Below are 57,671 nucleotides of genomic sequence, written 5' to 3'. Positions count from 1 at the left end.
CACACACGAGATTGAACAGGTCATCAAACCTGCGGCCACGATCGACCGACGATGACCCCAACCCGATAAATCGTGTTGGCCACACAACACCCAAGCAGGACCTAGGACGATTCCTCCCCTTCCCGACGCCACCCAAGGCCAAGGTGCCCCCGCTTCACCGTTCCTGCTGCGACAGGCCCGGCGGCGAAGATCTCTCACCTTCACTGCCATGCCAATCATCAGCACTTCGTGACGCACGTGGATCCAGGTCGAGCCCGACCACATCACGCCGTTTGGTCTCCCACGTCGGGGTCGGTAACGAACTTGAAGGTCTTCACGCGATGCGACTGGATGCCCCCACTTATGCCAGATCCGCGCGACCAAGGAAAACGAAATCCCCCACAGCCATCAACTGCTCCGGTGACGGGCCGCTCCGACGCTGAACGGCCGATTCGCATAACATCGCCGACCAACGTCTCTACGAGCACCATGACCTCATCGATCACCGAAGCACGTCCCGTCCCCGGCGTACCCGAACCGCGATATCAGTATCTAGCCACTCCATCGGACACCAACCACACAATCCACGCCCGTGTCACCTGCCCCACCAGCACCCACAACACCCTCGTCAACCACCCCAGCCGACCCCGGTCGCCATCGCGCAACTCCAAGACAGCAACCACATACACCGCCCACTTACCTCAACCAACCACACCTAAACGCCTCAAAACCACCCACCACTAGAGCGCCTGAATTGCCTACCGCGTGCGAGAAATGGTTTGAGGTGAAGAAAGTAACGAAAGATCGACGCGACTGACTATGCCCGAACCTGTCGGGCGTGGCTTGCATGTTTGCACACCCACGAATCACCGGCGGACCGCGATTTCCTCTGGCCGGCGAGAAAAGCACGGTCCGTATGTGCTCTACATGGACACTTCGTCCCGTGAATTTGAGCTCGGGCATGCGAACCTGTACTCGTTAACCCTGCAAGGGTGCTACCTGTTAGCGTGCGGTAGCACCGCGCTAGCTAGACATGCAGCGGCTCCTTTTCCACTGGGCCCAGTCGCCACTGGCCGCCGCCAAGCAGTTCCAGCTGTTGTGCGTGGAGCAGCTCGACTGCGCGCCGATGGCTAACGCTGACGATGATGCAGTCTGGCAGTTCGCTTCGCAGCATTTGGTAGAGTGCGAATTCCAGCCCTTCGTCAAGCGCGGACGTACTTTCGTCGAGGAATATTGCCTTTGGTTTGGTGAGCAGGATACGGGCAAAGGCAATGCGTTGTTGCTCGCCTGGGGATAGTATCTTGGCCCAGTCCCGTTCTTCGTCTAGCCGGTCACACAGCGGGTTGAGGGCTACCTTCGTTAGGGTGTCCCGCACAGTGTCTTCAGGGATGTCGGCGGGCGCATTTGGGTAACACACCACGCCGCGTAGGTTGCCCAGTGGTACATAGGGCAACTGCGATAAGAACATCGTTTCGTTCTTGCCGTCGGGGCGGCTTAGGGTCCCGGAAGCGTATGGCCACAATTCGGCCAGGCTGCGCAGCATTGTGGTCTTGCCTACCCCGGAGCGCCCAGTGATGACCAGTGAACTACCGCAATTAAGTTGCAGGTCGAGCGGGTCAATCAGCTGCTCGCCTGCCGACGTTCGCACCTCGACAGCGACCACATGAACTGTACCATCGTTCGTCGACTTAGCTGTTACGTGGGGCAACTCCCGGCTGCGAGCATTTGCAACGACGAGTCCATGCAACCGGATGATTGCGGCCCGGAAAGCCGCAAATGCGGCATAATTGTTGCGAAAGAACGATAACGAGTCGTGAATATTGCCGAATGCGGTCGCGGTTTGGCCGACGTCCCCCAAGTTAATTTTCCCGGCGAACAGCCGCGGTGCCTGAAGAATCCACGGTAGCGGAACAATGGTCTGGCTTACCGAGGCGTTCCAACCTAGGAATCTTATAGTGCGGCTGACGTACCTGCGGTAATTGTCAATAATCGGTGTGAAGCGCTGCTCCAATTGCTTCCGTTCAGCCTCCTCACCCCGATAAAATGCAACCGCCTCGGCAGCGTCGCGCAACCGCACTAACGCATAGCGGAAGGCGGCGTTGAGTTTTTCGTTGGCAAAGTTCAGCCCGATTAATGGGCGGCCGATCCAGAACGTTATGATCGTTGCTAACAGCACGTAGACAATGACGATCCAGAACATGGCGCGCGGTATTTCGAACTCAAACACGGCGAGCCGACCGGAAAGGTTCCACAAGATCGCGGTGAACGAAATCACCGATATCACCGATTCGACAGCCCCAAACAACAGTGTGCTGCCCGTTCCGTTGGAGGGACCGTTGGGGGTGCCGCCGGCGCCGGCGGTGAAGATATCGATGTCTTGCTGGATACGTTGGTCGGGGTTGTCGATCGTATTGTCGATGAATTGTTCCCGGTAATAGGCGCGCTGGTCCAGCCAGTCAGTTGTGAGGTGGTTGGTAAGCCACATTCGCCAGGCGATGATGAACCGCTGGGTCAGATAAATGTCGGCCATCACGCGGGCAATGAATATGACTGCCAAAATGGAGAAGATTCCGAGCGACATCCAAAAGCCGTGCATACCTGACTGTTTAACCAGGTCGTTCTGTGCGCCGGCGCCTTCGAAGGCTGCTTGCAGCGCGTTATACAAGTCTTTGCTTTGGTAGCTGAACAAAACGTTCAACCGCACGCTGATGACGACCGAGAACAGCAGCACAGCTAGCATCAGCCACACCCCGACCGACTGCGGTCCGATGAAATAGCCGCGGGTAATCCGCCAGTATTGGCGACCCCAGCGGGTGATAAAACTGAGCATTACCAAGACAACGACGCAAGCGGCACTGATCGCCCATGCCTTGGCGATCCACCACAACGAGTCTGGCAGCGCGTAGCCCCAGTTGACAGATGGATAGAATGGTCTTAACTCCACGTTTGATGTCTCCTCGCGATTGAGGCGCTGAAAGCACCTCAATACAGAAATCTCTCGGCGAAGGTACCCGAAAGTCGCGGATAGGCTGCTGATATGAGCACCGACCCTGTCCTGACCCACAGCATTCACGCCGGCCGGCTCGTCGTACGTCGACTCAAAGCCAGCGGTGTCGACACCGTCTTTACGTTGTCAGGTGGGCATCTATTTTCCATTTACGACGGTTGCCGTAGCGAGAGTATCAGGCTCATAGACACGCGCCACGAGCAGACAGCGGCCTTCGCCGCCGAGGGTTGGTCGAAAGTGACCAGGCAGCCAGGTGTGGCTGTACTAACCGCGGGGCCGGGCGTCACCAACGGTATGAGCGCGATGGCGGCGGCGCAGCAGAACCAGTCGCCGCTGGTAGTGCTCGGCGGCCGAGCACCCGCACTGCGATGGGGTATGGGCTCGTTACAGGAGATTGATCACGTGCCGTTCGTGGCTCCGCTAGCCCGTTTCGCCGCCACCGCACAGTCGGCGGATGCCGCCGGCCGGCTTGTCGACGAAGCATTGCAGGCCGCGGTGGTTGCCCCGTCCGGAGTGGGTTTCGTTGATTTCCCGATGGACTATGTGTTTTCCATGGCTGACGACGTTGGCGGTGGTCCTGGCGCTTTGGCCAACTTGCCTGTGGCTCCCGCTGCCAACCCCGAAGCCCTGGACCGGGCTGCCGGCCTGTTAGCCGCGGCGCACCGGCCGGTGATCATGGCCGGGACCAACGTCTGGTGGGGGCACGCCGAGGCCGCGCTACTACGTCTAGCCGAGGAATGCCAGATCCCTGTGCTGATGAACGGAATGGCACGCGGCGTAGTGCCCGCCGACCACCCGTTGGCTTTCTCGCGGGCGCGGGGAAAAGCATTGGGTGAGGCAGATGTGGCACTGGTTGTTGGGGTGCCGATGGATTTCCGGCTGGGCTTCGGCAAGGTGTTCGGGTCACAAACACAGCTCGTGGTGGCGGACCGTGCTGAACCCGATCGCGACTATCCGCGACCCGTCGCGGCCGGGCTCTACGGAGATTTGCCAGCTATTCTCTCGGCGTTGGCTGGAGTCGGTGGGACCGACAGTCAGGACTGGATCCGCGCGCTGCGGACGGCCGAGACCGCCACGCGTGACCTTGAGAAAGCTGAACTGGACGACGACCGGCTCCCGCTGCACCCGATGCGGGTGTACGCTGAGCTCGCGTCGCTGCTGGACCGCGACGCGATTGTCGTGATCGACGCCGGTGATTTCGGGTCTTATGCCGGCCGGGTGATCGACAGCTATCTACCGGGTTGCTGGTTGGACAGCGGGCCGTTCGGTTGCCTGGGTTCGGGCCCTGGCTACGCTCTGGCCGCTAAACTCGCCCGGCCCAACCGTCAAGTTGTCCTGCTGCAGGGCGACGGCGCGTTTGGCTTCAGCGGCATGGAATGGGACACTCTGGTTCGGCACAATGTTCCCGTCGTGTCGGTGATCGGCAACAACGGGATCTGGGGCTTAGAGAAACACCCGATGGAAGCGTTGTACGGCTACTCGGTGGTAGCGGAACTCCGCCCGGGTACTCGCTACGACGAGGTGGTTCGTGCCCTCGGCGGTCACGGCGAGCTGGTGTCGGTGCCCGGTGAGCTTCGGCCTGCACTCGAACGTGCTTTCGTCACCGGTCTGCCGTCGGTCGTGAATGTGCTGACCGATCCGAGTGTCGCCTACCCTCGCCGGTCCAACCTGGCTTGATCACGCCGGCCCGGGCCGCGAATGTCCGCAGATTGCCGGGGTTAGCGGCGTGTCGGTGTACAGGCGCGCTTGCTTGAGGTGATCGGTGGCTAGCGTACCGTTAACCTGTGTCTAAGACGCCTCGCACTCAGCCTGGCCGTCTGAGTAGTCGATTTTGGCGGCTACTCGGCGCCAGCACGGACAAGAACCTAAACTACTCTTCCGCTGAGGTCACTGCTGCGGCGGCTTACCACAAGGAAGCTGCCGATCTGGGCGATGAGCAGTTGCGCAAGGCGTGCGGGTTGCTCAATCTCAACGATCTCGCCGATTCTCGCGACGTCCCCCAATTCCTTGCCATCGTCCGGGAAGCGTCTGAGCGGTCCACGGGTTTGAGGCCTTTTGATGTGCAGTTACTCGGGGCGCTACGCATGCTTGCTGGTGACGTGATCGAGATGGCCACCGGTGAGGGCAAAACTCTCGCCGGCGCGATTGCGGCGGCCGGATACGCCCTTGCCGGCCGGCATGTGCACGTCGTGACGATCAACGATTATTTGGCCCGCCGTGATGCGGAATGGATGGGCCCGCTGCTCGAGGCCATAGGCCTGACGGTGGGCTGGATCACCGCGGAGTCAACACGCGAGGACCGTAAGGCTGCTTACGGCTGCGACGTCACCTACGCCTCGGTCAACGAGATCGGTTTTGATGTGCTGCGCGATCAGTTGGTGACCGACGTCGACGACCTGGTATCGCCCCATCCTGATGTGGCCCTTATCGACGAGGCCGACTCCGTGCTGGTCGATGAGGCATTGGTGCCGCTCGTGTTAGCCGGTGCCACGCATCGGGAGACGCCGCGGCTCGAGATCATCAAGCTGGTCGGCGAGCTGTCCGCCGAATCCGATTATGACACCGATTCCGACAGCCGCAACGTCCACCTGACTGATGTCGGGGCGCGCAAGGTCGAAAAGGCGCTCGGTGGCATCGATCTGTACTCCGAGGAACACGTTGGCACCACGTTGACCGAGGTAAACGTCGCATTGCACGCCCATGTGCTGTTGCAGCGTGACGTGCACTACATTGTCCGAGACGACGCGGTACATCTAGTCAACGCCTCCCGCGGCCGCATCGCACAGCTGCAACGCTGGCCGGACGGCCTGCAGGCCGCGGTCGAGGCGAAGGAGGGCATCGAGACCACCGAGACCGGCGAAGTGCTCGATACCATCACAGTGCAGGCACTGATCAATCGTTACGCCACTGTGTGCGGTATGACCGGCACAGCGCTGGCCGCTGGTGAGCAGTTACGCCAGTTCTACAAGCTCGGTGTGTCACCGATACCGCCGAATACTCCCAACATTCGTGACGACGCGTCGGACCGAGTCTACATCACCGCGGCCGCCAAGAATGACGCGATCGTGGCGCACCTCGCTGAGGTGCACGAAACGGGTCAACCGGTGCTGGTCGGGACCCGTAACGTTGCCGAATCCGAGGAGCTGCACGAGCGGTTGCTGCGACACGGCGTGCCCGCGGTCGTGCTCAACGCTAAAAACGATGCCGAAGAAGCGCGGTTCATCGCGGAAGCCGGCAAATTCGGTGCGGTCACCGTGTCCACCCAGATGGCTGGGCGCGGCACCGATATCCGTCTTGGTGGATCTGACGAATCCGACCACGACAGGGTCGTCGAGCTAGGTGGGCTGCACGTGGTCGGCACCGGGCGGCACCATACCGAGCGATTGGATAACCAGTTGCGTGGCCGGGCTGGGCGCCAGGGCGATCCTGGATCGTCGGTGTTCTTCTCCAGCTGGGAAGATGATGTCATTGCGGCCAACCTCGACCGCAACAAGTTGCCGATGCAGACCGACGAGGATGGCCGCATCATCAGCCTCAAAACCACCGGTTTGCTTGACCATGCCCAGCGTGTTGCGGAGGGTCGGCTGCTGGACGTGCATGCGAATACCTGGCGCTACAACCAGTTGATAGCCCAGCAGCGCGCCATCATCGTGGATCGGCGAAACGCGTTGCTGAGTAGTGCAACCGCGCGCGAGGAGCTCGCAGAGCTGGCGCCCAAGCGTTACGAGGAGCTGGCTCAGGCACTGCCCAAAGAGGAGGCCGAAGAACGGCTCGAGACGATCTGCCGATTGATCATGTTGTATCACCTCGACCGTGGCTGGGCCGATCATCTGGCGTATCTGGCTGACATTCGTGAAAGTATCCATTTGCGCGCGCTCGGCCGGCAAAGTCCTCTGGACGAGTTTCACCGGTTGGCGGTGAACGCGTTTGCTTTGCTGGCCGCCGACGCGATCGAGGCGGCCCAGCAGACGTTCGAAACCGCGAATATCCTTGATGGGGCGCCAGGACTGGATTTGTCCAAACTAGCGCGGCCGACGTCGACGTGGACCTACATGGTCAATGATGCCCCGCTGTCCGATGACACGCTTTCTCCCTTGAGCCTACCCGGGGTTTTCCGCTGAGGTCCGATTGCTTTCGGCCCGTTATCCGGACCGTCATATCGCCAGGCTAAGGTCACTGCTCATGGAGTCGGTGTGTCCGCCCAATCGGGTGCTGACAGTGCCCAATTTGCTCAGCGCTGTCCGCCTGGCGCTGATCCCGGCGTTTGTCTACGTTCTGCTGGTCATGCACGCCGATGGCTGGGCGGTGGTGATTCTGGTGTTCAGCGGTGTCTCGGACTGGGCCGACGGCAAGATTGCCCGGCTGCTGGATCAGTATTCGCGGTTGGGTGTGCTGCTTGACCCCGCTGTCGATCGGCTGTACATGGTGACGATCCCCGTCGTGTTGGCGTTGAGCGGGATCGTGCCGTGGTGGTTTGTCGTCGCTCTACTGGCACGTGACGTGCTACTGACCGCAACGCTGCCGTTGCTGTGGAGTCGCGGACTGCTGTCATTACCGGTGACCTATATCGGTAAGGCGGCGACGTTCAGCTTGATGGTCGGCTTTCCATTCGTTCTTCTAGGAACTTGGGACACGTTGTGGAGCCGTGTTCTGGGGGCCTGCGGTTGGGCGTTTCTGATCTGGGGTACCTATGCGTACCTGTGGGCATTCGTGCTGTATGTGGTGCAGATGACGATGGTGGTGCGGTGGATGCCTAAGATCAAGCACCAAGCCCATCGTCAGTTTGCGGGAAAGGCCAGATGAATATGGCCGAACGTGAGCGACAGCTCAGCGGCTATGACCCGAAAGCGGGCTAGAATCTTCACGCGGAAGCCCGCCCAAGAAGGTCCCGGTGTGCCCTCGCTGCCGTGTGCTTCGTTGTCCCGTACGTTTCGATCCCGGTTACGTCCGCGGCAGCTGCTGAGCGTGGCTGCTCAACCATGCCGCGCGCCTGCGCTTTCAGTTGGATCTAGCAAGGGTTGGTAGCTGGCTCTGGTCACCACGGTATTTGCTGTCGTGGCTGCACAAGCTTGTTTGGTCACACCTGGTGTGCGCGCCGCCCAGCAGTTACTGGTGGCAAGTGTGTTCTACCCAGGCCTGTTGCGGCCAAGCTAGATCAACAGCGCAGTGTGCTTTCGGCTCAAGTCGACGATGTGCAGCAGCTCGGGCTCGCACACAACGCCGAGGGTCGACGACTGCCGACCGCCTCGATGTGCTTAGCATAGCGGCCGCCAGCACACTAAATCATCGGGCCTGGTTTGACGGTGAGTGTAACCAACCCCAGTTTAGGCTCTAATATCTTTCCGATGTGTCCAAGCAACGCATATTCCAAGCAACGCATATAAAGGGCAGTCGGTAAATCATTCTAGACCGCGACCTGCAACTTATCGTTAACCCGTTGTGAGCGAGCGGTGCTGAGACAATCTCAGTTGATGGCGCACGGATTGGGCCTAATGTGACTATTCGGCAGGCCGGTGGAGCGATCCTGGTTGACAACAATCCCTACACATCCTCGCCGGTGGGGTCACCGCAATCCATGCTGGACGTGTTCGACGACAGCCCCTGTTGTCCAGCGCCTCAGGCTGCTGGAAGCCTCCTACGGCGTCGGTGTCAGCGTAGAAAACATCGCCTACGGTCTCACGTTGCCCGCTGGAGCGATCCGAGGTATCAAATTGGCCAAACAATTGGGTCCTAGTGAGACAAAGTCTGAGACAAAGTCCGCGTGATAATGATTCCCCTTGGGGCAACTCGTAGGGAATCCGACCATTATGCTACGGTCTCGTAGTGCTTGCGATTGGCATCGTCCTGGGCCTAGCTTTTCACTCTAGCGAACCTGAGCTCATCTAACCAGTATTTGCCGATCGCTGTGGTCGCTGCGCTCGACGCGGTGTTCGGCGGACTGTGTGCCTATCTTGAGCGGATCTTTGACCCGAAGGTGTTCGTTATTTCGTTCGTATTCAACGTCTCGATGGCTGCCCTGATCGTCTATGTCGGCTACCAGCTGGGCGTTGGTACGCAACTATCCACGGCGATCATTGTGGTGCTGGGTATTCGTATCTTTGGCAGTGCCGCCACGCTGCGGCGCAGGCTGTTCGGGGCGTGACATGCACTGGTGACGATGCAGAGCGAAAGAGTGATATGTGGGAAGAGAAGCGGTGCCATGACCGATATGAGGTCAGCGTGTACCAGGATCCCCTGGTACACGCTGGTCCCCCAGAATGGGAAGGTTGTGACGAGCCAAATCGGCATGACTCAACCCAACACCGACCCCAAAGCTCGTGAAGCGGCGCGCCATGGGCGCAACGAACTACCGCCGACTATCCGCGACAACTTAGCGGGTCGCTATGCCGCACGGGACTGTCCGGGTCACTGCGGAGCGGTCGCTCGCGTCTGGCGTTTGGAACGCTAGTGATCCTGTTGTGCTTGCTCTTGGGGATCGCCATTGTCACCCAGGTCTGCCAGACCAAGTCCGATGATTCCTTAAAAACTGCGCGTTCTGCCGACCTGTTGGTGCTGCTAGGTCCGTTACGGCAACGCGAGGTCACGTTAACACCTAAGTGACCGAACTACAGAACATGTTGAACGTGTCGCAAGCATCAGGCAACACCGATCAGGCCGCCATCCCATCCAAAGCGCCCAGACTCGATTGGCTGTGCTGTTCATACTGGTCGGTGCCGTCGGCGTCACTGGGCCGGGTGTCACGTTGACGATCGACGATACCGGCCCCGGGGTCGTGCCCCAAGCAATGCTTGACGTGATCAACAAGTTGTGTGCCGCCGGCGCCGAGGCGATCGAGATCAATGATGCATACCAGTCGGTACGGGTCGGTATCGATACCTGGGTGGTCAGGACAGCGTCAAATGCGTTGGCCGCGTGGTGTCGGTGCAACAAGTCGATCGAGTGGACGTAACCGCCTTGCGGCCACCAAAATCGCACCAATACGCTCAGCCCGTCAAGTAGATCACCGACCAGAATAGGATTACCGTGAGTGATATCCCGTCCGATCTGCATTACACTGCTGAGCATGAGTGGATTCGGCGCAGTCGCGAAGACACCGTCCGGGTCGGGCTCACCGACTTCGCGCAGTCGACACTGGGTGATGTGGTTTTCGTCCAGCTGCCAGAAGTTGGCGCTGAGTTAGCGGCGGGCAAATCCTTCGGCGAAGTGGAATCGACGAAATCGGTGTCGGACTTGTATGCACCGGTGTCGGGTACAGTGTCGGCGGTAAACACCGATCTGGAAGGCAGTCCCCAACTAGTGAACTCTGACCCATACGGCGCTGGCTGGCTACTGGATGTTCACGTCTCCGACGTCGGGGCTTTGGAGTCAGCTATCGCAACGCTGCTTGACGCCGAGACTTATCGCGGCACGCTAACCAAATGATGATTGCTAGGGTGCTTGGCAATCCCACGTGACGATGATGCGGACGCCGGGCTGCTCGAGGAGGAGCTGGGCAATGAGGGTCCGATCCTGTGGTGGTTGGCGCATTGCAGACCGCCGCGCGGTACGGTCGACACATGAGCCCTAGATGGCTGTAATCGGCAGTACCAGGTGGAGAACCTAGCGGGAAGCCGGGCCGAGTGGCCCGGGTCAGGCAACGCCACAGCGGCCAGTAAGGAGCAGCGGGTGACGGACATGGACTCAGGAAGACAAGAAGACCAGACTTCTGACGAAGTCACCGTGGAGACGACTTCGGTCTTCCGCGCCGACTTCCTCAACGAACTGGACGCTCCAGCACAGGCAGGTGCTGAGAGCGTGGTATCCGGGGTTGAAGGACTTCTGGCGGGCTCGGCGTTGCTGGTCGTCAAACGGGGGCCAAACGCCGGATCGCGCTTTTTACTCGACCAGGCCATCACCTCCGCCGGCCGACACCCTGACAGCGACATCTTCCTCGATGACGTCACGGTGAGCCGCCGTCACGCCGAATTCCGGTTAGAAGGTAATGAGTTCCATGTCGTCGATGTTGGCAGCCTCAACGGCACCTACGTCAACCGTGAGCCGGTGGATTCTGCGGTATTGGCAAACGGTGACGAAGTGCAGATCGGCAAATTCCGCTTAGTGTTCCTGATCGGTTCCAAGCAGGATGACGACACCGGGCGAACCGCAGGCAAGTGAGTGCGCCCGATAGCCCGGCACTGGTCGGGATGTCGATTGGGGCGGTCTTGGATCTGCTGAGGTCGGATTTTCCTGATGTGACAATCTCCAAGATTCGTTTCCTGGAGGCTGAGGGGCTCGTGACCCCTCAGCGTTCTGCATCGGGGTACCGGCGGTTCACCGCGTATGATTGTGCACGGCTGCGGTTCATCCTAACTGCACAGCGCGATCACTATCTACCGCTGAAGGTTATTAGGGCGCAGCTGGACGCCCAGCCTGATGGTGAGTTACCATCATTCGGGTCGCCTTATGTCGCACCCCGATTGTTTTCGGTGACGGGCGGCCCGGGTGCCGGTGTCGGATCGGGGGTCGGATCCGACATCCCGGCGGTATCGCCCGCCGGCGTCCGGCTGAGTCGAGAAGACCTCTTGGACCGCTCAGGAGTGGCAGACGACTTGTTGACGGCGCTGCTCAAGGCCGGTGTGATTACCACCGGGCCGGGCGGATTTTTCGATGAGCATGCAATCGTGATCCTCCAATGCGCGCGGGCGCTGTCCGAGTACGGTGTTGAGCCGCGGCATCTGCGAGCCTTCCGGTCAGCGGCTGACCGCCAGTCCGACCTGATCGTCCAAATCGCCGGGCCGATCGTCAAAGCCGGTAAGGCCGGTGCCCGTGACCGCGCCGACGACTTGGCGCGTGAGGTTGCTGCGCTCGCCATCACTTTGCACACTTCGTTGATCAAATCTGCGGTTCGCGGCGTTCTACACCGCTGAGGATTAGACTTCGTTCGACAGCTTGGTGTTCGGCGGCGTGGCAAGGCACGGTGTCTACCGTGTCGTCGTGCCGAGCCTGAATCGAACACAGCGGCAAGTGCGGAGGGCGGACAAAGATGGGTGAAGTTCGTGTTGTCGGCATTCGTGTCGAGCAGCCGCAGAACCAGCCGGTGCTGTTGCTGCGAGAAGCCAATGGTGACCGTTATCTGCCAATCTGGATCGGCCAGTCGGAGGCCGCCGCGATTGCGCTGGAGCAGCAAGGTATCGAACCGCCCCGTCCACTGACGCACGATCTGATCAGAGACGTCATTGCCGCGCTTGGGCATTCACTTAAAGAGGTGCGGATCGTCGATCTACAGGAAGGCACTTTTTACGCTGATCTGATCTTCGATCGCAATATCAAGGTCTCGGCGCGTCCTTCGGACTCGGTGGCGATCGCTTTGCGGGTCGGTGTTCCGATCTACGTCGAGGACGTCGTGCTTGCTCAAGCCGGCCTGCTGATTCCCGACGAAAATGATGAGGAGGTCGGCGGCGCTGTTCGCGAGGATGAGGTAGAGAAGTTCAAGGAGTTTCTCGACAGCGTGTCGCCTGACGATTTCAAAGCGACCTAGCCCAGCGACGATGCGCGCCGTGTAACGATGGGCGTGAAGGCGGGTACGGACGCTTGCGCTAACATCACGAATGCGTCTCGTATAGCACTGCGATGCGACACGCCTAGTGGATAGTGCTGACAGATTTTAGCGACGGTCATATTTTGATGACCACTTCAGGTAGGGCAACTACCGAACAGCGTATGCTTTTTAGCACTCGGGCCTGACCAAACATGGCTACCGAGGGGAGCCAATGACGCATCTAGTGACCAGAGCGCGATCGGCGAGAGGAAACACCGTGAGCGAGCAGCCACGTCAAGGTCAGCTGGACCTTGCGGACTACCGGGACACCCCGACCGCTACAACCCATGGTGACATTGGCCTCAATGGCCCTACCGCAGTAAGCGGACCAGCACAACCCGGACTCTTCCCTGACGACTCCGTGCCTGACGAGTTGGTTGGCTACCGCGGGCCCAGCGCCTGCCAGATCGCCGGGATCACGTACCGCCAGCTGGACTATTGGGCACGGACGTCATTAGTGGTTCCATCTATCCGGGGTGCGGCTGGCTCCGGCAGCCAGCGCCTGTACTCGTTCAAGGACATCCTGGTTCTCAAGATCGTCAAGCGATTGCTCGACACCGGTATCTCGTTGCACAATATTCGGGTTGCCGTTGACCATTTACGCCAGCGTGGCGTTCAGGATCTAGCCAATATCACTTTGTTCTCCGACGGCACTACGGTGTATGAGTGCACGTCGGCAGAAGAGGTTGTCGACCTGTTACAAGGCGGGCAGGGCGTGTTCGGTATTGCCGTGTCCGGCGCTATGCGTGAGCTGACCGGCGTGATCGACGACTTCCGTGGTGAGCGCGCCGATGGTGGCGAGTCGATAGCTGCGCCGGAAGACGAACTGGCTTCCCGGCGCAAGCATCGCGACCGTAAAATTGGCTAACTGCAGCGTAGTTAGCGGCTTCCTATTGTTTACCCTCGCGTGCGAGGCGGAGGGTAAAGTTGGATCTGCATCGCCCTCACGCGGGAGAGTTCTGTGACCGTCAGTTACGAACGCGATGTTGGCAACATCATCGCGTTGCGCTCTAACTTTACATCAGGAGTTTCTGAGTGTCGGTACCGAACTCATCGAACAAGCAGACCTGCTTTACAGCCCGGCATATTGGCCCTAACAGCGAGGACGTTGCGACCATGCTTGCAGTCATCGGCGTCGAATCGCTAGACGATCTGGCAGCTAAGGCAGTTCCTAGCGACATTCTCGATAATGTCACCGACACCGGCGTTGCACCGGGCCTGGACCGGTTGCCGCCGCCGGCTACCGAGTCCGAGACGCTAGCCGAGCTAGGTGCGCTTGCTCGTGCTAATACCGTTGCCGTATCGATGATCGGGCAGGGCTACTACGACACCCTCACGCCAGCGGTGCTGTCGCGCAACATCTTGGAGAACCCGGCCTGGTATACTCCCTATACGCCGTACCAGCCCGAAATCAGTCAGGGTCGGCTGGAAGCGTTGCTGAATTTCCAGACTCTGGTCAGCGATCTTACTGGCTTGGAGATCGCAAACGCATCGATGCTCGACGAGGGCACAGCAGCAGCCGAGGCCATGACATTGATGTACCGTGCTGCCCGCAGTACGGCGAGCCGGGTGGTCGTTGACGTCGACGTGTTTGCCCAGACTGTCGCAGTGTTCGCCACTCGGGCCAAACCGTTAGGCATCGACATCGTTGTGGCCGACCTACGCGAAGGACTACCGGACGGTGAGTTCTTTGGCGTCATCACCCAACTTCCCGGAGCCAGCGGCCGGATTACCGACTGGACCGCTTTAATCGCCCAGGCCCACAGCCGCGGCGCATTGGTCGCTGTCGGTGCCGATCTGTTAGCGCTGACGTTGATTACGCCACCGGGCGAGATCGGCGCCGACGTCGCATTCGGTACTACTCAGAGGTTCGGCGTGCCAATGGGATTTGGTGGCCCGCATGCTGGATACCTCGCCCTGCACACTAAGCATGCCCGTCAGCTGCCGGGTCGGTTGGTAGGTGTTTCTGTCGACAGCGACGGCACACCGGCCTACCGGTTGGCGCTGCAGACCCGCGAGCAACATATCCGCCGAGACAAGGCGACAAGCAACATCTGCACCGCACAGGTGCTGTTGGCGGTGATGGCTGCGATGTACGCCAGTTACCATGGTGCCGAGGGATTGACCGGTATCGCGCGGCGGGTGCATGCACAGGCACGCGCCCTGGCGGCCGGTCTGTCCGCAGCCGGTGTTGAGGTGGTACACCAGGCGTTCTTCGACACCGTGCTGGCCCGGGTACCCGGCCGGACGGTGCAAATTCAGGGCGCTGCGAAGGAGCGCGGTATCAATGTCTGGCTCGTGGACGGCGACCATGTTTCGGTGGCCTGTGACGAGGCCACCACCGATGAGCACATCACGGCCGTGTTGGCGGCGTTCGCAGCGACGCCGGCGCGGGCGAGCTTCGCCGGTCCGGATATCGCGACCCGAACCTCGGCGTTCCTGACGCATCCGACATTTACCAAGTACCGCACCGAAACTTCAATGATGCGGTACTTGCGTGCCTTGGCGGATAAGGATATCGCTCTGGACCGCAGCATGATTCCGCTCGGTTCGTGCACGATGAAGCTCAACGCCGCCGCCGAGATGGAGTCGATTACCTGGCAGGAATTCACGCGCCAGCATCCATTCGCACCAGTATCAGACACCCCCGGGCTGCGTCGTCTCATTAGCGACTTGGAGAGCTGGCTGGTGCAGATTACCGGCTACGATGCGGTTTCCTTGCAGCCCAACGCGGGCTCTCAGGGGGAGTACGCTGGTCTGTTGGCGATTCACGACTACCACGTCAGCCGAGGGGAACCGCACCGCAACGTCTGTTTGATTCCGTCAAGCGCGCATGGCACCAACGCCGCATCGGCGGCGTTGGTCGGTATGCGCGTGGTCGTGGTGGGTTGCCACGATAACGGTGACGTTGATCTTGACGATCTACGTATCAAGCTCAGCGAGCATGCCAACCGGCTGTCCGTGTTAATGATCACCTATCCGTCCACACACGGCGTCTATGAGCATGACATTGCCGAGATCTGCGCGGCGGTGCATGACGCCGGTGGTCAAGTTTATGTCGATGGGGCCAACCTCAACGCGCTGGTCGGCCTGGCCCGGCCGGGCAAGTTTGGTGGCGACGTCAGCCACCTGAACCTGCACAAAACGTTTTGCATCCCGCACGGTGGCGGAGGACCAGGAGTCGGGCCGGTGGCGGTTCGTTCGCATTTGGTCTCGTTTCTGCCGGGTCACCCCTTTGCTCCCGAACTGCCGCAAGGTCAGCCGGTGTCGTCGGCGCCGTATGGGTCCGCCTCACTCCTGCCGATCACGTGGGCCTATATCAGGATGATGGGCGCCGACGGTCTGCGAACGGCATCGCTGACCGCAATCGCCTCGGCCAACTACATAGCCCGTCGGCTCGACAAATACTTCCCGGTGCTGTACACCGGCGAGAACGGAATGGTCGCCCACGAGTGCATCCTGGACTTGCGACCGATCACCAAGTCGGTTGGTGTGACTGTCGACGATGTTGCTAAACGCTTGGCGGATTATGGTTTTCACGCGCCCACGATGAGCTTCCCGGTGCCCGGAACGCTGATGGTGGAACCCACCGAGAGTGAGAGCCTGGCCGAAATTGATGCATTTTGCGAGGCCATGATCGCCATCCGTGGCGAGATCGCCCGCGTCGGTGCAGGGGAGTGGTCTGTTGAGGACAACCCACTACGCGGCGCACCGCACACCGCTGAGTGCCTGCTGGCCTCCGACTGGGATCATCCGTATACCCGAGAAGAGGCCGCTTATCCGCTTGGCAAAGCGTTCCGGCCGAAGGTGTGGCCGCCGGTGCGTCGTATCGACGGTGTCTACGGCGACCGCAATTTGGTGTGCTCGTGCCTGCCGGTGGAGGCGTTCGTCTGAGCCGGCCCCGAACCATCCAGCCTAAGCTCTCGAGGATTATCGCCGGCTTGAAATTACTTGGCAGTGTGCATGTTCGACCAGGATGTTATTCGGGAGCGTCTCGCGCATACACGGCAGCGTAGGGTCAAGTCTGAAGGCAAAATCCTTCATGTCCTACACAAACAAGGGCGGTTTGGTACCGAGTTTGGCTGACACTTCTTACACGTGCCGTGCCCGCAGAGGACGGGCGGCCAGGCAGGATCTGCTTGGGCATTTTCGGCTATGCTCAACCGTGCTGTGGCGTTGGGTTATACCGCCCAGTAATGTGCTATCACCGCGGTGCTGAGTCGGCGCTCTGTTCTGGTGGGGATACAGCCTCTCGACAAAGAAATTTTATCGCAGGATCGGGTAGCTGCATCGGCAGGCTGTACACTACTCCTGCTGACGGTCTTTGTTGTCCACGTGTCTGTCGGCTAAAATCAGGTATTTCCTAAAATTCATGCCGCGCACCCGAGCGGCACGCTCGACCGCGACCGTCATGCTGATCCGTTCCACCCCAGTCCTCGTTCATCGTCAGGTAGTTGTCTGCGGTCTTGGTTCAGGTCAACGACCAACTTGCCCACCACTTGGGGAGGTGTTCGTGTATTTTGCAGCTGAATCCCGCGGGACGCTTAGAGAACCCGAAATCGAGATCATCGGGCGCGATGCAGCGAAGCCGATCACGCAGTGCGACCACAATGTTGTGGTACATGAAGCTCCAGGTGGGATTGCCGTGGCACAACAACATTGGCCGGGGCATCTCCATCGTCGATGTAATGGATGCGCCCTCGTGAGCTGTCGAAACAGTCCGACGGAAATAGGTACAGCTGGGGATCTGGAATGCATTCAACGTTCATTGCGCTCCGTACCGCGTCGACGAGCTCAGCTCAAAAATGTGTTGATCGCGGTAGCGAGGTCAAGAGAGGCCGACGTCGACAAGTTCTGGTAGCTTCCTCCGCTGATCTGGGCGACAGCTTTCCAGGTTGCCTGGTCGGGGTCGGTCCCGAAGTCGATGACGTTTACCGCGATCGGTTTGGCCGGGTCGGCACTGGTGCGTATGAAATCCTGCAGCCTCGCTCCGTCCAGGGTTTGGTCGGTGTGCGGTCCAGCAGTGATCACCAATACCGAATTCGTTTGGCCAACGTGGTAATTGGCCAGCATCTCCTGGTAGATCATTCGCAGCGTGGTAAATGACACCGCACCGCCGTTGGATGAGTATTGCTTGTCCAGCGCAGCCGTCAGCGCTGCTGAGCGGGGCTGGCCGTTGACTGGGTCGGCCAGCTGACCGGTTGTCACTTCTGTTTGACCCTTGTGGCCGTCGAATGTCCACAGGCCCATGACTGAGGTGGGCGGCATCGCATTGATCTTGTCGTCCAGGGCCGCCACGACGTTGGCCAACCGGGTTTTGCCGCCCTCATCGGTGGGCATCGACTGGTCTAGCATGATAGTCGCTGCTACTCCGCTAGACGGCTGGATCATTTCTTCGACCAGTGTGGCGCGCATCCCGTCGTCACCTACCGAGACGGTGGAAGGCACCGCCGCGAAACTGGTAACGGAACTGCTCGGCGGTGTGACGCCGTTAACTCGAAAACCAGCTTTAGCCAGCTTCGCTAGCTGGTCGGGTTTTTGCACGAACCGAGCAAACTCACTGGCCGCTGCGGCTTGTTCCTGTGTCAGCCACGAGCCGTTGAGCAGCACCGCGGGATAGTCAGCAACAGGCGCAGGCCCGTGCGGTAGCCAGGATCCCAAAGCGCTCTTGGCGTCTGACAATGACTGGCCGCGTTGGAATAGCTGCTGCTCGGTGGTGATCACAGCGTGCACTGGTGCAGTTGCTACGTCACCGGGTTTGAGCAGTGTGCTCATCGCTTCTGCCCAGGTGCTGTCGGCGAGTTTGGGTTGGGCGCTCATTAGGGTGCGCACTGCTCCCACGCCCTGGATTGCAGGTGCACCAGCAGGTACCGACGCAGTCGCTACCGCCTCGCCGGCCAAAAACGTGGCGTCGCTGTTGCCGTTCATCGGCAAGGCCAGCCGGAGTGATCCCCAGGCCGGCAGGTTCAAATCAGCCAAGGAGTTCGGATTGGTTTGCAGGCCGGGCAGTGCTGCCCAGCCCTTGTTGGCGAGGGCCTGCTCGAATTCGGGCCGAACCGCTAGCAGCACTGGCGACGTCACCAGAGAATGGCTTTCGCTGATTGTCTTCTGATCCGCGGTCACGGCGAGCCGTGCTGCGGAGATCGAGCTGCCCGGTATCCACAGTGCCGGTTTGTCCCCTAAATTAGCTGGCCAACTGTCGTTGAAACCAGTGAGGGCTGCCTCCGAGCCGACAGGTTTGACAGTCACCATCATGCAGTGGTCGCCCACCGGTCGGGCGGATGCGTTGTAACTTTGGGCGAACTCTTGCAGGTAATCGGCGATCGACGGATCGGCGACGACAGCGACCGTCTGGTGACCACCTACGCAGCGTGCGGCTGCCTGGTGCTTGCGATTGTTCAAGATATGGCCGAGGAAACTCCACATGATCACCGCGCCCACTAGCACCACGACCGCGACGAGGGTCGCGATCACGCCGATGCTGACCCCTCGTCGTCCGCCGTCACTGCGGTGTCCGCCTTGCCATTTGCCGACGCTACGGTGGCTAGCTTTGAATAGGTGCGACAGGCTGGTCGGTGCCTGTGAGCTAGTCGACGAGCCCGCGGGTCGGGGAGGAAAGTCTGGGTGGTCGTCGGCTGCACCATCGACAAAAAGGTCCTCGTTGCGGTCTTCCGCCCAGTAACTCTGGTAATCGATGGTTTCGTCGAGAGCCTCGGGTGTGGAGTCAGCCGGATGCTCTGCTCCGTGCGGGTAGCTCCGGTAGCTCGGCGAGCCGGTAGCCGCTGGTTCAAAAACAGGCTCTGGGTACCCCATCCTGCTTTGGTAGCCGTGATCTATCTCGTCGCTCTGATCCGGCCCGGATGCAGCAAATTGGTTAGATGGCTGATCGATGGAATCCTCAGGGTCGGGCATGCTGTGCCTACCCATACCGGTATTCGCCGCCTTTCTGTTGATCCGTGTCTGATCTGGTTTGAACTCGGCGCCGAGTTTAGTCATCGACTACATAACCGTATGCCGAGCTGGCGTAAGGCAGCGGTTCTATCTAGATGGACCCGATTCTGTCCTTAGCCGCGGCGCGGCTGGTGGTGCTCTCACAGCTGGCCGCCAGCAGCCTGCATCCGTCACCGGTTCTGTGCCTTGAATTCGCGACGACGGCGATGCAGGATCGGCTCGGTATAGCCGTTGGGCTGTTGTGCGCCGGACAGTATCAGTTCCTGCGCCGCTAGGAACGCGATGCTGTCATCGAAATTAGGCGCCATCGGGCGATATGCTGGGTCTTCGGCGTTTTGCTGATCGACTAACGGCGCCATCCGTTCCAGGCTGGCCCGCACGTCCTCGCTGGTGATTACGCCGTGGCGCAGCCAGTTTGCTAGCAACTGGCTCGAGATCCGCAGGGTGGCGCGGTCCTCCATTAGTGCCACATTGTGGATGTCAGGCACCTTCGAGCAACCGATACCCTGGTCCACCCAGCGCACCACATAACCGAGGATGGACTGACAGTCATTATCGACCTCCTCGCGGATCTCCTCGGGAGCCCAGGCCAGTTTCTTGGCCAACGGAATGGTCAACAGCTGGTCAACGGTGGCACGTCTCTGGCCGGTCAGTTCTTGTTGCACGGCAGCCACGTCGACCTGGTGGTAGTGCATCGCATGCAGCGTGGCCGCAGTGGGCGAGGGTACCCACGCGGTGGTGGCGCCCGCCTTAGGCTGGCCGATCTTCTGCTCGACCATATCAGCCATTAATTCGGTCATTGCCCACATGCCCTTGCCGATCTGTGCTTTGCCCTTGAAGCCTGCGGCTAGTCCGATGTCAACATTGGCGTCCTCGTAGGCTTTGATCCAGGTGCTGTTTTTCATCGCACCCTTACGAATCATCGGGCCGGCCTCCATTGAGGTGTGGATCTCGTCGCCGGTGCGGTCCAAGAAGCCAGTGTTGATAAACACGACCCGATCGGCGGCGGCCTTGATGCACGCCTTCAAATTGAGTGTCGTACGCCGCTCCTCATCCATGATGCCGACCTTCAAGGTGCCCTGCGGCAACCCCAGCACGTCTTCGACGCGGCTGAACAGCTCGCAAGTGAACGCAACCTCCGCGGGACCGTGCATTTTCGGCTTGACGATGTAGATGGAACCGGTGCGGCTGTTGGTCAGTGGGCCATTAGCTTCGCCGGTTTTGAGTCCGTGGATTGCGGCCAGACCGGTGAACACTGCATCTATGATGCCCTCGAACACTTCTTTTTCCTGACCGTCACCTCCGTCCACGAGAATCGCGTCGCTGGTCGTCAGATGGCCCACGTTGCGGACGAACAACAGGCTGCGCCCGGGCAGGGTCAATTCACCGCCGTCGGGCGTGGTGTAGCTGCGGTCGGCGTTGAGCACGCGGGTGAAGGTCTTGCCGTCCTTGTTGACTTCCTCGGTTAAGTCACCTTTGTTCAGGCCGAGCCAGTTGCGGTAGCCGCGTACCTTGTCGTCGGCGTCGACGGCAGTGACTGAGTCTTCGAAGTCCATGATCGTGGTGATGGCCGATTCCAGGATCACATCCTTGATGCCGACGGGGTCAGTCTTGCCTATTGGTGATTCCGGGTCGATCAAGACCTCGATGTGCAGGCCGTGATTGGCCAACAGCACCGACCAGTTGGAGGATCGCAACTGGCGATTGTAGCCGACAAACTTTTCGGGACTGGCTAATCCGGTGGAATTCGTGCCGATGGCGATCTGAAGCTGGCCGTCGAAGATGCTCACTCCCGTAGCGTTAGTCCATGAGTCAGAAGCCAGCGGGACGGCCTGATCCATAAACTTGCGTGCGTAGGCGATCACCTTGTCGCCGCGAATCTTGTTGTACTCAGAGCCCTTTTCGGCTCCCTCGGTTTCCGGTATGGTGTCGGTGCCATATAGAGCGTCGTAAAGGGAGCCCCAGCGGGCGTTGGCGGCGTTGAGTGCGAACCGTGCGTTAAGTACCGGCACCACCAGCTGCGGGCCGGCGGTCATGGTGATCTCGTCGTCTACTCCTGAGGTGCTGATGGTGAAGTCATCGGGTTCAGGCAGCAGATAGCCGATATCGATGAGGAACTGCCGATAAGCATCCACGTCGAATGGCTCGATCACACGATGGCGGTGCCATTTGTCAATCTGGGCCTGCAGCTCATCGCGGGAGTTCAGCAAACTTTGGTTTTGCGGGGTGAGGTCGGCGACGACCTTGGCGACGCCCGACCAGAAGCTGTTTGGGTTGATGTCGGTGCCAGGCAGGGCTTCGTTGTTGACGAAGTCGTAAAGCACACGGGCGACGCGCAAATTCCCCGCCGACACGCGATCAGTCATGGTTCTCCTCCATATTGGGCTTACTGGCGGCCCCAACGGTCCCCGATGTGGCTCTCACGGTCTACGCGCATAAGCCTACCGGCCAACAGCCTGACGAGCGTATTCCGGCCGACCCGCAACAGCAGGTCAACAGCTTCATCGGTCGCCCGAGGCTTGGTTTTGCGAAACGTGTGTTGATAACACACCTAACCGATCTAGTTAGGTGTAACAATTAAAGCTCATACGGGCTGCTGGCGGCTCTACCCGGTGCTTAGTTTCAGTGTGTCCCGTTGTGCATGGTGCCGTAGATCGTTCACTAGATCCTCCATCGCCACCAACGCGACTACCTCGCCACCATCGGCAGTCACCAGTGCCAGATGGCTGTTGCTGCGACACATCTGCGAAAAGCATCGGCCAACGGCAGTGATTCGGGCACCTCGGGCAGTGGACGTACGAGTGCCAGATCGATCACGGTCTGCGGATCATCGCCGAGCGTCAACACATCCTTTATGTGCAGATATCCCACGAACTCGCTGTCGAGACCAACAACCGGAAACCGATAATAGCCGGTTTGGGCTAGGGCCCGTTCGACCGCGTCAACAGTTGAGCTACAGCCGGCTGTCGCTACCGGCACTGCTCGGATATCAGCAAGCAGCCGTGCAACATCGGCGACCACTCTAGTGCGAATCTGCAGTGCTCGCGTCAGCCACTTGTGTTCTTCTTGATCCAGCAGACCCTTTGATACCGATTCGGAAATCATCTCGCTAAACTTGGCTGTGGAAACTGTGATGTCGAGTTCGTCTTTCGACTCTACGCCCAGCCCGCGCAATACCGCGTTGGTGCATGTTGTTGTAGAGAACAATGAACGGTTGGGTAGCACGCACGTAGATCAGGCAGAATGGTAATAGCAACGTTGCTGTTCGTTCCGGATCGGCCAGGGCGATATTCTTGGGTACTACCTCGCCGAACAGCACATGTAGGGGCGACCAACAGCGCCAACGTAATCACCAGCGACAGGATGTGCAGCAGCGGAGGTGACGTACCGGTCAGCTGACACGATGTCCGCAACAGCTTGGTCGCTGCCGCCTCGCTAATCTTGGCGAGCAGTATCGAGGGTTACGGTGACAGCTAGTTGAGCTCCTGCCAGCATAGACGAGAGCTGCTCGCTGGCGCATCACGATGATTCCGCTCGTTCTGCCCTGTTCGGTCAACGCTTCAAGGCGGTCGCGACGGGGCTGAGATCAGCGAGAATTCCGCGCCGAAGAAAAACGCGTTTGGTTCCGATTAGCACGGTAGCCGCCAGCAGTACCAGAATGTTTTGCATCAGCCCAGTCCTAGGCTGGATTTGTGATAATCGCCCGGTTAATTGCCCCGCTTAGTCAGCGCAAGCAAGTCGATCCGACGGCTGTCCATCTGGACCACGGGCGGCTTGCCGTGCCTGCGTCCGCCAGGCCATTTGCGTCTAAGGCGGCCAGCTCCACCGTTTCCCCAACTACCGGAATGTGACCGAGCTTCCGGAGCACGAGCCTACCAATCTTTTCCTATGGCCCTTCGGAGGCTCGATATCCGATGGCGCTGACCACCTCGTCAATGCGCAGCAAACCCGATACCTGCCGGCCGCCACTACGTCTGGGGTGGCGTCGTCATATTCGTCGCGGAAATCGCTCACGATTTTCTTAGATCAAATCCTCGACAGTTAACATACCGGCAGTGCTGCCGTACTAGTCGACAACCAATGCGGTCTGCAGACTATCCGTGCAGATTTGCGCCATCACCGCATTGCCGTCCAGCGTTGACGGCACAACCGTGACTGGCTTTGCGACTGTGGTCAACAGCGTGCTAGCGCGATCGGCGGATGGAACTTCGAAAACCTGCTTTACGTGAACAATGCCAACAGTTGCGTCGAGGTCACCATCGACAATTGGGAAACGCGAGAACCCGGACGCAGCGGCGGTCGCAACCAGGTCGCTGACAGTGTGGTCGGTTTGCAGTGCCACGATTGTGGACCGGGGCGTCATCAATTCCGCGGCAGTCAGGGTGCTGAACTGTAATGACCGTCTCACCAGCGACGCCGTGGTGGCGTCCAGGGCGCCGTTGCGCGCCGAGGTTTGCATCAGATGCTAGCAGTTTCCTGCGGTGACTGGGCAGACCGCAGCTCCTCGGCCGGTTCGATGCCCAGGTTGTGCACAATGCAGTTCGCTGCCCAGTTGGTCAATCGAATGGCTGGAGTGAGCAGCAGCTGCACGCCTACGACAGTGCGGGCGGTGCGCAGCGGACGCGCTACGGCGAGATACTGCGATACCAGCTCGCCGAACACCATTGACGTCGACGTGACAATCACCAACACCAAGCAGGTAGTGATCCAGTCGGCTACTCGGTCAGGTATTCCGATCGCGTTTAACGCCGGATGCGGTAGGTCGGCCATCATCGGTTCGGTCAGGTAACCCGTTGCCAAAGTGGTGATTGAGATACCCAACTGAGTTCCCGAAAGCTGGAACGACAACTTGTGTTGGGCGTGCAGAATACAGCGATCCTGGCGGGTACCGCTGCGAGCATTGGCCTTGACCGTGCTGCGGTCCAGGGCGGTCAACGATAATTTCTCCGCGACGAACACCGCGTTGCTCGAAAATGAGCAACCCGATGGCCAACAAGCTGCACACAGTGACGGCTACGTTCATGACATGCTTGGTTTTCGCGATGCTGGAGGAGCCGACAACGATGCGGGTGGCTGCTCGACCCGGGAGCCAACGGCTTCAACGGGTGCCTGCGGCACGTCGTCCCTTTCGCTCTTCAACGGTTTGGGCCACGGAGCAGCGCACATTGCTGTGTGCCCTGAAATCCAGAAGTTCACATCGTAGCGACTTTCGCCGAGGTCAGGTGTCACCACCCCGAGGGCAGTGGATGGCCCTCGGCGAAACCCGCCGCTGACTGCACCCCGACGACAGCCTTCTCATGCAGCTCCGCCAGGGTCGACGCGCCGACATAGGTGCAGGTGCTGCGCACGCCGGAGGTGATGTGATCGATCAGGTCCTCGACACCACCGTGGTCGGGATCCAGCCCCATCCGTGAGGTCGAGATGCCTTCATCGAATAACGCCTTGCGAGCGCGATCGAATGAGCTGTCGGCAACGGTGCGGGCAACCACCGCTCGCTTGGACGCCATGCCGTAGCTTTCCTTGTACGGTTGGTCGTGGCGGTCCCGCATGAGGTCCCCGGGTGACTCATAAGTCCCGGCGAACCACGACCCGATCATCACGTTCGATGCTCCTGCGGCCAACGCCAGCGCCACGTCACGCGGATGGCGGACTCCTCCATCAGCCCACACGTGCCTATTGAGTTTCCTTGCAGCAGAGGCACATTCGAGTACAGCTGAGAATTGCGGTCGGCCAACACCGGTCATCATCCGAGTTGTGCACATTGCTCCTGGGCCGACGCCGACCTTGACGATGGTCGCCCCGGCGTTGAGTAGCTCGCGAGTACCTTCAGCCGACACCACGTTGCCCGCGACCAACGGCACACCCAAGTTCAGCGATGCGACGCATTTGATCGCCTCGAGTGTCTTGACTTGGTATCCGTGTGCGGTGTCGACGACCAGCACATCGACACCTGCCTCGGCGAGGGACTGGGCCTTGCCGGCTACATCGCCGTTTATGCCGACAGCAGCACCGATGCGGAGCCGTCCGCGGGCATCGGTGGCTGGGGTGTAGATGCCGGCGCGGATCGCCCCGGTGCGGGTCAGTACTCCGGCCAGCGTGCCGTCGGCGTTAGTCAGCACCGCGACGTCGATCGGGGCATGTTCGAGCAGGTCGAAGATCTTGCGTGGATCGGTGCCCACCGGGGCGGTTACAAAGTCGGTAGTCGCGACATCCCGCACCCGAGTGAAGCGGTCCACACCTAGGCAAGACGATTCGCGCACCAGACCAATTGGGCGGCCTTCGAAGGCCACCACCGCAACACCGTGCGCGCGCTTGTGGATCAGTGTGGTCGCGTCGGACACCGAATCGTTAGGTGTCAGTAACACCGGGGTATCGATAACCAGGTCACGGCTCTTGACGAACTCCACTGCCTGCTGCACTGTTGCAATCGGCAGATCCTGCGGTAAAATTACTAAGCCGCCCCGGCGAGCTACCGTCTCTGCCATCCGTTGCCCGGCCACCGTGGTCATGTTGGCGACCACTACGGGAATAGTGGTGCCGGAGCCGTCATAGGTTGACAAATCGACGTCAAATCGCGACGCAACATCCGACCGGTGTGGCACGATGAAAACGTCTTTATAGGTTAGGTCGAACCTGGGCTGGTGCCCGTCCAGAAACCTCATCGCTCTCGTTTCACTCTAAAAGATTTTGTATTTAGTGTGGGGCCACCGGATGTCTCTTAGCTTGGCCAACTAGACCGTAACTTCGCTACGGTCTTCACTCCATAGTGTGTGGAATTTGCCCCGCGCGTCGACGCGTCCGTAGCTGTGCGCGCCGAAAAAGTCACGTTGAGCCTGGGTCAGTGCGGCCGGAAGTCGCTCGGTGCGCAGCGCATCGTAGTACGACAACGCGGACGAGAAGCCGGGATTTGGGATACCTAGCTGGGTAGCTGTGGACACCACACGCCGCCAACTGTCAATCGCCGATTCGACAGCACTGCGGAAATACGGCGCAACGATCAGGCTGGCCAGGTCGGGGGCGGCGTCGAAAGCTTCCTTGATGCGGTTGAGAAACTTCGCCCGGATGATGCAGCCGCCGCGCCAGATGGTCGCCAAGTCACCCGGTGTGATGTTCCAACCGAACTCGGTACTACCGGTTTGGATGTGATTGAACCCCTGCGCGTAGGCCACAATCTTGGAGGCATACAGGGCCTGGCGTACGTCTTCGATGAATGTCTCGCGATCTGTGGGTTTGTTGCCCAACTTGCCGGAGGCCAGCCCGATGGCGGCCTTGCGTTGCAGCACCGAACCCGACAGCGCGCGCGCGAACACCGCCTCGGCTATTCCAGTTATCGGCACGCCCAAGTCCAGGGCGGACTGTACGGTCCACCGGCCGGTACCCTTTTGCTCGGCCTTATCGAGGATGACATCGACCAGCGGCCTGCCGGTCTTGATATCGGTCTGGCGCAACACTTCAGCGGTGATCTCTACCAAGTAGCTGTTCAGATCGCCCCTGTTCCATTCGGTAAACACGTCAGCGATTTGCGGTGCACTCATGCCCAATCCGTCGCGCAGCAGCTGGTAGGCCTCGCCAATGAGCTGCATGTCGGAGTACTCGATGCCGTTGTGGACCATTTTGACGAAGTGGCCCGACCCGCCTGGCCCGATGTGGGTGCAACACGACACCCCGTCGACGTGCGCGGAAATCTCCTCAAGCAGCGGGCCCAGCGAGGTATACGATTCGGCGGGCCCGCCGGGCATGATCGACGGTCCGTTCAGTGCACCCTCCTCGCCGCCGGAGATCCCGGCGCCGACGAAGTGCAGGCCACGCTCACGCATTGCTTTTTCGCGGCGAATGGTGTCGGTGAACAGCGAATTGCCGCCGTCGATGATGATGTCGCTGGGTTCCATAACATCGGCGAGTTCATTGATGACGGCATCGGTGGCGTCACCGGCTTTTACCATGATCAGCACCCGTCGCGGAGTCTGTAGTGCGGCAAGGAACTCGGGGATCGTTTCGGTTCGCACGAAATTCCCTTCGGATCCGTGCTCTTTGAGCAGTGTGTCGGTCTTGGCGATTGACCGATTGTGCAACGCCACGGTATAGCCGTGTCGGGCGAAATTCCGGGCGATGTTCGAACCCATCACGGCTAGCCCGGTGACGCCGATCTGCGCAATGGCCGTCTTCGATTCCGGCGCACTCATGTCCTGCATCTCCTTTGCGCCTCTCAGGTTGGAGAACTTGTGCGGCAAATTGTCGCCAACGCTATTCCGGCACACTGTGGCATAGCGTACTTGTGGTCATCCATAAGGTTTTTCGCTCAGCGTTTGCGCTAAGACTGGGTTAAATATTGAACAGCCGTTGTAGCTCCGTCAGCCACGGTACGGCTAGCGCTACAGTAGGCACTAATAATACGATTGCCGCGGCCAAATATGCGGCTGCGGACACCACCGCGCTGTTGCTTCGCCCCGACAGTCGGCGTACACGCAGCACGGTGGTGTTGCCACCCGCGGCTAGCGCGCCTGACGGCGCCTGACCGGACGCACAAGCAACTAATGCCCGGGCGAGGGGAGTGCGCCCCGCAGCACGTACCGCGGCGTCATCGGCTAGCAGCTCGACGAGTAGCCGCACCGCACTCAGCGCGGCGGAGCTACGGACCAGCCGTGGAAAGGCTGCATGTACCGCGGTGAATGCCTCCAACACCAAGTCGTGCCGGGCACGCAGATGAGCCCGTTCGTGGGTGAGGATCGCCGTGACTTCTGTGTCGTTCAGCTTGGTCAGCGCCCCTTCGCTGACCACTACTCGGCTACGCACGCCCGGCAGACAGTAGGCGAGTGGTTGCGCCACCTCCAAGACTCGAAGGTCGCGCGCGCGGGCGCACGGCTGCGCGAGGGCCGCATTGTGTCCGACCCCGACCAGGTCGACCACCATGCGGTGGTGGGCCCGCCGCCGCCGTGTGGCGATGGCCACCCGCACTATCGCAACGATCAGCCGTGCACCGACTAGCACTGTCAGCGCGAAGGCGGCGACGTATGCCGCCCACAGTGGCCAACCGAGCCGGCCGGCGGCGCCGATAACGCTGGCAGTGAGCCGCCCGTCAGGGCCGGGCATGAGCACCCGACTGGCGATCGCAATGCCGGCGCTGAACGTCGAAAGTGCCGCGGCCAGAGCAATGGTCTGCCACAACACCATCGCGGCGCGTGGAGCGCGCAACGGCCATGTCGAACGTGCTACTAAGGTCGGTGTGGGGCCAACCAGCAGCACCGCGAGGATGGTAAAGGCCAGTGCGGACACGCTGCTAGTCTCCCTCAGTTGTCCGCTGGAGTGCCACCAGATGACGGACATGGCGTTGATGTGTTTCCAGTTCTGCAAGTGCGCGTCGCAGCGCGTCCGCCTCGTCGGCCCCGACCCGCTCGACGAAGTGCACAAGCGCGGCTTGCCTGCTATCGGAATCCTCGGCTTGGTCCAGCGCGTCGACCATTAAGCCAGCCACCAGTTCGTCCCGGCCATGCACCGGCGCGTATCGGTGGGCCCGGTTGTTACGAATCTGCGAGACCAGATTCTTCTTAGCCAATCGCTGCAGCACGGTCATCACAGTCGTGTAGGCGAGGTCGCGTCGCGCCGACAACGCTTCGTGGACCTGACGAACTGTTTGGGGTTCTTGTCTGGACCACAAATGATCCATCACGGCACGTTCTAAATCCCCCAGCCGCGTCAGCTTGGCCATAGTTCGTTCATCTCCTGAGCGTTGAAGCCAGCTTACTCCGGATTACTACCGATTGTCGTATCCAAGTCGGTTGCCGTCGGCCCGGCGGTAGCCGAGTCGGCGGTCGACAGACGTGATTTAGTAGATCAGCTGTCTAGGACTCTAATGTGACACTATTAACAGTGGCCACCATCGAGATCTATCGTCGTGACTCACACCCAACTTTTGCTAAATTAGGGCAGCCTTGCCTATTTTTGGCTGGTCGAGCGGCAATGACAGTGCTGGTGTCCTGAGGGCGGCCGTGACCCTCGGTTGACTCGCTACATTGTCTGCCTGGACAACTCCAGTATCTGTTGGTTGTGCTTTGATGCGCATAGGTGGATCCGGTGATGATGTAGACACGGGTCGATGTACCGAAAAGTTTGAGCACTAACGCACCATTTGACAGCGCGTTGGGGCTGCAGTTCACCGAATTAGCCTCGATGACGCCTGCGTCCAGTTCGAGGTGAAGCCCAAGCTATTGCAAGACTGATGGTCCTCGTGTCCGGCGGTGTCTACTGCTGATCATGCCAAAGCATGATCAGCATGGCGGCCTACACCTGGCTCAATAGTTGCTGCAGCTGCGGAAATGTGCTTGGGTGTCAACAATATTGATTTCCTTCGCTCCATCATCGGTTCTGGGGTGGCGTACACCACCAATCCATCGCAGCCGGCGTCAGCTAGTTATGGCTAGTCACACTGAGCCAACGACACCGAACACGAGGGTGACCTGCGGCCAGGTGGAGATTCCAGGACCTGTCCAACGACAGCTAAGCTTGGCTGCTCACAGCTAATCAGGGGGACAGGTTAACTGTCTAGCTCGCCCGCATGGTGGCCCTGTTAGCTGCCGCTGTACTCTGAGATTCGGCAGTCAACTCTGCCAGCTGTTCGAGCCGCGTTCGCGCGAAAGCTTGCTGCTCGGTAATGGTCAGCTGACCTCGCCGAGTGCTCAAAAAAGTCACCGTCCACGACAACAACGTGGTGATTTTGGTTTTGAAGCCGATTAAGTACATCAGATGCAGCACCAACCACATCAGCCAGGCGATAAAGCCGCTGAACTCTAGCGGACCGATCTTGGCTACCGCGGAAAACCGTGACACTGTGGCCATGGAGCCCTTGTCGAAGTACTGAAACGGCTCGCGTTCGGCTGGGTTGGCCTCACCGAGTTCAGCCTTTATGTTGTTTGCCACGTATTTAGCGCCCTGAATAGCACCCTGCGCGACTCCAGGCACGCCGTCGATGGCGGCCATGTCACCGACCACAAACACGTTTCGATATCCAGGGATGGACAGATCGGGCAGCACTTTCACCCGGCCAGCCCAGTCGAGTTCAACCAAGGACTGCTCGGCAAGGTCTCTTCCCAGCCGGCTTGCTGAGACCCCCGCTGACCACACCTTACAGGCCGATTCGATGCGCCGGACTGTGCCATCGGAGTCTTGGACTGTAATGCCATTGCGGTCCACATCTGTGACCATTGCACTCAGCTGGATCTCCACGCCCATCTTCTGCAATCGAGCGGCCGCACGCTGACCTAGTTTTTCGCCCATCGGCGGCAACACCGCGGGGGCAGCGTCGAGCAAAACTACCCGGGCCTTGGTTGAGTCGATGCGACGGAAGGCTCCCTTCAACGTATGGTCGGCCAATTCGGCGATTTGCCCAGCCATCTCGACACCGGTGGGGCCGGCTCCAACCACAGTGAATGTTAGCAGTTTCTCTCGTCGTTCCGGATCGTTTGACCGTTCGGCCTGCTCGAAGGCGCTCAAAATCCTCCCACGCAACTCCAGCGCGTCATCAATTGACTTCATACCGGGTGCGAATTCAGCGAATTGGTCGTTCCCGAAGTACGACTGGCCAGCTCCGGCCGCGACAATAAGGCTGTCATAGAGGGTTTCATAGGTGTGACCGAGTAACTCCGACACGACGCACTGGTTAGCTAAGTCAATGTGGGTTACATTGCCGAGCAGCACTTGGATGTTGCGCTGCTTACGCAAGACGACTCGGGTCGGCGGCGCGATTTCCCCCTCGGAGATGATGCCGGTGGCCACCTGGTATAGCAATGGCTGGAATAGGTGATGGGTGGTGCGGGCGATTAACTTAATGTCGACGTTGGCTCGCTTGAGCTTCTTCGCTGCGTTCAGACCACCAAATCCTGACCCGATGATGACGACTTGATGCCGGCGGTCCTGAGCAGCTGTGGCTGCTGGCTGGGCATTCATGTTCCGCTGCTCCTGACGGGACTCCGTGATGGTGACTGCAGTTAGCTACTAAGTACTAAGGTAGTCAAGCTGCTCTCCAGAATCTCAGGTGGGAGTGTGTGCAATTAGCCACACCGGCAGAGTAAGCTACCTGTGGTCACGGTGACGTGACAAGCTTGATGGCCGCGCCGATGCGGCACCCCCGCGGCAGGCCGACTAGCGTATGCAGCGCTTTGCCAGCTTTGTTGATGCTACCCGGCGTGTAGCTGGGCATATTGATACTTCAGACTTTCGATTCCCGCGTCGAGGACCTTGGCCTGGATCGGGTAGGCGATAGGCTCGGTGTTGCCTATCTCCATTCGTTGAGTCATCTCGGAGGGGATTTGGTCGACTTTCATGTTTTTGCCAATAATGGCTGTGATCAGCGTGTTGATTTCCAGCGTCACCGGATTGTGGCCGATTTTCCTCACACTGCCGCCGCATCATTTGCACCTTGCCTTGCCTTGTAGTGCGTCGAACCCGGCGATAACGTTGAAGTGTCGTGCGGCAAGCGGGATCGTTTTCTTCTCACCGCTGCCGCCGACCATCAGCGGAATGTGGTCGCGGAAGGGGGGGATTGGCCAGCACCTCATTGGTTGTGGTAGCAGTTGCCCGAGAAGCCGGGTGGATCGTTCTTGATTATTGGCAGGATGAATAAGATGAATCTGTAACACTTCGTCGAGCCGGTTGAATTTATCGGCGAGGGTGCTGAATTCGAGGCCGAAGTTGATCATGCTCGAGCTCGAACTAGTCGGTGCCGATGCCTAAAATCGCCCGGCTCTGCTGACCAAATCCAGTGTTAGTGTGGTGATGACGTTGGTCAGCAGGGATTGCCTTGCAGTTAGGTGTTGCCGGCTACCAAAGCGCCCAGCTTGCACGCGTTTGGCAGATAATAGCCAGCGCGCTGAAGGTGTTGAGGGTGGTGTTAGGCCTCGAACATTGGTTGGGTGGGTGAGCCTAACATTGGGTAGTTGGTAGAATTTGGCCCATGACTTGACTAAAGTCAAGTCGAATCCAGCCGGCTCGGCATCGTGTGCTTGGGCGATGACCGTCGTAAAAACTTTCTCCCCCGGGTAGCAGTTCAAAGTGGGGATCTGCAGACCAAGCGAATAGCCACAGTGTATCCTGTGGCTATGGGCTAACCGTTTTAACTAAGCTCACAGAGTTTTTCAGTTAAAAATGAGTTAGCGCGCCGTGGCTAACGTGCAGCGTCTGGCCGGTGATGTGGCGAGACGCCGGGGTAGTGAGGAACAACGCTAACCGGGTGATTTCCGTTGCGACGTGCGGAGGCATGCGTGAAAGGCCTTCATATCCGGCTTGAACGCTACGTCCACAGGCGATGGCATTGACCGTGATGCCACGAGTGCCGAAAACGCCCGCCTGGCCGGCCACCCAACTCGACAGTGCGGCTTTGATGGCTGCGTCGACACTGCCCGCTGGCGGGTTTTCCGCCAGCACGCCGATGATCGAACCGCCGGAGCGCAGATGATCACCAACGGACTGTACCGTCAGCACCGCCGAGAGCACCGTCGCGTCCAGCTCATTGTGCCAGGCATTGGCTGTATCGGATAGTGAGAAAGTGCGTGGGTCTCCGGTATCAAAGCCCAGCGTCGGAACATTGACGATGGTGTTTAGGTGACGGGGGAACAATCCGCGGGCTTCATCGAGGCTGGCTGGATCGGTAGTGTTGCAGACAATAGTGTCCACGTCTAGCTCCTTGGCGACGACCTCGAGGTCGGCTCGGCGCGGACCCACGAGGGTCACCTTGTGACCGTCGTTGCGAAAACCTTCAGCGATTGTGCGCCCCAGATCGGTGTTGCCCCCAGTAACCAGCACATCCACTGCCATGACCTCCTCGTGTTCACCGCTGAACGCAGACCCTGGCAGGTTAACGGCACCTATACTTTGCACTCGGCGCGGCGAACTTGGCTCTAGGATAGTGGCATCGGATCGTTGCCGAGTATCTCAGCGTGTTGTGGCGTCCATCTCGCTTAAATGTTACTAAACAGTAACCACTGGAGCTACTGAGCGAAATTCCGAATCACCGGAAGCCCTACACAAGTTGGGTGAACCCTAGCCCGCTTCGGGGTGCTCGCCGGTTTGGTATCGACGATGCTGCTGGGTGGATTGCTAGCTGGAACAGCGGCGTGCAGTTCGAACTCGCACTCGTCGTCACCATCCCAGCTACCCCAAATTTCCAGGTAGTTTGTGGTGTTCGCCGCGGCTCTGCTCGAGTCTGCGTTTACGCAGATCAGCAGCCAGTTCAAAGCAGACAATCCGGGTGTCAGCGTCGACGTCGAGTTCGCGGGTTGCTAGGAGCTTTCGACCCAGTTGCCCCAAGGCGCGAACGCGCGGACACCACGCAGATGGACACTGTCGCCAAGGTCCGATTATTGGTTAGCACATCGACAAACCTTTACCTCGAACACGTTGGTCATCGTGACTGTGGTGGGCAATCCGAAAAGATCGGGATCCTTCGCCGAACCTGGCTAAGCCGTAGTTCAGCGTGGTGGTGTGGTCGGCAGCCAGTGCCATGTGGGTCATCGACCCAGTGCATCGAAGACGTCATCGGCGTGCACTTAACTAATCAGTCGGTGAAGAACCCAAGCGTGACCGATGCCCTTAACAAGATTCACCACCGGACAGACCGACGTCCCGTTAGTCTATGGTACCGACGCGCGCAGTGTCGCAGGCAAGGGGACCACCATCAACTTTCCTGGAGGTTGCCGTTGCAGTGAATGTTTACTCCATTGCGGTGCTCAAGAAGGTGCCTTTACCCACGCTGGTGCAGAAGTCTCCAGGCGATGTTCATGGGTGAGGCAGGTCAGCAAATTCTGGCCCAGTCGGGCTTAGTCAAACTTTGACGACCAAAGTGCACCGATGTTCCCGTGGTACATATGTCCCCGCCGCAGCGGGGACCGTCTTTGTGGCATTGCTCCTGTTGGCGATAGCGATCGAGGTGGACTAGCCAGAATTTCTGGTCGTTGATCACCAGCTTTTTATCGAAGACGGCACTGTTGCTGAGCCTGGAGACCGTTGTCACGAGCACCGTGCTGTGTGTGCTGCTCGGGTGACCATAGCTGATACTGGCTCGCTGCGCGGCACGGCTTGTGCGGTTGCTGCGACTGCTGATTCTGCTGCCGCTGGTGTTGCCCCCGTGGTTAGTGGCATTGCGTTGCTCTAATGCATTCGGCCGACTCGGATTGATCGGGCGTTGTTTGCAAGCCTCCGACATTAGCATAGCGTTCAACAAGACTGCTGTGGTGATGGCGCACACTTTCATTTCGTTGTCGTTTCTGGGGATCTCCCACGGAGATGTTGCCCGTATCGTTGGAGCCGCTTATGAATATGAATGTGGTCGCTTATGAATATGAATGTGGTGGCGGTTATGCGCGGGGCGCGACCCAACACCGTCTGGTGGTGGGTCACGTTGTCGCTACTGTCTGGGATGGCGTCGGGGCAGTAATGGCATTTGCCCTTTCGCTGGGGGAGTTTGGCGCGACACTGAACTCCTTGCCGGCTCCCGGCAAGGAGTCACTCGCACGCCGCCGCTCGAAATCTAACTACAGCGGGTGACCGACGCGGACCCGGCTGTGGCACTGTCGATCCTGCTTGTGGTAGGGGCAGCGCTGGTGGTCCTGGGCTTGGTTGTTCGCGGAATGACCTTGGCCGATACGAGGTAGCCACTGTGAGCGAGTTACAGCTTCCGCCGGTCGTGACAGACTGCCATCTGAATGTCGAGTTCTCGGTAGTTCCGGGCGAGGTGCTTGCCGTACTTGGAGCCAAAGGTGCGGGCAAGTCCACCGCCCTGCAAGTTATCGCCGGCCTGTTTGCCCCGTAGTGGGTCTGGTGCGCTTGGGGGACCGCGTGTTGACCGACACTGCAGCCGGGGTGAATGTGGCAACGCATGATCGTCGGGCCGGGTTGCTTTTGCAGTATCCGTTGCTGTTAACGCACATTCATGACTGTCACGGCCAACGTGGCTTTCGGACCGCGCAGCCATAACAAGATGTTAAGCATGCTACGGACCGTCGGCGTCCAGGACAAGGCTCTATATATCTATCGGGGTAAGGCATATATCTATCGGGGTAAGGCGCTAGGGTTGGCTGCTCCAGGTGAACAGCTGAGCAGGGCGCCGACCGCAAACCATGGCAACTGTCATGTGGTCAAACGCAGTGGGTCGTTATTGTACGCGCATTGGCTGCCCAACCGGAGGTTCTACTCCTCGACGAGCCGCTAACTAGGCTTGATGTGGCCGTGGCCACTGCTATCCGCCCGGTGTTGCGCAGCCCGGCTAACCCCGAAGCGGCTGCGCCATCATCCTGGTAACCCACCAGCTGTTGTATGTGGTCACCATGGCCGATCTGAATGCTAGTACTTGAGTCCGGCAGGATTTCCGCGATCGGGAAGGTCGCCGATCTGCTTGGTGCGTCGTGCAATCATTGCGGCGCCTGGATCGCAGGCGTCAAACTGGTCAATGGAACCGTCGGTACCGACGGTTCGCAGCCGCTGTGTTCGCGCCTACCGCGGTTGCCGTTCAGTGCGATTCGTCGCATGGACAGCCCACGCACTACCGTCGAACTTACTGTGGTGGCATTAGATACCTCGGGGCGGGGGGAGGGGGACTCGCTTGTCCTTGGTTCGCGGTCCGAAGCAACCTTATGGGGCTCTTAGCCTGGCCGCGGAAATCATCGTCGACGCCAACACGGGAGTTACGGCTGATGCCCGAAGAGCGTGTGTGGGTCAATGTCAAAGCTCATAAAGTGGCGTTGTACTCGGCGCTGCAGCGATGCGTCCAATCGTGAACCGGCACGTCTCGAACTGGCAAACCGGAAAACCCCCACCGCACATAAGCAAGCCGTCCTTGCGTCGCAGTAGTAACACGGTAGGTTCGTCGCCATGAATCAGGTTGACCTGGACTCGACACATCGCAAAGGATTGTGGGCGATACTGGCGATTGCCGTGGTGGCCAGCGCCAGTGCCTTTACGATGCCGTTGCCTGCGGCCGCCAACGCCGATCCCGCGCCCCTGCCGCCATCGACGGCTACGGCAGCTCCCTCACCTGCGCAGGAGATCATTACACCCCTTCCAGGCGCCCCTGTCTCGTCCGAAGCCCAACCGGGTGATCCCAATGCGCCGTCGCTCGATCCGAATGCACCATACCCACTTGCAGTCGATCCCAACGCCGGCCGAATCACCAACGCTGTCGGTGGATTTAGCTTCGTCCTTCCTGCCGGTTGGGTGGAGTCAGAGGCTTCACATCTTGACTACGGTTCGGTGCTGCTCAGCAAAGCCATCGAGCAGCCGCCCGTGCTTGGTCAGCCGACGGTGGTCGCTACCGACACCCGTATAGTGCTCGGCCGGCTGGACCAAAAGCTCTACGCCAGTGCCGAAGCCGACAACATTAAGGCCGCGGTCCGACTGGGCTCGGATATGGGTGAGTTCTACCTGCCATACCCCGGTACGCGGATCAACCAAGAAACCATTCCGCTCCACGCCAACGGGATAGCTGGAAGCGCCTCCTACTACGAGGTCAAATTCAGCGATCCCAATAAGCCAATTGGCCAAATATGTACGAGCGTAGTCGGCTCGCCAGCGGCGAGTACCCCTGACGTGGGGCCCTCGCAGCGTTGGTTTGTGGTATGGCTCGGAACCTCGAATAACCCGGTGGACAAGGGCGCAGCCAAAGAGCTGGCTGAGTCTATCCGGTCAGAGATGGCTCCGATCCCGGCGTCGGTTTCCGCTCCGGCACCTGTTGGATAGGCCATCCGACATCCACTCCGCTGCCACTGCGGACCGTGTTTCCTTGACCCGCCGCCCGCAGAGCAAACCACTGTCGACAATAGGCACTCATCGGTGTATACCCACATTACAGCCCCGCATCTGCGCTGAGCTATGCCATCGAGTGCAAGGAGATTACACATGGACGTCATGGCAGCTACCGAGTACCTCGCCCGCTCAACGACGTTGACTAGTGTTGGCTGGATTGGTTACATCATTATCGGTGGTATAGCGGGCTGGATCGCAGGCAAAATCGTTCAAGGCGGCGGATCGGGCATCTTGATGAACATCGTTATCGGTGTTGTAGGCGCGTTGATCGGCGGCTTTTTACTGAGCTTCTTCGTTAACACCGCTGCCGGCGGTTGGTGGTTCACTTTGTTCACTTCGATCCTAGGCTCGGTGATCCTGCTTTGGGTTGTCGGCAGGGTACGAAAGACCTAACTTGGCTGTGATGACTTCAACTGGTCGCCGGCGGATCACGACATGATGGCGTGATGGCCTCGAAAGTGACCAGGATGATGCATGCGTGGCGGGTGCGTCGGCCCGGCCCGATACAAACCAGCCCGCTCGAGTGGGTTACCACCGAGGTGCCGTGTCCCGAACCGTCTGAACTTCTGGTTGCTGTACGTGCGTGTGGGGTATGTCGTACCGATCTGCATGTCGCTGAGGGTGACCTCCCCGTGCACCGCGAGCACGTGACTCCCGGCCACGAGGTAGTGGGGGAGGTCTTGGGGGTGGGATCGGACGTGGATGCGGCCGCTGGGTTCGATGTGGGGGACCGGGTAGGCATAGCCTGGTTGCGCTACACCTGCGGCGTGTGCAACTATTGCCGTAGCGGTACCGAGAACCTGTGTGTGCAGTCCCGCTATACCGGCTGGGATGTCGACGGTGGATACGCCGAATTTACTACTGTTCCTGCGGCTTTCGCACATCACCTACCGAGCGGCTATAGTGACTGCGAGCTTGCGCCGTTGTTGTGTGCCGGCATCATCGGGTACCGATCGTTGCTGCGATCCGAGTTACCGCCGGGCGGCCGGTTAGGTATCTACGGCTTTGGGGGCAGCGCTCACATCGCAGCACAGGTTGCCTTGGTGCAAGGCGCAGAGGTGCATGTTATGACCCGCGGAGCCCGGGCGCAGGAGCTGGCGTTAGAACTCGGCGCTGCGTCGGCTCAAGGCGTCGCTGATCTGCCGCCGGTACCGCTGGATGCCGCGATCGTGTTCGCGCCGGTTGGTGATCTAGTGCTGCCCGCGTGCGAGGCGCTGAACCGCGGCGGCACCCTGGCGATCGCAGGGATTCATCTTTCCGATATTCCGCAGCTGAACTACCAGCGACACTTGTTTCAAGAGCGTCAGATTCGGTCGGTGACATCGAACACTAGGGCTGATGCCCGTGCGTTCCTCGACTTCGCGGCCCAGCATCACATCGCGGTCACCACGCCGGAATATCCGCTTGAGCAAGCCGATCAGGCGCTGACCGATCTCAGCGTCGGCCGCATCTCAGGCGCTGCTGTGCTGCTGGCGTAACCGAGTCAAGTCGATAGATGCCAGACCAACGCAGCTACTAGGTCACCCAATTCGTTCAGTGACCCATATAGCGCTATCGGCTCAAGAGGCTATCGCTACGTCGGCGCAGCCAGCTGAAGAGGAACCCTGCTAAGCCGGTAGCCGGCATTGCCAGTGTTACCCCGGCGAACATTAGGACGATCCCGTAGCCGAGTAAAGTCTATATTGCTGTTCGTCAACTCCAACGTATGTCGTGACATGGCAAAGATCAAACGGCAGTGAGGTTGCAACCATAACGCTACGGAATCCCCAGGCCCGGTTCAACGTGCCGTGCAGTACATACACCTCGAGGGGCCAGCTTTTCAGGGATCACGGTTTGCAGTGTAATGAAGACCATCGAGGCGGTCAGCGTGCCGGATATCTCAGAGATCCGAGCGTAATGATTGTTCATGAACGTCAGCCGAATCATCGGGAACAGGACACCGACGGAAAGCTATTAACGCCATGATCACCACGGCGGCCAGCGTATAATTTACGCTGGACTTCCAGTTTTCCCGGGCAAGACCCAATTCAGCCCAGTTGAAACCATTGCAGGGCACCGACGTCACCAGTACGAACGCGCCAATAGGGATGGTAGTGATGCTTGCCTATGTCGTGGTTAAGTGCGCGATCAGGTTCGTTGGCACCTGCACCAGCACCCACGATGACGGCGACCTGGTTCCGGAACTGGTGCAGCGCCGAGATGCGACATTAGCGGGTGGGTGTCAACTTTAGTCGTAATGACGCGCAAGACGAGTTCGACGGTCACCTTGTTATCGGAGTGGGTCGGAGTGGGTGGGTAATCGATCGTGATCATGTCGCCGACGCGCACTGTTGCGGACGATATCACCCGTACGTAGGCACCAGGTTTCCCCGCTTGGGTGAAGGTCTTGATCCACTGGCTCAAATTCAGGCATCCTTGAAACTTGCGACACAGTATCAGCGGCGTTGAGACTTCCAAGCGCCTTCCGGCCGCCGCGGGTTGGTTGAGCACATTGGCCCAGTGCCCGGTGCGTATCCGGATGGTAAACAGCGGGTGTTCGGCAGAAGTGAGATAACCGACCGCGTAGACGTCAGGATCGTTGGTACGTAGCGGATGCGTCGACGAGCACACGCCATCGCTATCTATTGATAGCCTGGCTTGTTCGACGAGTTCGATGTTCGGTTTGGTGCCGACGGCCACCAGCACCGCATCTGCGGCAACCGTGGATCTGTCGCGCATCTTGACCCCAGTGGCTTTGTCATCCGCTCCGTCGGCCCTGGTGATTTCCTCGACCTGCGTCTGTAACTGTAGATTCACTCCGCGATCGCGATGCAGGGCGGCGAACATTTCACCTACGGTTTTGTGTCGAGCGCAGCCACCAGTGATTGTTTGGCTGTTTTGACGACAGTGACGTTGACCCCGCGCTGCAGGACGGCGGCAGCCATTTCACAACACAATCTACCTACTTAGTTGTTCCCAGCACAGCGAGAGAATACCCTTCGAAAAGAACAGAATTCATCGACTAAGCATCTTTATTTAGGTGTGTAGATAGTGGACTCCGGCCGCGTCGGATACAGGTATAGCTGGGTGCCGCGACGCCGATCTGGTTGCCAACAACAGCTTGTCGTCCTGCACCGCAGCTCCGTCGGATAGCCCGACGGTGGTATGTGGCATGATCTGACGACAATACTCGTGCGCCGATTCTCGGGTTGACATCGTGTTAGCGGTACCGATAGACCGTCTGGACGGTGAAGCTGCTTGGTGACTTTTTGCCGGCCGGATGCTTTTTGTTATGGCGGAGATCGCTCGTAGGGCAGCTGTTGCTCCTCGGTGAGCGCAGTGACTTACCGTTAAAGTCACTGTCGTGCAACGTTTTTACTGCTTTGCCTCCAGCAAGTCCTCTGCCAACAATGACGAATGTGATCGAGTTGGCTATGGTCGCTGCTCCATATCTGTTGTCCAAGCCCCCCTAGTCTACTACGGGATGGAGTCAAGGATTATCCGGCCACGTGCTGGGTTACGTCGTGGTCGAGCGTCGACCTGACTAGATTGGCAGCCAGACAAGCATGAGTGCGCGGTGCCAAGGTATCCAGTTTTGCCGGGTTGTTGGGCAGTCCTGATATTTTGGTTGTCGCTATGGCGCGTTCACCGAAGTACGGTCGCACCCTGTCCATATATCTTGGACTTCGTTTAGATAAATGTCAGCACTAGTTATTGCTAATCCCTTTCAACTTCTTGATAGAGTTGCTTCGCTTAGCCGTAGGAACATCGTTGCGGCTATAATGGGTCATTTAGCGAAGATTATTCGTGTACTCGTCGTGGATGTGCTACGCGATGTCGGTCGCTGGACCGGGCTGGGTGGACGAGCTTTCGTCATAACGCACTTAGTGAGCCCGACCAAATGCGCTGATCATAGTACGCTGGCCGGATGTCAGCACGGCCTGCTGCGTACGCAGGCCGGCTTCGAACAGTGCCTGCGCGTCGCGCACCGCCATCGTCGTATCAATCGGCTTGCTAGCAAACATGCACAGCACCAGCAACCGGATCAATGGCAAGCCAATGCCGCTGATCCGGATTCCCGCTTCGGCCGAGTATGTGGTTCAGTTGACCTTCAGCAGTCGTCGTACCCAGTGTGCTGGTTGCTGGGTACGACGTACCCCGTACCGTGATGCCCATGTTTACAAACATATGGCACCGTCCTGGTGGACGTAAACTTACCGAAGGTATTGTTTTGGCTTGAGTGATCTCGCATAGTCTGCTCCGCAACTAACTCAGGATTGCAGTTTGCTTTTGGTCTTCACTTCGTCCGCGTCAATGTGTAAACAACCTCGGGCTTTTCGACCGGCCATAACCATCGAGCTGACATGTTCCCGGTCAAGCAGCTGCTCGGTGTTTTTTTGGCAGCACCAGCAACCCTCCCTGGCCGTTAACAGCCACCGATTGTATGGCTGTTAATTCATAATGCCAGCCCACCGAACATTCGCTTCTCCTTGACGCCGCGTTCCGGACCAAACAGTTTGCTAATCTGGTTGGCTAGATCTTACTTTTGTGCGTTCGCACAGCGGTGTTAGCCTTGATGTTGTAGACGTAATCCGAATACTCGCTGTTTTCGCAAACCATTCCGAACTGGTTGTCTACCGGGTGAACACCGGCTGCGGTCCGCCACGGCTGACCAGTTTTACGGCGAATAGTTTCCAGCATTGTCCTCGGCAGCTGGTGACCTAATGAATTGACCACCAGCCATTGAATGCTGTAAATTACCTTCTGTTTCAAATCCCACAAATTGGTCATGACTGTGATTGTCTCAAATACTACGATGACGCGGCGGCAAACGTGTGTCGGTCTGCGTTTCAGCGACACGCTATTCCTGGCGTTATCTGCCGGGATGGAAAACGCCAACGAAAATATCAACCCAGCAATGTGGCAGCGGGAGCTGCAAAGTGTGGAGGAGGCTATCTGAAAGCGGTTCGAGCTTGACGGACGAGTTGTGCAACCATCGTGACCAGGATGATCCCAAACAGGGGTTCGGTAGTAATCGTCGAAAATTTTTAGGAAACAATCGATTTATGTCAAAGGTTGAGCACGCGACGAAGTCTGCGGTCGACCTTCGTACATCAAGCCCGACGGTATTTCCCTGATTAGATCGGCTTTGTGCAGAGTAACAAGTGCGGTGACGTTGACGACCGAGTCGTGTGGCAATCCTGCTATGGATAGTGGTTAGGAACATGCTGCCTGGCATGGTTGCTCGCCTTGTACGGGCCGGCTATCACGGCGGCTAACACCGCGATAAGGCGACTGGCGTTGTACAAATCGGATTGGATCGCGACCACCGGACGACGTTTGCCAGGTCCGTTACCAGAGAGCGCGCCGAGATCGGCCCAGTAGATATCTACCGCGGGTGATCATCACCCGCCGTGGTGGCTGTCGGGCACCAGGTGCCCGACAGCCACCACGGCGGCTTCCATGTCATCGCTGTCATCAGGTCCATAACCCAGGTACGCCAAAACGTTGTCAATTTGTCTGGTCAAAGATTGGCCGTCCCATTTGTCCATTTAGCGCTATGCGGCTCGTGTGAAGAACTCCGACCGGCTCATGCGGAGATCACGCGCTTGCCACGAAACGTGATCGAACGTATCATCTGGTACGGAAATTAGTGGTCTTCATAGTCTATATTAGAGTAGAGCTCGCTCCGAACCTAACGAGACGAAGCCCAGTGAGCTCTGCGATGATTGAGGCTGGTTGCTTCGATGCGGGGTAAGAAACACTGCGGCGCCCGCGTCACGTTAGTTACGTCATGCTGGTGGTTCAATGGGGCCCAGTCGCTGTAGTTGCGTCACATGTCTGGGCGAGAGTTCCTCTAAACAGGTCACACCTAAAAGTTGCATCGTGCGGATCACCCCGCTTTCCAGGATTTCGATCGCGCGCCTGACGCCCGCTTCGCCACCGGCCATCAACCCGTAGAGGTAGGCTCGCCCGACCAGTGTGCACCGGGCTCCCAGTGCAATTGCTGCCACAATGTCAGCGCCGGACATGATACCGGTATCTAACAGTATCTCGGTGTCCTTGCCGAATTCACGCGCCACCGTAGGTAGTAGATGGAAGGGCACCGGTGCCCGGTCAAGTTGCCGCCCGCCGTGATTGGACAACACGACACCGTCGATACCGCGCTCAACGACGGCGCGAGCGTCGTCGAGCGTCTGGATTCCTTTCACTACGAACTTGCCGGGCCATTGGGTTTTAATCCACGCCAGATCGTCAAAAGTGACGCTGGGGTCGAACATGGTGTTTAAGTAATCGCTGACAGTGCCCGACCAGCGATCTAACGATGCGAATGCCAGAGGCTCGGTAGTCAACAAGTCAATCCACCAGCGCGGGTGTGGCAGCGCGTCGAACACAGTTCGCAGTGTTAACGCCGGCGGGATCGACATGCCGTTGCGGGTGTCACGTAACCGCGCGCCGGCGACCGGAACGTCGACCGTGACCAGCAGGGCATCGTACCCTGCGTCGGCGGCGCGCTCGACCAACGCCATTGAGCGGTCACGATCCCGCCACATGTACAGCTGAAACCATTTGCGGCCCTGCGGAACGGCGGCCACTACATCTTCGATCGCAGAGGTGGCGAGAGTGGATAACGAAAATGGGATCCCGGCTGCAGCAGCAGCCCGCGCGCCGGCAATCTCACCCTCGGTATGCATCAACCGAGTGAATCCGGTTGGCGCGATTCCGAACGGCAACAAGACCGAATGCCCGAGCACATCCCATCCGGCGCATACGTTCGTGACATCACGCAAGATAGCCGGGTGAAACTCGATGTCGCGGAAGGCTTGTTGGGCTCGTTTAATGGATAGCTCGTCCTCGGCGGCGCCATCGGTATAGTCGAACGCGGCCTTTGGGGTGCGCTGTTTGGCAATGCACCGCAGATCCTGAATGGTCAGCGCGGCCTCGAGGCGGCGTTTGGTCGCTCCGAATTTGGGCCGTTTGAACTGGATCAGCGGGGCCAGGTCGTGGACTCTGGGCATCCGCCGTTTGGCTGCCATCGTTTCCCATCCTTACTGTGGTCGACCCATGCTCGCCTGGGCAATCTAACCTATGTTGGTTGCAAGATCTACCAGCCGTGAGCCTCGCCGACCACCGAGCCGACGATCTCTTGGGGCAGTGTTGCTGATCTGGCGACAAAGTGTGCTTGCTTGGTGACCATCTCAGCCAGCACTAGGTGCAACGGCTCGTTGTCCATGTTGGATGTGACCAGCAGTGCTTCCCGCAGATTCCGGCCATTGCGTAGCTGATAGACGTAGTTCCGGTTGTCCAGCCGCAGGGCGACAGTCGATGCAGAAGTGCAGCTACGGGTGGCGCCGACGCAGCCCGATCAGATACTGGTGCAGCGCCCACGCATGGACGCCGAATACATCTAATTGCATTGGGGGAGAGAAGAACTCCGGAAGTACCGCGTCGTCAACGCCGTAGCGTTCTTCCTTGAGACCGCGAAACCCGAACTCGTCGCCGGCGTACACGCTGGGTACGCCGGCGACGGTCAGCAAGATTATTAGCGCATGGGTCAGATGTTCAGGCTGTCCAAGCTGGCTGGCGATACGGCTCACATCGTGGTTACAGCTGAAGTTCAGCAGCGCAAAGCTCGGCAGCAACTTGTTGTTTCGTTGCAGCGCCTAACCCAGCTCGATGAAGTTGCCATCGCTGCGGCTGCTCTAGAGCTCTTTCCACAGCTCGTATTGGGTGACGGAGTTGCATCCGGCGGAGCCGGCCACGGATGCATAATCGCTGTGAATGAACTCGCCGACGCACCAAGCATCCGGATGCAGTTCGCAGACTTTTGGTACTGTTGTATTCCAGAATACTTGCTGTACAGCATAAGTTGCATTTAGTCGCTAACTGTCAGCGCCACGCTGCAATCAGTGCCCCATGCCGTTGGTGACGTAGTCTGCAACCTTCGAGGTTATCGTGGTTGAGGGTCACGAGGCCGGAGTGCCCCTTGAGCGTGTGTTGAGTGTGTGGAAACGATCGTGCTCCCCGAAACTAGCGTGCCGACGCCGCTGTTGTGCGGTGCATTGCGGATAGTGTTTCCAGTGCACGCTGACGTCATTAAACATGCTGTCGAGCAGAACACGCAGGCCCCGGCGGTGCGCTTCGGCGAGCAGTTAGTCGAAGTCGGCGTCGTCACCGAGCCTGGGATCGATACATGTAGTGGTCGGTGGTGTCGTAGCCATCTGTGACTCAGGGAAAGATCGATTCCCCAACGCAATCCCAGATGCCCCCGAATATTCGATGGTGTGATCAAACCAGCCGACCAGCAGCCGCAGCTAATGAGCTAATGTTCGCCTGGGCCCGGTAGGCCCAGTGACGGGGCGCGAGGAAGGGGCCTAAGAAACCCAGCGTATAGACCTGCTACCAGAATCACATTAAGTGGAACCGCGTGGGCACCTTCACCGCGCTGATGATCAGCCGATCGTGGACAGTATCTCAGCGGTGGTAATCCACTGTGCTACATCGGAAACAATAACTGCGTGACCTTACAACGCTTCCGATAACGCCTTTCGATCCGTACCTGCTTCACGCAGCGTGTGCTCATGGTCTACAACGCAGTGCGAGCACCCATTGATCGGCGATACCGCAGAGGACTACTGCTCGAAAGCGTCTTGTGTCGACTCCCGGGTTGGCGATGATATTCATCCGCAACTCAGAATGCAGATCGCCATGTTGACTGTCGAGGAAGCCACGGCCGAGGTAGAACCCGGACGAATTGGCTGCTTCGGCGGTCGACTCTAGGGTAGGCATTTGCGCGTTCCGCGTCGCTGCAACGTTATGGAACAGCGTGCCCTATAGCTGCTTCTCGTTCAGTACGGTGTTGCGGGCGATTGAGCCCAGGATGAGCTTGAAGTTCTTGGTGTACTCCGGCAGCGCGACCTTGAGGTCCTCGATGCTCATATGCCTTCCAATCTAAGTTGGAGATCAGGCCTGCCCCGGTCAGGCTGACGTCTTGAGCAATTCAGTCGCGTTCAGAGTCGGGTCGCCCTTGCGCCAGTTGCATGCACACAGTTGGTCGGATTGTAGGGCATCGAGCACCCGCAGCACCTCTTCCACGTTGCGTCCCACGGAACCCGCGGTGACCGAGACGAACTGGATATCGTTGTCGGGATCGACGATGAACGTCACACGGTCAGCAACACCATCGGCGTTGAGTGCTCCGCTGGCCGCAGAAAGCTCCCGCTTGATGTCCGAGAGCATCGGGAAGGGAAGCCGCTTGAGGTCCTCGTGCTGTGCACGCCACTGGAAGTGCACGAATTCGCTGTCGATCGAAACTCCGAGAATCTGCGCTCCACGGCCTTCGAACTCTTCGTTCAGCTTGCCGAACGCCGCGATTTCGGTCGGACAAATGAAGGTGAAGTCCTTCGGCCAGAAGAACACTACGCGCCACTTGCCTGGGTGGCTGTCACTGGAGACGGTGGTGAAGTAGTCACCAGGCTGCTGTGCGTCAACCTTTGATAAGTCGCCGCCGATCAGCGCGGTGAGTTGGTAGGCGGGGAACTGTTGGCCAATTGATAGCAATGACATATCCGATCCTTGTTTGGATTGATTCAAAATCAGATTTTTACACTATCCTTCAAGGTTGCCGTGAGTTTGGTCTGAAGTAAAGGTGATATATCACACTATACTTATCGGTATGAGTGATAAGAGTTATCAGCCCACCATCGCTGGGCTTCGCGCCTTTGTCGCAGTGGTTGAGAAGGGTCACTTCAGCGCCGCGGCAAGCTTTCTCGGCGTGAGGCAGTCGACGTTGTCGCAGGCGTTAGCGGCGCTGGAGTCCGGACTTGGTGTGCAGCTGATCGAACGTTCTACCCGACGGGTTTTCGTGACGACGCAGGGTAGGCACCTACTACCACGCGCCCAGGCTGCGATCGAGGCGATGGACGCGTTCACCGCAGCAGCTGCCGGCGAATCGGATCCGCTGCGAGGTGGCATGCGCCTTGGACTGATTCCCACCGTGGCGCCGTATGTGCTGCCGACGATGTTGACTGGACTCACCCATCGGCTGCCGACGTTAACCTTGCGAGTGGTCGAGGACCAGACAGAGCACCTGCTGACCGCGTTGCGTGAGGGGGCATTAGATGCTGCAATGATCGCCTTACCGGTTGAAACTGCCGGGATTGCCGAGATACCAATCTATGATGAGGATTTTGTCCTCGCGCTACCCCCAGGGCATCCGCTTTCCGGCAAGCGCCGGGTGCCGACAACGGCACTGGCGCAATTGCCGCTGTTGTTGTTGGATGAGGGTCATTGCTTGCGAGACCAGACCCTCGATATCTGCCGGAAATCGGGAGTGCAGGCCGAGCTGGCTAACACCCGCGCAGCGTCGTTGGCGACCGCTGTGCAATGCGTGACCGGCGGGTTGGGGGTGACGCTGCTCCCGCAGAGTGCTGCGCCTGTCGAGTCGGTGCGTAGCAAACTTGGACTTGCCCAGTTCGCTGCCCCCTGCCCCGGGAGACGGATTGGTCTGGCTTTCCGCTCCGCTAGCGGTCGCAGTGCTTCCTATCGGCAGATTGCCAAGATCATTGGTGAGTTGATTAGTACAGAGCATCATGTGCGGCTGGTCGCATAGCAGTTCGGGTACCGGCAAACCAGAGATCGTCCTCATGCCCATGCCAGCGACGGTAAGCTCGCCCTAGTAGGAAAAGATAATCGCCCTGCTTATGCGTGCTGAGTCCGATGATGGTTGGTACGCTCCCAGGGGGGCGCGGTCGCCGATGCGCTGTTGGGTTCGGTTTCCCGGGTTCTTGATCGACGTCCACATAATAGCGCGGTTCGCCACTCAAATTCATGACGTTTACAACGTTGCTGCTGGTGGTGACTCTGTGGACTCAGCAATGCTCTGCTGATCAGACGGCGATAGCACTTAAGTGGCTGGCTTAGGAGTGCGATCAACTCGGCGTGTATTTGATGACAGAATCGATCCCACTGACGCCGATTGTTACTGAATCATGTATTCGTACAACGTGTTTAGGAAACATTGTTCTGCCATGCCAGTTCATTCCCCTAGAACAGGGGGACTTGACTGGGTCGTTGGCAACGTGGCCACACGTAGGTGATCATTGAGATATAGCTGACATTTGGGTACATCCAGGCTGGGGTCGTACGTACTCTCACTTCACACTCGCCGGGAAGCACGGGTACCGTCAAAGAGTTGTTCCTAGCGGAGGCGATCATCGGTCTGAAGGCTTTCTTCGAGGACACCTACGACAACGATCTGCAACATGGGCTAAGCTGAGCAATTACTTAGCACAACTGCATTTGGCGTGAACAAAAATATTGACGTTGTTCCAACTAGCTGCTACATGTTCAAGTCACCGTTTCAGATGAGCGAGGACCTCCTAGGAGGATACTAAACAACATTTAACTAATACTGTGGCGTTCGCAGCGATAGAAAACGATCTAGCGGTGGTCTCCACGGTTCACTCTGGCGAAACGGTGCAGACTTCGTTAGTTAATGTCGTCCTGTTGCCAAACCCCGCCAGTGGCGAATCCTCTTTTTATAGGTTCTACCGCCTGGAGGAAAGTGAAAATCGCCAATCTGCAGGCCCGGTCGTAGCTGGTCATAACCTTCCCCAGCGAATGGCAGTGGGGGACTGTCGATGACTGCACGGAGCGGGTCGGATGAGACACAGCCGTGACTGGCCGATGCCGACTAATTACAGCTTTGTACTCTAAAAATTTAAGTTCAAGGTAATAAGGTTTTTACCGCTACGAGCGGCAGCAATGACAGCTGGCAAGAGTACGACCGAATGATGGCCAAAGGAACGGTGTGCTGTGTGGTGTTGATCGCGCGAACGCGGATGCACGGCAACGGTTAAACATCACAGCGAGAGACCTAGTGACGGGGTCGGCGGGCTGCCTGGCTGTTGATGCCCTCGGGAGATGGATTCACGCCTACGAAGCGTTGCCCATGGGGCTGGTCTGGCGGGTGTGCGACCCGGAAGTTCTGCTGTCTGAAGCCTGCCGACATGCCGAATCCTTGCCTCCAGGCCAATTTCAAGTTGGATGGCAGTCAAGCACCACGAGGATCGAACCGATCTGTGCTGAGATCGCCGCAGCGACCCGTGCGAGGAAGTCCTCACTTCGCTGATCTGTATGGGCGTTCAGGCCACCGCCGTAGCTTGAGTGGACTTCACCGACCGCCACGCAATTTGACATATTGTTTAGCTGGTCGGGTTAAGTCAGGCTTCACAGTCGGGTTTGAGGCGGCGATGATCGCCCGCAATGTGCGTCGGCAGCGTCCGCAGTCACTGCCCGCTCCGCAAGCGGCTGCTATCTCCTTGGACGTCGTCGCACCACGTGCGACGACATCGCACACAGTTTGGTTGGTGGCACCGGCACACAGACAGACGTACATCAGCAAAGTTCCCGACCGCAGGTGACATGCCTCACTAGATGCGCGCTCATCGTATCTCGCTTGATTAGAAACCCAGGCGATGCCGTCGGGCAAACAGGTCGCATATTAGTGGAGTCTAACCTAAGTAGGCCTAAGTAGGTTTTTAGTGCAGTCTCGTCTAAAATTTAACGTAGTGACCTGCGATTGATATGGTGGCTTGCACGTGATGCGCCGACAGTGCACTAAAATCCCACACTGACCCGTACCTGCTGTACTAGATCTGACCCAGGCCCGGCTATAGTGTATTGTTACCATAGTGTATTGTTATTTGTGAGGATAAACTAAAGCCGAGGTGTGCTTCGGTCCACCTTTAGCGGTTCGACATGATCTCTTACCCACGTTATAGGAGTGTTCATGCAAGGTGATCCGGATGTCTTGCGCTTGCTTAACGAGCAACTGACCAGTGAGCTCACCGCTATCAACCAGTATTTCCTGCATTCAAAGATGCAAGAAAACTGGGGCTTTACCGAGTTAGCAGAGCGCACCCGCGTGGAGTCCTTCGACGAAATGCGGCACGCCGAGGCGATTACCGATCGCATCTTGCTTCTGGACGGCTTGCCGAATTACCAGCGCATAGGGTCGTTGCGCGTTGGTCAGACGCTGCGTGAGCAATTCGAGGCAGACCTGGCGATCGAATACGAGGTGATGAGTCGGCTCAAGCCCGGAATCATCATGTGCCGGGAAAAGCAGGACAGCACCAGCGCTGTACTGTTGGAGAAAATCGTGGCTGACGAGGAAGAACACATCGACTACTTGGAAACGCAACTAGCGCTTATGGGGCAGCTAGGGGAGGAGTTGTACTCGGCGCAATGCGTCTCCCGGCCGCCGAGTTAACCAGCCCGAGGCTAACCTCGCTAGTCCACTGGTAAGTATAACGTACCCGCGAGCAGCGGACCGCGGACCTAGTCGAGGCTCACCCACCGTGCATCCTGCGTTCGGTAGCGCGCTGATCGGGCTGCGGTGACGGTCGTGCTGTTATGTGGTTGTCGGACCACTCTGGCTAGCCGCTGTACGACGCCGACTAATTGTGGCTTCCCCCAGCTAGGGATGTGACCATTGAACTACGTGTGCTCGCTGCTGCTGGCCTGGATTGTCGACAAGCTGGTCCGCCTCGATCAGCTACCAGGGTCGGCCGGGCTACCGTGAGGTCGAAGCTGCCCTGCAACGCTTCGTGCATCGGGTTATGGTCCAACGTGGTTGGCACGATGATTCGTTGACTATGGCTCTCGGGTGCTCACAGGCAGCAGTCGCAAAACGATTCTGCGGAAATGTGCGGGGTAATATCACGCCATGAGCCGAATCGGTACATTTGCGGATGACGATTTGACGGGTTGGATTCTGCATTTGCCCGATCTTGGCCGCGTTGCCCGGGTTCAGTCTAGAGGCAGTCTACACCAAGCACTGGCTGTTGACACGCACGCGAACTGGCACGAGCGGTGATCGCCCACGACGACGAATGCGTCGTTTGCGTAAACACTGCACGATGCAGAAAGTGCTGCCGAAGGGGTTGATGATGAAGAGTTGTACGGCCGCGTGATGGAGTGGCTTACCTGGTCCGGTTACAGTGGACGGGAGGGGTTGACCGCCGAGGCCGCCCACCAGTTCGCCACAAGTACTTCTCCGACGAGTTGTTCGTTGTCCTGACTATGACTATATCGTACACGCTGTGTATCGGCCCGGGGCGGGTTCTGCGGACTCTGGATATAAGGGATATTAAGGCAGTCCTGCAAGCTGACCTTGCCCAGCCAGGGTGGTGTGACCCGCACTACCTGTCGTCAGCATGGAGTGGCCAGTTGGTGCTGCAGCCAGTTGGTGCTGCAGAATGGCCGCTATGACAGGTTAACTCGCTCGCTGCTGCAGAGCTTGTCGCCCCACTGAATACAGAAGTGTCGCCACCGCCATAGACCTATCCGCACTACGCATCATCGGCGACAGGTTTGTCTGGGGGCGCCCGCCGCGTTTTTCGAGTAGGACGACGTAACTATTTCCGCGTGCAGCCGCGTGACGTTGAGCCGGGTTGAGGCTGCTGCTTGTTGCAGCAGGAATCGACGCGGTGATTGGTCGAGAAATCGAATTCCTGCTAGTAGATCCAGGCGGTGGCCGGCTGCCGTCAGCAGGGTGGTTGTAGTACGGTCTTCTCGAGTTTCGGGATTAAGTGATTGCTGCACTTGATAATTCGCAGTTAATGCGAGATATGCATCGGCGATCCTGCAATAGACATGGTGGTTGCGTTCGTCTTATAGGGCAGGAGCGCTACATGCTCCTGAGTCCCGAGCAGCTGGCGTATCATTCTGGCTGTATGGTCTGGGAACTTGTCGTGGTGTTTGATGTATTGGTCTTAGCGCAACATGTCGGCGAAGTGGTGTTCATTGATCAGTGTGTCTAAGGCTGCTAATTTCCCGCAGGGACTAAAGACGATTCGAAAATGCTTTCAACGAGACTAACACCGAACCCACCGAACCGCTTGCAAAGTTCGACTCTACGTCCAATTCATGGATCGGTTTCGTTGTTTGCACCCCCTGCAGCCCCATCCTAGATCTGGTTAAACACATTGATCTCCAGGTTGTATTGGATCTACACTGCCAGTTCAGCGAAGTCGAATTGACTCGGCTGTTTTGCCAACCGCTAGAGTGAATGACTGACTGATCGACACCGGAATCGGCGAGGGTATAGCCGATGCTTTTGATCTGAACGCACTGTTTGGAGGTTCTGTGCACTAGGTGATTTGTCTTGAGTAGGTAGCCGAGCAGGCCGCGTAGATGTCCGGTGCCTACGCATCGGTGTTCGGGAGGGGGATTTTGCATCCGGAGCTGAGCTACCTCGGTAGTTTCCAAGTCTATCCTGGCCTACTGGGCCAGGTGTGACGGCCACTTGACCGAGCCATAAGTATCACAAGCTGTTGAGAACGCAAGCCGCGTGGTGCGCTATACCGGTAGTGTTTGTCTATGCGTATAGGAGGCTGCTGCGTTTTGTGCTACAGCAAGCGTTGCGACTTGGCAAGCTGCTTCAATTCCATTTCGGTTTCGAAGACCGAGACTGTGGTTTATACAAGAGCAATCCACTGTATATTCTTGACTTTCTTCGACAGTCTGGGAAACTCAATAATTTTTCTGTATTGCTACTTCTATCAATGTGAATCTTGCTATCTGGAAAAGGATTTTAACAATTTCTATCTCGACGGTGAGTTGAGAATGAATTACCTAGAGGCTCGGCCACCAACATTTATCGCCTGGGTGATTGAGATGGCGTCTTTTTGCAGGATCCTGTACCCGTCGTACGGGTTCGGTCCCGCGGAACTCTACTTTCTGGGTACAGCGCTGTGGCGCACCGGCATGCACCACTTACTGCGTGTATTTGCCTAGGACGGTGACTGGAGCGGGGCCAACACCATTGAGGCGTTGCCGGCTGTTGCTCATGGCAATCGCCCACTTCTACCGCCTTGACAAAAAGATCGACTGAAAAGAGATGAACCGACGCAGCTTGCTACCGATCTGATGGTGTTGCGGACTGTCGGCCAATTGAATCTGGATCGTCTGTTACGACAACTCCCACCGTAGCGGCGTGGCAATCAGCGATGAAGACAACACGTCCGGATCCGGTTCACCTATACTACGATAATGCCGGTTCCGACGGCGGCATGATTGGCATGCTATATCTGACATACGAGACCAGTGTCTAAAGCGTGACGAAACACCATCTCCGGCACCGTCGTTATCCCGTAGCAGAAGTCTGATTTGCGGAGCCTACCGATATCGGAAATCCGTGCTAAACCGCTAGCATAAGTTGCACTGGCCGGTCGACGATATAACTCGATTGCCAAGGTTGTAGCGGATAAACGAGAAGTTCTGGTTACTTAGTCTGGTAGCGGGTGTGCGGGCTACTGGTTCGTCGGAGCCAACCCGTCGGCAATTGTTGTCGACACGATCAAGGACGACTTCGCACTCGCAGCTGTCCAGTCGCAGTCCTTGACCGCGTCCGCATCCGACTGCATGTAACCCGACTTCGGTTGAACCTCATCGATTGTAGGTTGGTGCTTCCCACGCTTTGTGGAGTTCCTGCTGATCCTCATCAAGGATGAGGATCAGCATTGCTGCTTGCTCGGACCGGCTGGATTTGGAGGTCGCCGGCCATGGCTGCACGCGCAAGGCTCCCTATAGCCATAGATCCCTATAGCCATAGAATAGCACCACGTGGGCCGCCACCGCGGCGAACACTTCGTCAAACGTTGCACCTGCGGCTATTACGATAGTCTGCATTCTTGGGGTAGTCGGTACATCAAATAGCGGAGTCCTGGCGTGTCGTGGGATGTCCAGTCTAGAGCACGGCAAGCGGCACATAGTCAGAAGCCCTTGATCAGCAATGCTCTTCGCGCACTTAGATGTGCCAGACTAAGCAAGATGCCGAGATATAGACACAGCGCTCCCGGTGGAATCACCCGAGCTGAAGATCTGCCGATCTCCTACAGTAGAGGAAAAAACTTTGCTGTTCACTAAGAAGGCGGTCAGCGTGACCACGATCGAGGCCAGGTGCGGTGATGAAGCCATCCTACTGCTCGTGAGCGTCCTGCTTTTGTTATGATCGGGCAGCTACGCCAAATCTGCGGTCTATGCGCCTGATCGGTCAAGCTGCCCCTAGTTGCCGAGTGTGCAATGGTGAGTGCTCCTGTGCGTAGAGCTCGCAACTAGTGTGTCTGATAGATTTGAACGCTGTTAGCGCGACCAAGTTAGGTGCGTGATGTGATCCTCGAGGGCGGCTTGTACGTCACCGAGATGCGCTGTACGCATGCACTGGTAGACGGCCCGCGGCCATCGCTGCCTAAGTCAATCGACGAGGGTCGCTGGGACCGCACAGATCGGCATGTGCACCTGGAAGTCATTCGGCAGGAGCCCAATAACGGCCTAGTTGATCCTGCAGCAGCTTCTTCCAAGCCGGATTGGAACCCATGTTCTCTATATGTGCCAGGGCGTCAGTACCGAAACGAGCCACACTAGGTCGAGGTCTCCAGGTAGTTCAGAAGCCGCTCTCCAGCGGTGAACCTCCGTTCGAAGCTGTTGGATGGCAACCCTTCCCACTGTACGTCGTTAACATTGTGCCATCCGAATTTGGATATTATATAGGCGCGCCGCTGGCCGAGCGGCAAGGTGCAGGGCATGCACGTAATGGGTCTCTTCCTCGTCGAGGAACACGTGGTAGAATACATTCTCGGCCAACGCGTCAAATTAACTCTCAAGCCTGTTGTCTAGTTTTGTAGTGTAAGCCTATCTGAAAATTGACCCTGACTCTGTCAGCTTTATGCCTAGCCTGCTTGACCGCCGAAGGCCACCAGCTGTTGCACTACCGGCTGCGAACTACCGATATCCCAACGGAACTATTTCCCGCTCGGACTCTCTATAGTGAGAGCCTCGAAAGCCATGGTCGGTCTGATTGGTCATGAGTTGCCTCTTTTGTAGACTTTGTGCTTTACTTTCTTAAAGTATCCCGTGCGTAACATCTTCAATTCGAGAATGCTAGCTTCTACTAGTTGAGTGAATCGTCGCTGGCGTTTCCGCTGCTTTGGTTTTTAAATGACAGCCGACTTAGATTCAGACCTGTCACGTTGAGCACCCAAGACGTGTCGGCTGCGGCGAGCTCCGCTAAGTAGGTCCACGGTGCTTTGAGCGGCCATGCTGGCCGTGTCCCAAATAGTCCTTCCACAGTGCGACCTGCGCACTGCTGTTTTCGGCTACCAGGTGAACCGAGACATGGCGTCGGCGCCGTTGCACACCAGCGGGCTGTCGTGATTTTGGTATTCTCAGCTAAGCAGATTCGAGTTCCGAACTGGAGCCGCTTCACGATATCGTTAGGCCCCGAGCTGCCAAAGTTGGACCAACCGGAAGGTCGGCATAGATACAGTCGGCCGGTAAGAACGTTTTACTGCCTCCTAGTCGCGACGCCAAAGTGCCTGTCAAAGCTCGAGTAGGACATCTCGGACGGCGACCTAGGAGTCGTCTCGCATAGTGGCCAATAACATTCGGTTGTTGTACCGATGTCAAAAGGCGCCGCTGGCCTGTTCACCAGGCGCGACACCATGAGACTCACAGAATTCGTCGATCACTTAAGATACCATCGACCGTGTCGGTCCCAACGCTATCGGCAGTGTCGACCAACCTCTCAGCACCCGCGTGTCCAGCCTACTTCTGGTACCAGCTGCCCGCGTCTACGGTAAGTGGTCGAAGAAGGCTCGCAGCCCCACTGCATTGTAGGCGCGGGTAAGAGCATTTTCCAAACAAAATTCCTGTCACCGGAAAATGCGAGATTCCTTCCCGCATTGAGGCGTTCGATGTTGAACCTATCTGGATCGGCAAAGACGGACGGGTCCTGGTTGGCTGCGGCCAAAATAAAGCACCACTACCTGGCTGCGCTTGATCGTGCTACCTGCTAGGTCGACGTCCTTGCGCGCTACCCGAGCGGCCATCTGAATCGGCGAATCGAGCCGCAGGATCTCTTAACCGCGTTTGTGCCCCGGCTCGGGGCACGCCTGTAGCATCACCATATGCTCAGGTGTATCCAGCAATAATATTACGAATAATACCCCTGCCTAGCAGGTTCACCGTGGTTTCACCCCCGGTAGCCAACACCAGCCCCGGAGATTGCCTGAAGTTTGCTTTTGCTGAGAGATATTTCGGTAGGTTTGTTGTCTTCCTAGTGACTCAGGTGACGTACCAGATTATCGCCTGGGGTACGTTGCAACTGCGGTAAGTGTTTGAGAGCCAAAAGTTGAAACCCGCTACCTCTCGTTATGCCTGCTGGTACTATTGCTATGTCAGTTCAACGTCCAAGCTGGGTGCGACCAGTTCGCCGAACTTAAGAATGTGGCTTCGGTCGCGATCGGGTACCCTAAAATATCGCTGATCACCGCGACCGGAAGCTGCGAACAATACCGGTTGACCACGTCAACGACGTCATGTTGGTGGGCGAGTTGATCCAATAGGGCTAATGTGGTCTGCTCGATCCGATCCCGTAACGTGGCGACTGCCTTGGGCGCGAACAGCGGCGATACCGTCTTGCGGTAGTGGATGTGATAGGCTCATTGAATAGCCAGCAACGGATGCAACAAATTGTATTGGCTGCTGGTTCTATAGCCAGTGCGACGGCGCCGGCAAGGTTACGTTAAGCCAGAACACGTGGAAGTCCTCTGATTGCAGCAGTTCATGTGTGATTGCACGGTTGGCGGTCAAATAGCTGATGCGGCTCTGCACTAACGGGCGTCGGGGACGCGGTTTGTGGCAGTAAGGGCACGGGATTCGCCTTGATGGCCAGAGCGATATCCAAGCGGGCCAACGGGTCACTTCGCCGGGTGGTGAGTTGCCGCGATACCGCGGATGAATCCATATTGTGCGAACCAGTGCAAACGCTGCCGTACAGATCCTCCATCAGTCGGCCGGACTACAGATGCTAATTCACCAGCTTTCTTCAGTGGAATCCCGACCATTTGCGGTCGGGAAGAAGCCGATCCCGTCTGCTCGGCCCGCGTTAGCTGGCCGCTCTTGAGTTTTTGTCTGGGTGGTTCTACCTCTCCGCCGGCGTGGTTACTGTTAAACAAACGTCGTCGCAAGTAAGCAGTGGTTCGCTGCCGATTGTCAACCACCAGATTGCCCAACGTATCGTGGCCGAGGCTCAACCCACCAGGCGCAGTATTGCCGTTGAAGACCTGACGGGGCTCCGGGCTCGGGTACGCCCCAAACGAGCTGAGGTGCTTTTTTAGGCATTCGCGCAACTAGGCCGGTTTTTGAGTTATAAGGATCAAGCCGCTAAGGTTGCGTTTGTTGAAGTCAATCTTGCCTACGGAAGCCGAACCTGCTGTGAGTGTGGGATGAGTCGACAAACGGAATCGTCGTTCTCAAAGCGGCTTTGAGTGTGGCCGGTGCCGCTTTGTTGGCGCGCCAATTGGCCCACCCTGACAGCCCCAGTCA

36 protein-coding genes and 19 pseudogenes (1 of these 55 cut by a window edge) are annotated in these 57,671 nt (G+C 58.3%); 29 read left to right on the top strand and 26 right to left on the bottom strand.

Features of this window, described 5'->3' with window-relative positions:
• Positions 1-524: 524 nt before the first annotated feature.
• Positions 525-668: a hypothetical protein gene (locus tag ML_RS10645; RefSeq protein WP_156511828.1), complete on the bottom strand. Its 144-nt coding sequence runs from the start codon at positions 666-668 to the stop codon at positions 525-527.
• A 338-nt stretch (positions 669-1,006) separates the two neighbouring features.
• Positions 1,007-2,923: an ABC transporter ATP-binding protein/permease gene (locus tag ML_RS10640; protein ID WP_010908710.1), complete on the bottom strand. Its 1,917-nt coding sequence runs from the start codon at positions 2,921-2,923 to the stop codon at positions 1,007-1,009.
• 93 nt (positions 2,924-3,016) lie between these two features.
• Here ML_RS10640 and ML_RS10635 point away from each other — a divergent pair, with 93 nt between their 5' ends.
• From ML_RS10635 to gcvP, 13 genes and pseudogenes are all read left to right on the top strand, one after another.
• Positions 3,017-4,663 carry an acetolactate synthase gene (locus tag ML_RS10635; RefSeq protein WP_010908709.1) on the top strand — a complete coding sequence of 549 codons (1,647 nt, stop codon included), beginning with the start codon at positions 3,017-3,019 and terminating at the stop codon, positions 4,661-4,663.
• A gap of 107 nt (positions 4,664-4,770) precedes the next feature.
• Positions 4,771-7,107 (top strand): accessory Sec system translocase SecA2, encoded by a 2,337-nt coding sequence (gene secA2 / locus ML_RS10630; RefSeq protein ID WP_010908708.1) that lies wholly within the window; start codon positions 4,771-4,773, stop codon positions 7,105-7,107.
• A 61-nt stretch (positions 7,108-7,168) separates the two neighbouring features.
• Positions 7,169-7,789, top strand: a complete 621-nt coding sequence (locus tag ML_RS10625; RefSeq protein WP_010908707.1) for a CDP-alcohol phosphatidyltransferase family protein — start codon at positions 7,169-7,171, stop codon at positions 7,787-7,789.
• Positions 7,790-7,791: 2 nt separating this feature from the next.
• Positions 7,792-8,751, top strand: a pseudogene (locus tag ML_RS10620) (DUF881 domain-containing protein).
• A gap of 31 nt (positions 8,752-8,782) precedes the next feature.
• Positions 8,783-9,128, top strand: a pseudogene (locus ML_RS10615) (small basic family protein).
• Between the two features lie 144 nt (positions 9,129-9,272).
• Positions 9,273-9,985: pseudogene (locus ML_RS10610) on the top strand (DUF881 domain-containing protein).
• A 24-nt stretch (positions 9,986-10,009) separates the two neighbouring features.
• On the top strand, positions 10,010-10,408 hold the full coding sequence (gene gcvH / locus ML_RS10605) for a glycine cleavage system protein GcvH (RefSeq protein WP_010908706.1): 399 nt from the start codon (positions 10,010-10,012) through the stop codon (positions 10,406-10,408).
• A gap of 15 nt (positions 10,409-10,423) precedes the next feature.
• On the top strand, positions 10,424-10,546 hold the full coding sequence (locus ML_RS17520) for a hypothetical protein (RefSeq protein WP_269147019.1): 123 nt from the start codon (positions 10,424-10,426) through the stop codon (positions 10,544-10,546).
• Between the two features lie 114 nt (positions 10,547-10,660).
• Complete coding sequence (gene garA, locus ML_RS10600) at positions 10,661-11,140, top strand: glycogen accumulation regulator GarA (protein ID WP_414085565.1); 480 nt, start codon at positions 10,661-10,663, stop codon at positions 11,138-11,140.
• Entirely contained in the window at positions 11,137-11,892 is a 756-nt protein-coding gene (gene ftsR / locus ML_RS10595; protein ID WP_010908704.1) for a transcriptional regulator FtsR, read from the top strand. The genes garA and ftsR overlap by 4 nt, the downstream gene beginning before the upstream one ends.
• 116 nt (positions 11,893-12,008) lie before the next feature.
• Entirely contained in the window at positions 12,009-12,503 is a 495-nt protein-coding gene (locus ML_RS10590; RefSeq protein WP_010908703.1) for a bifunctional nuclease family protein, read from the top strand.
• Between the two features lie 277 nt (positions 12,504-12,780).
• Complete coding sequence (locus ML_RS10585; protein WP_041323135.1) at positions 12,781-13,431, top strand: MerR family transcriptional regulator; 651 nt, start codon at positions 12,781-12,783, stop codon at positions 13,429-13,431.
• A 167-nt stretch (positions 13,432-13,598) separates the two neighbouring features.
• Positions 13,599-16,457, top strand: coding sequence for an aminomethyl-transferring glycine dehydrogenase (gcvP, locus tag ML_RS10580; RefSeq protein ID WP_010908701.1), 2,859 nt, complete (start codon positions 13,599-13,601; stop codon positions 16,455-16,457).
• 900 nt (positions 16,458-17,357) lie between these two features.
• Here the strand turns inward: gcvP and ML_RS10575 are convergent.
• The 12 genes and pseudogenes from ML_RS10575 to ML_RS10525 all read right to left on the bottom strand — a co-directional run bounded on the left by ML_RS10575 (position 17,358) and on the right by ML_RS10525 (position 33,320).
• Positions 17,358-19,490, bottom strand: a complete 2,133-nt coding sequence (locus ML_RS10575) for a substrate-binding domain-containing protein (RefSeq protein ID WP_172591972.1) — start codon at positions 19,488-19,490, stop codon at positions 17,358-17,360.
• 194 nt (positions 19,491-19,684) lie between these two features.
• On the bottom strand, positions 19,685-21,880 hold the full coding sequence (locus tag ML_RS10570; RefSeq protein ID WP_010908699.1) for a malate synthase G: 2,196 nt from the start codon (positions 21,878-21,880) through the stop codon (positions 19,685-19,687).
• A gap of 256 nt (positions 21,881-22,136) precedes the next feature.
• Positions 22,137-23,183 (bottom strand): annotated as a pseudogene (locus tag ML_RS10565) (CNNM domain-containing protein).
• Between the two features lie 38 nt (positions 23,184-23,221).
• A pseudogene (locus ML_RS10560) lies at positions 23,222-24,537 on the bottom strand (hemolysin family protein).
• Between the two features lie 202 nt (positions 24,538-24,739).
• A complete protein-coding gene (locus ML_RS10555) occupies positions 24,740-26,176 on the bottom strand; it encodes a GuaB1 family IMP dehydrogenase-related protein (protein ID WP_010908698.1) in 1,437 nt (478 codons plus the stop codon).
• A gap of 69 nt (positions 26,177-26,245) precedes the next feature.
• Complete coding sequence (gene gndA, locus ML_RS10550) at positions 26,246-27,697, bottom strand: NADP-dependent phosphogluconate dehydrogenase (RefSeq protein WP_010908697.1); 1,452 nt, start codon at positions 27,695-27,697, stop codon at positions 26,246-26,248.
• 139 nt (positions 27,698-27,836) lie between these two features.
• On the bottom strand, positions 27,837-28,787 hold the full coding sequence (locus ML_RS10545) for a M56 family metallopeptidase (protein ID WP_010908696.1): 951 nt from the start codon (positions 28,785-28,787) through the stop codon (positions 27,837-27,839).
• 4 nt (positions 28,788-28,791) lie between these two features.
• Positions 28,792-29,220 (bottom strand): BlaI/MecI/CopY family transcriptional regulator, encoded by a 429-nt coding sequence (locus ML_RS10540; protein ID WP_010908695.1) that lies wholly within the window; start codon positions 29,218-29,220, stop codon positions 28,792-28,794.
• An 833-nt stretch (positions 29,221-30,053) separates the two neighbouring features.
• Positions 30,054-31,454: an NAD(P)/FAD-dependent oxidoreductase gene (locus tag ML_RS10535; protein ID WP_010908694.1), complete on the bottom strand. Its 1,401-nt coding sequence runs from the start codon at positions 31,452-31,454 to the stop codon at positions 30,054-30,056.
• 230 nt (positions 31,455-31,684) lie between these two features.
• Positions 31,685-31,903, bottom strand: coding sequence for a hypothetical protein (locus ML_RS16515; protein ID WP_231846608.1), 219 nt, complete (start codon positions 31,901-31,903; stop codon positions 31,685-31,687).
• A gap of 12 nt (positions 31,904-31,915) precedes the next feature.
• Positions 31,916-32,206 (bottom strand): LLM class oxidoreductase, encoded by a 291-nt coding sequence (locus ML_RS16510; RefSeq protein WP_231846607.1) that lies wholly within the window; start codon positions 32,204-32,206, stop codon positions 31,916-31,918.
• A 439-nt stretch (positions 32,207-32,645) separates the two neighbouring features.
• The gene (locus tag ML_RS10525) at positions 32,646-33,320 is read right to left on the bottom strand and encodes an SDR family oxidoreductase (RefSeq protein ID WP_010908693.1); all 675 of its coding nucleotides are present in this window, start codon (positions 33,318-33,320) and stop codon (positions 32,646-32,648) included.
• Between the two features lie 264 nt (positions 33,321-33,584).
• On the opposite strand from ML_RS10525, the pseudogene ML_RS19425 reads away from it, so the two are divergent.
• From ML_RS19425 to ML_RS10495, 6 genes and pseudogenes are all read left to right on the top strand, one after another.
• Positions 33,585-34,336 (top strand): annotated as a pseudogene (locus ML_RS19425) (substrate-binding domain-containing protein).
• An 8-nt stretch (positions 34,337-34,344) separates the two neighbouring features.
• Positions 34,345-35,155, top strand: a pseudogene (locus ML_RS10520) (ABC transporter permease).
• A gap of 5 nt (positions 35,156-35,160) precedes the next feature.
• A pseudogene (locus tag ML_RS18110) lies at positions 35,161-36,277 on the top strand (ATP-binding cassette domain-containing protein).
• Positions 36,278-36,371: 94 nt separating this feature from the next.
• A complete protein-coding gene (locus ML_RS10505; RefSeq protein ID WP_010908692.1) occupies positions 36,372-37,235 on the top strand; it encodes an alanine and proline-rich secreted protein Apa in 864 nt (287 codons plus the stop codon).
• A 159-nt stretch (positions 37,236-37,394) separates the two neighbouring features.
• Positions 37,395-37,694 carry a GlsB/YeaQ/YmgE family stress response membrane protein gene (locus ML_RS10500; protein WP_010908691.1) on the top strand — a complete coding sequence of 100 codons (300 nt, stop codon included), beginning with the start codon at positions 37,395-37,397 and terminating at the stop codon, positions 37,692-37,694.
• A gap of 53 nt (positions 37,695-37,747) precedes the next feature.
• Entirely contained in the window at positions 37,748-38,779 is a 1,032-nt protein-coding gene (locus ML_RS10495; RefSeq protein ID WP_041323130.1) for a zinc-binding alcohol dehydrogenase family protein, read from the top strand.
• Between the two features lie 5 nt (positions 38,780-38,784).
• Here the strand turns inward: ML_RS10495 and ML_RS16505 are convergent.
• From ML_RS16505 to ML_RS10480, 6 pseudogenes are all read right to left on the bottom strand, one after another.
• Positions 38,785-39,502, bottom strand: a pseudogene (locus tag ML_RS16505) (CPBP family glutamic-type intramembrane protease).
• Between the two features lie 115 nt (positions 39,503-39,617).
• Positions 39,618-39,791: pseudogene (locus tag ML_RS19420) on the bottom strand (MOSC domain-containing protein); the annotation flags it as partial.
• Positions 39,768-40,716: pseudogene (locus ML_RS19415) on the bottom strand (FAD-dependent oxidoreductase); the annotation flags it as partial. The pseudogenes ML_RS19415 and ML_RS19420, both read right to left, overlap by 24 nt.
• Before the next feature lie 61 nt (positions 40,717-40,777).
• Positions 40,778-41,398 (bottom strand): annotated as a pseudogene (locus ML_RS10485) (endonuclease).
• 153 nt (positions 41,399-41,551) lie between these two features.
• Positions 41,552-41,805, bottom strand: a pseudogene (locus ML_RS16500) (TfoX/Sxy family protein).
• A gap of 29 nt (positions 41,806-41,834) precedes the next feature.
• A pseudogene (locus tag ML_RS10480) lies at positions 41,835-42,071 on the bottom strand (nitroreductase/quinone reductase family protein); the annotation flags it as partial.
• A 25-nt stretch (positions 42,072-42,096) separates the two neighbouring features.
• On the opposite strand from ML_RS10480, the gene ML_RS16495 reads away from it, so the two are divergent.
• Entirely contained in the window at positions 42,097-42,240 is a 144-nt protein-coding gene (locus ML_RS16495; protein WP_197492933.1) for a hypothetical protein, read from the top strand.
• 109 nt (positions 42,241-42,349) lie between these two features.
• Here ML_RS16495 and ML_RS10475 read toward each other — a convergent pair.
• The 3 genes and pseudogenes from ML_RS10475 to ML_RS19410 form a co-directional block, all read right to left on the bottom strand.
• A pseudogene (locus ML_RS10475) lies at positions 42,350-42,667 on the bottom strand (type II toxin-antitoxin system PemK/MazF family toxin).
• A gap of 405 nt (positions 42,668-43,072) precedes the next feature.
• Complete coding sequence (locus ML_RS10470) at positions 43,073-44,317, bottom strand: alpha-hydroxy acid oxidase (RefSeq protein WP_010908688.1); 1,245 nt, start codon at positions 44,315-44,317, stop codon at positions 43,073-43,075.
• Positions 44,318-44,620: 303 nt separating this feature from the next.
• Positions 44,621-44,923, bottom strand: coding sequence for an alpha-amylase family glycosyl hydrolase (locus ML_RS19410; RefSeq protein WP_231846606.1), 303 nt, complete (start codon positions 44,921-44,923; stop codon positions 44,621-44,623).
• Positions 44,924-45,286: 363 nt separating this feature from the next.
• Here ML_RS19410 and ML_RS19405 point away from each other — a divergent pair, with 363 nt between their 5' ends.
• Entirely contained in the window at positions 45,287-45,508 is a 222-nt protein-coding gene (locus ML_RS19405) for a hypothetical protein (RefSeq protein ID WP_010908686.1), read from the top strand.
• Between the two features lie 225 nt (positions 45,509-45,733).
• Here ML_RS19405 and ML_RS10455 read toward each other — a convergent pair.
• Both ML_RS10455 and ML_RS10450 read right to left on the bottom strand, forming a co-directional pair.
• A pseudogene (locus ML_RS10455) lies at positions 45,734-46,220 on the bottom strand (carboxymuconolactone decarboxylase family protein).
• A 39-nt stretch (positions 46,221-46,259) separates the two neighbouring features.
• Positions 46,260-46,847 (bottom strand): peroxiredoxin, encoded by a 588-nt coding sequence (locus ML_RS10450; RefSeq protein WP_010908685.1) that lies wholly within the window; start codon positions 46,845-46,847, stop codon positions 46,260-46,262.
• Positions 46,848-46,956: 109 nt separating this feature from the next.
• On the opposite strand from ML_RS10450, the gene ML_RS10445 reads away from it, so the two are divergent.
• Positions 46,957-47,892, top strand: a complete 936-nt coding sequence (locus ML_RS10445) for a hydrogen peroxide-inducible genes activator (protein ID WP_010908684.1) — start codon at positions 46,957-46,959, stop codon at positions 47,890-47,892.
• A 91-nt stretch (positions 47,893-47,983) separates the two neighbouring features.
• A pseudogene (locus tag ML_RS16490) lies at positions 47,984-48,676 on the top strand (EthD domain-containing protein).
• Positions 48,677-49,455: 779 nt separating this feature from the next.
• Here the strand turns inward: ML_RS16490 and ML_RS10440 are convergent.
• Positions 49,456-49,680 carry a (2Fe-2S)-binding protein gene (locus ML_RS10440; protein WP_081439367.1) on the bottom strand — a complete coding sequence of 75 codons (225 nt, stop codon included), beginning with the start codon at positions 49,678-49,680 and terminating at the stop codon, positions 49,456-49,458.
• A 393-nt stretch (positions 49,681-50,073) separates the two neighbouring features.
• On the opposite strand from ML_RS10440, the gene bfr reads away from it, so the two are divergent.
• The 6 genes and pseudogenes from bfr to ML_RS10400 all read left to right on the top strand — a co-directional run.
• A complete protein-coding gene (gene bfr, locus ML_RS10435; RefSeq protein ID WP_010908683.1) occupies positions 50,074-50,553 on the top strand; it encodes a bacterioferritin in 480 nt (159 codons plus the stop codon).
• 456 nt (positions 50,554-51,009) lie between these two features.
• Positions 51,010-51,471 (top strand): annotated as a pseudogene (locus ML_RS10430) (carboxymuconolactone decarboxylase family protein); the annotation flags it as partial.
• A 148-nt stretch (positions 51,472-51,619) separates the two neighbouring features.
• Positions 51,620-51,841, top strand: a pseudogene (locus ML_RS10425) (glutamine synthetase family protein); the annotation flags it as partial.
• A 2,605-nt stretch (positions 51,842-54,446) separates the two neighbouring features.
• Positions 54,447-54,710, top strand: a complete 264-nt coding sequence (locus ML_RS10415; RefSeq protein WP_010908682.1) for a hypothetical protein — start codon at positions 54,447-54,449, stop codon at positions 54,708-54,710.
• Positions 54,711-57,487: 2,777 nt separating this feature from the next.
• Entirely contained in the window at positions 57,488-57,613 is a 126-nt protein-coding gene (locus ML_RS19400; protein ID WP_111481063.1) for a hypothetical protein, read from the top strand.
• A protein-coding gene (locus ML_RS10400) for a hypothetical protein (RefSeq protein ID WP_041323123.1) crosses the window boundary here: on the top strand, positions 57,565-57,671 show its beginning. The gene runs 214 nt beyond the window's last position; only the first 107 of its 321 coding nucleotides appear in the window; its start codon is at positions 57,565-57,567; the stop codon falls past the right edge of the window. The genes ML_RS19400 and ML_RS10400 overlap by 49 nt, the downstream gene beginning before the upstream one ends.

This window comes from Mycobacterium leprae TN (assembly GCF_000195855.1).
Lineage (GTDB): Bacteria > Actinomycetota > Actinomycetes > Mycobacteriales > Mycobacteriaceae > Mycobacterium > Mycobacterium leprae.
The sequence above is the reverse complement of the archived record's forward strand: the minus strand, read 5'-3'. Positions and strand labels throughout refer to the sequence as shown.

Coding starts and splice junctions, on each gene's coding strand:
- gndA (WP_010908697.1), bottom strand. CDS start 27,697: ATGAGTGCGCCGGAATCGAAGACGGCCATTGCGCAGATCGGCGTCACC.
- ML_RS10535 (WP_010908694.1), bottom strand. CDS start 31,454: ATGAATGCCCAGCCAGCAGCCACAGCTGCTCAGGACCGCCGGCATCAA.
- ML_RS10590 (WP_010908703.1), top strand. CDS start 12,009: ATGGGTGAAGTTCGTGTTGTCGGCATTCGTGTCGAGCAGCCGCAGAAC.
- ML_RS10505 (WP_010908692.1), top strand. CDS start 36,372: ATGAATCAGGTTGACCTGGACTCGACACATCGCAAAGGATTGTGGGCG.
- ML_RS10445 (WP_010908684.1), top strand. CDS start 46,957: ATGAGTGATAAGAGTTATCAGCCCACCATCGCTGGGCTTCGCGCCTTT.
- ML_RS10555 (WP_010908698.1), bottom strand. CDS start 26,176: ATGAGGTTTCTGGACGGGCACCAGCCCAGGTTCGACCTAACCTATAAA.
- ML_RS10470 (WP_010908688.1), bottom strand. CDS start 44,317: ATGGCAGCCAAACGGCGGATGCCCAGAGTCCACGACCTGGCCCCGCTG.
- ML_RS10625 (WP_010908707.1), top strand. CDS start 7,169: ATGGAGTCGGTGTGTCCGCCCAATCGGGTGCTGACAGTGCCCAATTTG.
- ML_RS10525 (WP_010908693.1), bottom strand. CDS start 33,320: ATGGCAGTGGATGTGCTGGTTACTGGGGGCAACACCGATCTGGGGCGC.
- ML_RS10575 (WP_172591972.1), bottom strand. CDS start 19,490: ATGGGTAGGCACAGCATGCCCGACCCTGAGGATTCCATCGATCAGCCA.
- ML_RS10450 (WP_010908685.1), bottom strand. CDS start 46,847: ATGTCATTGCTATCAATTGGCCAACAGTTCCCCGCCTACCAACTCACC.
- ML_RS10635 (WP_010908709.1), top strand. CDS start 3,017: ATGAGCACCGACCCTGTCCTGACCCACAGCATTCACGCCGGCCGGCTC.
- ML_RS10540 (WP_010908695.1), bottom strand. CDS start 29,220: ATGGCCAAGCTGACGCGGCTGGGGGATTTAGAACGTGCCGTGATGGAT.
- ML_RS10500 (WP_010908691.1), top strand. CDS start 37,395: ATGGACGTCATGGCAGCTACCGAGTACCTCGCCCGCTCAACGACGTTG.
- bfr (WP_010908683.1), top strand. CDS start 50,074: ATGCAAGGTGATCCGGATGTCTTGCGCTTGCTTAACGAGCAACTGACC.
- ML_RS10440 (WP_081439367.1), bottom strand. CDS start 49,680: ATGTACGTCTGTCTGTGTGCCGGTGCCACCAACCAAACTGTGTGCGAT.
- ML_RS16495 (WP_197492933.1), top strand. CDS start 42,097: ATGACGCGGCGGCAAACGTGTGTCGGTCTGCGTTTCAGCGACACGCTA.
- ML_RS10495 (WP_041323130.1), top strand. CDS start 37,748: ATGGCCTCGAAAGTGACCAGGATGATGCATGCGTGGCGGGTGCGTCGG.
- ML_RS10570 (WP_010908699.1), bottom strand. CDS start 21,880: ATGACTGATCGCGTGTCGGCGGGGAATTTGCGCGTCGCCCGTGTGCTT.
- garA (WP_414085565.1), top strand. CDS start 10,661: ATGGACTCAGGAAGACAAGAAGACCAGACTTCTGACGAAGTCACCGTG.
- ML_RS16510 (WP_231846607.1), bottom strand. CDS start 32,206: ATGATCAACTTCGGCCTCGAATTCAGCACCCTCGCCGATAAATTCAAC.